46 protein-coding genes (1 of these 46 running past the window's edge) are annotated in these 42,699 nt (G+C 36.7%); 17 read left to right on the forward strand and 29 right to left on the reverse strand.

The annotated features are described in order from the left end of the window. Positions 1-104, reverse strand: the 5' end (the start) of a protein-coding gene (locus tag Q0948_RS14945; protein ID WP_366875509.1) for a DUF418 domain-containing protein. Its footprint begins 169 nt before the window's first position; the window shows 104 of its 273 coding nt (coding positions 1-104); the start codon lies at positions 102-104; its stop codon lies off the left edge, out of view. Continuing rightward, on the reverse strand, positions 80-952 hold the full coding sequence (locus Q0948_RS09125; RefSeq protein WP_298350316.1) for a DUF418 domain-containing protein: 873 nt from the start codon (positions 950-952) through the stop codon (positions 80-82). Before Q0948_RS09125 ends, Q0948_RS14945 begins: the two co-directional genes overlap by 25 nt. 135 nt (positions 953-1,087) lie before the next feature. Here Q0948_RS09125 and Q0948_RS09130 point away from each other — a divergent pair, with 135 nt between their 5' ends. The 5 genes from Q0948_RS09130 (at position 1,088) to Q0948_RS09150 (ending at position 4,840) form a co-directional block, all read left to right on the forward strand. Continuing rightward, on the forward strand, positions 1,088-2,302 hold the full coding sequence (locus tag Q0948_RS09130) for a bifunctional alpha/beta hydrolase/OsmC family protein (RefSeq protein ID WP_298350314.1): 1,215 nt from the start codon (positions 1,088-1,090) through the stop codon (positions 2,300-2,302). Between the two features lie 107 nt (positions 2,303-2,409). Beyond that, entirely contained in the window at positions 2,410-2,841 is a 432-nt protein-coding gene (locus Q0948_RS09135; protein WP_298350312.1) for a YdeI/OmpD-associated family protein, read from the forward strand. A 77-nt stretch (positions 2,842-2,918) separates the two neighbouring features. After that, positions 2,919-3,422, forward strand: a complete 504-nt coding sequence (locus tag Q0948_RS09140) for a hypothetical protein (RefSeq protein ID WP_298350310.1) — start codon at positions 2,919-2,921, stop codon at positions 3,420-3,422. Positions 3,423-3,427: 5 nt separating this feature from the next. Continuing rightward, the gene (locus Q0948_RS09145; RefSeq protein ID WP_298350308.1) at positions 3,428-4,174 is read left to right on the forward strand and encodes a hypothetical protein; all 747 of its coding nucleotides are present in this window, start codon (positions 3,428-3,430) and stop codon (positions 4,172-4,174) included. Between the two features lie 84 nt (positions 4,175-4,258). Beyond that, the gene (locus tag Q0948_RS09150; protein WP_298351365.1) at positions 4,259-4,840 is read left to right on the forward strand and encodes a superoxide dismutase family protein; all 582 of its coding nucleotides are present in this window, start codon (positions 4,259-4,261) and stop codon (positions 4,838-4,840) included. A 200-nt stretch (positions 4,841-5,040) separates the two neighbouring features. On the opposite strand, the gene yajC is transcribed toward Q0948_RS09150, so the two are convergent. From yajC to Q0948_RS09165, 3 genes are read right to left on the reverse strand one after another with little or no spacing between them, the layout of a single operon-like run. Further along, positions 5,041-5,340: a preprotein translocase subunit YajC gene (gene yajC, locus Q0948_RS09155; protein WP_298350305.1), complete on the reverse strand. Its 300-nt coding sequence runs from the start codon at positions 5,338-5,340 to the stop codon at positions 5,041-5,043. Between the two features lie 5 nt (positions 5,341-5,345). Next, the gene (locus tag Q0948_RS09160) at positions 5,346-5,804 is read right to left on the reverse strand and encodes a DUF1573 domain-containing protein (protein WP_298350301.1); all 459 of its coding nucleotides are present in this window, start codon (positions 5,802-5,804) and stop codon (positions 5,346-5,348) included. Positions 5,805-5,851: 47 nt separating this feature from the next. Then, positions 5,852-6,763, reverse strand: coding sequence for a transcription antitermination protein NusB (locus Q0948_RS09165; RefSeq protein ID WP_298350299.1), 912 nt, complete (start codon positions 6,761-6,763; stop codon positions 5,852-5,854). A 211-nt stretch (positions 6,764-6,974) separates the two neighbouring features. Between Q0948_RS09165 and Q0948_RS09170 the strand changes: the two genes are divergently transcribed. Beyond that, complete coding sequence (locus Q0948_RS09170) at positions 6,975-8,732, forward strand: ABC transporter ATP-binding protein (protein ID WP_298350297.1); 1,758 nt, start codon at positions 6,975-6,977, stop codon at positions 8,730-8,732. A 76-nt stretch (positions 8,733-8,808) separates the two neighbouring features. Next, a complete protein-coding gene (locus Q0948_RS09175) occupies positions 8,809-9,207 on the forward strand; it encodes a PUR family DNA/RNA-binding protein (RefSeq protein WP_298350295.1) in 399 nt (132 codons plus the stop codon). Positions 9,208-9,279: 72 nt separating this feature from the next. Here Q0948_RS09175 and Q0948_RS09180 read toward each other — a convergent pair whose 3' ends face one another. Both Q0948_RS09180 and Q0948_RS09185 read right to left on the reverse strand, forming a co-directional pair. Next, positions 9,280-10,419: a hypothetical protein gene (locus tag Q0948_RS09180; RefSeq protein ID WP_298350293.1), complete on the reverse strand. Its 1,140-nt coding sequence runs from the start codon at positions 10,417-10,419 to the stop codon at positions 9,280-9,282. Positions 10,420-10,456: 37 nt separating this feature from the next. After that, positions 10,457-10,945: a Rid family detoxifying hydrolase gene (locus tag Q0948_RS09185; RefSeq protein WP_298350292.1), complete on the reverse strand. Its 489-nt coding sequence runs from the start codon at positions 10,943-10,945 to the stop codon at positions 10,457-10,459. A 126-nt stretch (positions 10,946-11,071) separates the two neighbouring features. Between Q0948_RS09185 and Q0948_RS09190 the strand changes: the two genes are divergently transcribed. The 4 genes from Q0948_RS09190 to Q0948_RS09205 are packed head-to-tail and all read left to right on the forward strand — an operon-like array spanning position 11,072 to position 14,404. Further along, entirely contained in the window at positions 11,072-12,607 is a 1,536-nt protein-coding gene (locus Q0948_RS09190) for a helicase HerA-like domain-containing protein (protein ID WP_298350290.1), read from the forward strand. A 39-nt stretch (positions 12,608-12,646) separates the two neighbouring features. Further along, positions 12,647-13,192: a hypothetical protein gene (locus tag Q0948_RS09195; protein ID WP_298350287.1), complete on the forward strand. Its 546-nt coding sequence runs from the start codon at positions 12,647-12,649 to the stop codon at positions 13,190-13,192. A gap of 1 nt (position 13,193) precedes the next feature. Further along, positions 13,194-13,553 (forward strand): cupin domain-containing protein, encoded by a 360-nt coding sequence (locus Q0948_RS09200; RefSeq protein ID WP_298350284.1) that lies wholly within the window; start codon positions 13,194-13,196, stop codon positions 13,551-13,553. 5 nt (positions 13,554-13,558) lie between these two features. After that, positions 13,559-14,404: an alpha/beta hydrolase gene (locus Q0948_RS09205; RefSeq protein ID WP_298350282.1), complete on the forward strand. Its 846-nt coding sequence runs from the start codon at positions 13,559-13,561 to the stop codon at positions 14,402-14,404. Here the strand turns inward: Q0948_RS09205 and Q0948_RS09210 are convergent. The 7 genes from Q0948_RS09210 to hisG are packed head-to-tail and all read right to left on the reverse strand — an operon-like array spanning position 14,401 to position 20,599. Continuing rightward, complete coding sequence (locus tag Q0948_RS09210) at positions 14,401-14,916, reverse strand: DinB family protein (RefSeq protein WP_035336782.1); 516 nt, start codon at positions 14,914-14,916, stop codon at positions 14,401-14,403. The genes Q0948_RS09205 and Q0948_RS09210 overlap by 4 nt on opposite strands. Before the next feature lie 11 nt (positions 14,917-14,927). Beyond that, positions 14,928-15,650, reverse strand: a complete 723-nt coding sequence (gene hisA, locus Q0948_RS09215; RefSeq protein ID WP_035324881.1) for a 1-(5-phosphoribosyl)-5-[(5-phosphoribosylamino)methylideneamino]imidazole-4-carboxamide isomerase — start codon at positions 15,648-15,650, stop codon at positions 14,928-14,930. Then, positions 15,647-16,228 (reverse strand): imidazole glycerol phosphate synthase subunit HisH, encoded by a 582-nt coding sequence (gene hisH, locus Q0948_RS09220; protein ID WP_298350278.1) that lies wholly within the window; start codon positions 16,226-16,228, stop codon positions 15,647-15,649. The genes hisA and hisH overlap by 4 nt, the downstream gene beginning before the upstream one ends. Next, positions 16,228-17,364, reverse strand: a complete 1,137-nt coding sequence (gene hisB, locus Q0948_RS09225; protein ID WP_021778956.1) for a bifunctional histidinol-phosphatase/imidazoleglycerol-phosphate dehydratase HisB — start codon at positions 17,362-17,364, stop codon at positions 16,228-16,230. The genes hisH and hisB overlap by 1 nt, the downstream gene beginning before the upstream one ends. Continuing rightward, complete coding sequence (gene hisC, locus Q0948_RS09230) at positions 17,364-18,410, reverse strand: histidinol-phosphate transaminase (protein ID WP_298350275.1); 1,047 nt, start codon at positions 18,408-18,410, stop codon at positions 17,364-17,366. Before hisC ends, hisB begins: the two co-directional genes overlap by 1 nt. A gap of 32 nt (positions 18,411-18,442) precedes the next feature. After that, complete coding sequence (hisD, locus tag Q0948_RS09235; RefSeq protein WP_298350272.1) at positions 18,443-19,726, reverse strand: histidinol dehydrogenase; 1,284 nt, start codon at positions 19,724-19,726, stop codon at positions 18,443-18,445. Positions 19,727-19,738: 12 nt separating this feature from the next. Then, positions 19,739-20,599 (reverse strand): ATP phosphoribosyltransferase, encoded by an 861-nt coding sequence (gene hisG, locus Q0948_RS09240; protein WP_035336777.1) that lies wholly within the window; start codon positions 20,597-20,599, stop codon positions 19,739-19,741. 283 nt (positions 20,600-20,882) lie between these two features. Here hisG and Q0948_RS09245 point away from each other — a divergent pair, with 283 nt between their 5' ends. Together Q0948_RS09245 and Q0948_RS09250 are read left to right on the forward strand one after the other, a co-directional pair. Further along, complete coding sequence (locus Q0948_RS09245; RefSeq protein ID WP_298350266.1) at positions 20,883-21,572, forward strand: OmpA family protein; 690 nt, start codon at positions 20,883-20,885, stop codon at positions 21,570-21,572. Further along, positions 21,572-22,201: a hypothetical protein gene (locus Q0948_RS09250; RefSeq protein WP_298350264.1), complete on the forward strand. Its 630-nt coding sequence runs from the start codon at positions 21,572-21,574 to the stop codon at positions 22,199-22,201. The genes Q0948_RS09245 and Q0948_RS09250 overlap by 1 nt, the downstream gene beginning before the upstream one ends. Positions 22,202-22,234: 33 nt before the next feature. Here the strand turns inward: Q0948_RS09250 and Q0948_RS09255 are convergent, their stop codons facing one another. The 12 genes from Q0948_RS09255 to Q0948_RS09310 form a co-directional block, all read right to left on the reverse strand. Further along, positions 22,235-22,684 carry a PepSY-like domain-containing protein gene (locus tag Q0948_RS09255; protein WP_298350262.1) on the reverse strand — a complete coding sequence of 150 codons (450 nt, stop codon included), beginning with the start codon at positions 22,682-22,684 and terminating at the stop codon, positions 22,235-22,237. Positions 22,685-22,789: 105 nt separating this feature from the next. Continuing rightward, entirely contained in the window at positions 22,790-23,605 is an 816-nt protein-coding gene (locus Q0948_RS09260) for a prohibitin family protein (protein ID WP_298350259.1), read from the reverse strand. Positions 23,606-23,626: 21 nt separating this feature from the next. Next, a complete protein-coding gene (locus Q0948_RS09265) occupies positions 23,627-25,660 on the reverse strand; it encodes a VWA domain-containing protein (protein WP_298350257.1) in 2,034 nt (677 codons plus the stop codon). Between the two features lie 37 nt (positions 25,661-25,697). Beyond that, positions 25,698-26,444, reverse strand: a complete 747-nt coding sequence (gene fabG, locus Q0948_RS09270; protein WP_021778947.1) for a 3-oxoacyl-[acyl-carrier-protein] reductase — start codon at positions 26,442-26,444, stop codon at positions 25,698-25,700. A gap of 196 nt (positions 26,445-26,640) precedes the next feature. Continuing rightward, positions 26,641-27,513, reverse strand: a complete 873-nt coding sequence (gene sucD, locus Q0948_RS09275; protein WP_021778946.1) for a succinate--CoA ligase subunit alpha — start codon at positions 27,511-27,513, stop codon at positions 26,641-26,643. Positions 27,514-27,587: 74 nt separating this feature from the next. Continuing rightward, positions 27,588-27,989, reverse strand: coding sequence for a nuclear transport factor 2 family protein (locus tag Q0948_RS09280; RefSeq protein ID WP_298350253.1), 402 nt, complete (start codon positions 27,987-27,989; stop codon positions 27,588-27,590). Continuing rightward, positions 27,989-28,924, reverse strand: coding sequence for a UDP-3-O-(3-hydroxymyristoyl)glucosamine N-acyltransferase (locus Q0948_RS09285; RefSeq protein ID WP_298350252.1), 936 nt, complete (start codon positions 28,922-28,924; stop codon positions 27,989-27,991). The genes Q0948_RS09280 and Q0948_RS09285 overlap by 1 nt, the downstream gene beginning before the upstream one ends. Positions 28,925-28,991: 67 nt before the next feature. Beyond that, complete coding sequence (gene efp, locus Q0948_RS09290; RefSeq protein WP_298350250.1) at positions 28,992-29,558, reverse strand: elongation factor P; 567 nt, start codon at positions 29,556-29,558, stop codon at positions 28,992-28,994. Positions 29,559-29,751: 193 nt separating this feature from the next. Continuing rightward, positions 29,752-30,534 carry an acyl-ACP--UDP-N-acetylglucosamine O-acyltransferase gene (gene lpxA / locus Q0948_RS09295; protein WP_021778942.1) on the reverse strand — a complete coding sequence of 261 codons (783 nt, stop codon included), beginning with the start codon at positions 30,532-30,534 and terminating at the stop codon, positions 29,752-29,754. A gap of 1 nt (position 30,535) precedes the next feature. After that, positions 30,536-31,942, reverse strand: a complete 1,407-nt coding sequence (locus tag Q0948_RS09300) for a bifunctional UDP-3-O-[3-hydroxymyristoyl] N-acetylglucosamine deacetylase/3-hydroxyacyl-ACP dehydratase (protein WP_298350247.1) — start codon at positions 31,940-31,942, stop codon at positions 30,536-30,538. Continuing rightward, a complete protein-coding gene (gene lpxD / locus Q0948_RS09305; protein ID WP_298350245.1) occupies positions 31,935-32,960 on the reverse strand; it encodes a UDP-3-O-(3-hydroxymyristoyl)glucosamine N-acyltransferase in 1,026 nt (341 codons plus the stop codon). The genes Q0948_RS09300 and lpxD overlap by 8 nt, the downstream gene beginning before the upstream one ends. 21 nt (positions 32,961-32,981) lie before the next feature. Further along, on the reverse strand, positions 32,982-34,205 hold the full coding sequence (locus tag Q0948_RS09310; RefSeq protein ID WP_298350243.1) for an HD domain-containing protein: 1,224 nt from the start codon (positions 34,203-34,205) through the stop codon (positions 32,982-32,984). Positions 34,206-34,313: 108 nt separating this feature from the next. Between Q0948_RS09310 and Q0948_RS09315 the strand changes: the two genes are divergently transcribed. Beyond that, positions 34,314-35,861 carry a bifunctional response regulator/alkaline phosphatase family protein gene (locus tag Q0948_RS09315; RefSeq protein WP_298350241.1) on the forward strand — a complete coding sequence of 516 codons (1,548 nt, stop codon included), beginning with the start codon at positions 34,314-34,316 and terminating at the stop codon, positions 35,859-35,861. Between the two features lie 95 nt (positions 35,862-35,956). Here the strand turns inward: Q0948_RS09315 and Q0948_RS09320 are convergent, their stop codons facing one another. Continuing rightward, on the reverse strand, positions 35,957-37,753 hold the full coding sequence (locus tag Q0948_RS09320; RefSeq protein WP_298350239.1) for a helix-turn-helix domain-containing protein: 1,797 nt from the start codon (positions 37,751-37,753) through the stop codon (positions 35,957-35,959). A 224-nt stretch (positions 37,754-37,977) separates the two neighbouring features. Next, positions 37,978-39,831: a helix-turn-helix domain-containing protein gene (locus tag Q0948_RS09325; RefSeq protein WP_298350237.1), complete on the reverse strand. Its 1,854-nt coding sequence runs from the start codon at positions 39,829-39,831 to the stop codon at positions 37,978-37,980. A gap of 858 nt (positions 39,832-40,689) precedes the next feature. Here Q0948_RS09325 and tsaE point away from each other — a divergent pair. The 3 genes from tsaE (at position 40,690) to Q0948_RS09340 (ending at position 42,048) form a co-directional block, all read left to right on the forward strand. Then, on the forward strand, positions 40,690-41,097 hold the full coding sequence (gene tsaE / locus Q0948_RS09330; protein WP_298350235.1) for a tRNA (adenosine(37)-N6)-threonylcarbamoyltransferase complex ATPase subunit type 1 TsaE: 408 nt from the start codon (positions 40,690-40,692) through the stop codon (positions 41,095-41,097). Positions 41,098-41,366: 269 nt separating this feature from the next. Then, positions 41,367-41,495: a hypothetical protein gene (locus Q0948_RS09335; protein ID WP_298350233.1), complete on the forward strand. Its 129-nt coding sequence runs from the start codon at positions 41,367-41,369 to the stop codon at positions 41,493-41,495. 259 nt (positions 41,496-41,754) lie between these two features. Continuing rightward, positions 41,755-42,048: a hypothetical protein gene (locus Q0948_RS09340; RefSeq protein WP_298491297.1), complete on the forward strand. Its 294-nt coding sequence runs from the start codon at positions 41,755-41,757 to the stop codon at positions 42,046-42,048. A 222-nt stretch (positions 42,049-42,270) separates the two neighbouring features. On the opposite strand, the gene Q0948_RS09345 is transcribed toward Q0948_RS09340, so the two are convergent. Then, positions 42,271-42,699 (reverse strand): T9SS type B sorting domain-containing protein (locus tag Q0948_RS09345; protein ID WP_298350229.1); only part of this gene is annotated, 429 nt, incomplete at its 5' end.

Below are 42,699 nucleotides of genomic sequence, written 5' to 3' on the forward strand. Positions count from 1 at the left end.
TATAAACTTAAACCGCTAGAGGTAAATATAATTAAGCTTATTACACTCTGTAATATATAATTGGTTAATGCCATTCTCCCTACGTGCCTAAGTGGCAAAACCATCTTTTTGAAAATAGCGTACTTCTCCAGACATCTATTTTCCACAATACTGTATCCCAGGTGAAAAATAAAAACATGACCCTATAGATGGTAATTACTACAAACATTATAAGAACAGGACGTTTTATACGAAGTGCAAAATCTTGAAGCTTATGTAACACTCCTTCCCTACCTAATAGTAATCCTATCAAAAACATTGCGAAAGCCTTAGGAGCTAAAAACACATAAAGCATCCCAACATTACTCTTGTATTCTTGTATACGTAGCATTACATTATCATAATAACTTCCGCTTCTTATTGTTGCTCTTATATCATCTGGTGTGTAGGTAGATAAATAGGACATCATATCATAACCTACCCATTTCATTAAATATGTCGCTACTGAGTTATAAAAGGGAAAGAATAAAAGTAGCACTGCACATATTACCAAGTAGCTGTTCTTAAACCTTGCCGCAACAAGTGTTAAAAGACCTAGAATCGCATATAGATGTATCACATCACCACTCCAAAGAAATATAATATGTAATACCCCAAACACAAATAAGGCAAACATTCTTCTATAAAAGAAAAAATGGCCTATTCCCTTGCGTTTCATACTTGCGAGCTGGATACTTACCCCAACACCAAAGAGTAATGAAAATATTGGGAAGAACTTTGAGTAAAAGAATAACTGCTTTATTCTTACAGCTAGACTGTCAAGAATGCTGGTAAATTGCTCTGCGAATGCATCACCATTTATAAACGTGCAATTCATTATCTCTATGTTCACCACAAAAATACCAAAGATTGCAAAGCCTCTAAGTATATCTAGTAATACTATTCTGTGATTTTGATTTACAGGTGATAACATAAAAGTAAGGTGACTTTATAGAATTTTTGCGTTTCTAAATGTACTATTTGCTCTTTAATATTTGTAATTTAAAAGCTTTTAAGATAGGTTATCTTTTGAATAACGACTTACACTATCTAACTATAAAACAACCATATGAGATCAAGTAAAATAAACTTTACAAATGCACACGGAGAGGTATTGGCTGGAAGATTAGATCTACCTGCAAATCAAGACCCACATAACTTTGCCATTTTTGCACATTGCTTTACCTGTACAAAAGATTTTAGTGCAGTGCGCAATGTAAGTAGAGCACTTGCCTCTCAAGGTTTTGGCGTGTTACGCTTTGATTTTACGGGTTTAGGTGACAGTGATGGTGACTTTGCAGATACAAACTTCTCCAGTAATGTTGATGATCTCATAAGCGCTGCAGATTTTCTTGCCAAAGAATACAAAGCGCCGTCTTTACTTGTGGGACACTCGCTAGGTGGTGCTGCAGCAATTTTTGCAGGTGTTAAGATTGATACGATAAAGGCTGTCGCAACTATAGGAGCGCCTAGCAATCCAGTACACGTACAAAAGCAACTAGGCTCTCAGCTTTCAGTAATAAAAGATAAAGGTCAGGCTAATGTAAAACTCGCAGGGCGTGACTTTACTTTTAAAAAGCAGTTTATAGATAATCTAGAAGAAAACTCTTGTGTAGAAGCTGCTCGTAACCTTCACGAAGCCTTACTTATACTCCACTCACCACAAGACGATACCGTTTCTATAAAAAATGCCGAAGAAATATACCACGCCGCGCATCACCCTAAGAGCTTTGTAACCCTAGATGGATCTGAGCACTTACTTATTGATAAAGAAAATGCAGCTTACGTAGGTAAAATAATTGCTGGATGGGCTGCGAGATATATACCACAACCTGTTCAAGAGACCATAAAAACCACCTTTCAAGTGGTGGCAAGTCTAGATGACGAAGAGGGCTTTACAACCTTACTAAAACTAGGTAATCACCATATGAAGGCAGATGAGCCAGTACGCGTAGGCGGAAACGACTATGGCCCTACCCCATATGAGTTACTCGCAGGTAGTCTTTCTGCCTGTACCGCAATGACCATACAGATGTATGCAAAGCGCAAAAAGTGGCTTGTAGAAAACGTTGAGGTGCACACCAGTTACAGTAAAACGCACGCTCAAGATTGTGTTGCTTGTGAAGACAACCCTTCGGCTAAGATTGATACCTTTCATCGTGAGATTAAAATAACGTCGGATCTAGATGAGAAGCAGCTAAATCGTCTTTTACAAATTGCAGACAAATGCCCAGTACACAAAACCCTTCATAGCGAGACACAGGTAATAACAACGCTTAGTTAGAATTACGCTTTCGCGAAAGCGCACTCATAACCATACACCACATTATCTAGTTAAGAATCAAAACGTCAAAAGTAATACAAGTTCAACTCCAAAAGGGAGGCTTCATATTGCCTGAAAAGCTGGGTAATGAGTGGTCTAATGCTGGTCATAAGCGCGTCTTGCTGAAAGCTAGTAATGATACAAATACGCTAGAAACACATATAGCCATACGTAAATTGAAAGGCGTGTACTGGGTTCTATTTGGAAAACAGCACCATAAAACATTGCAAATTGAGCCGCTGGATAATTTTAGCATTCAGCTCATAGAAGATACCACTAAGTACGGTGTGGTCACTCCAGAAGCATTTGACGCGGTTTATGATAGTGACCCAGAGGGCGCAGCTATTTTTGAATCGCTCACAGATGGTAAAAAAAGAGGTCTTATTTATCAAATAAGACGCTATAAAAATGAGCAAACTCAAGTAGATAAAATGCTTATACTCTTTGAAAATCTCAAACGTGGCTTACGTGACCTAAAAACCTTATTTAAAGCACTCTAACATTAAATAATTGTAAACTATTACTTAGCACACGCAACGTATAGGTAGTTACTGCATCTTATGCAAAACTATATTATATGAAACACGTATGTATCCTACTACTCGTATCTTTCTCACTACTGAGCTGTGTAACAGACAGAAATAGTGATGATGTAGATACCATTGACCTATTAACAAACTATGACGCGATTACACTTGATCGCCCTACGTTTGAAGCAAGCGTCACTCTTGAAGACGCTAGAACCATTGTAAACTCAGGCAAAATTTATGTTCTTAACGGTTTACTATTTGTAAATGAAAAGAACAAGGGTTTTCACATTTTTGATAATGAAAATCCATCTTCACCTATTGCTCTTGCCTATATAAAGGCACCTGGAGCAACAGATCTCGCAATTAAAAATAATGTGTATTACATCAATCAAGCTGTAGACCTTATTGCGGTTACTTATGATAAACAAACAGCAAACTTGCAGGTAACAAAGCGCATTAGAGAGGTATTTCCTCCTAAAATATCTCCAGATGGATTTATACACGACATCCCAGATGGAGAAATTATCATTGATTACGAACTTGAAGATTAAATAAGATGAAAAAGTATATATACATAATTGCCCTAGTGATAGTTGCATTAGGATGTAGTTCTGACGGAACTAGCAGTGGTGAGTCTTTGAGCACAGCAGATAGTGTAGGTCAAGGCGGCTCACTTGCAACCTTTGTTATAAAAGGCAACTACCTCTATACGGTAGATAATGAAGATCTAAATGTATTTAATATTACAAATACAACAGAGCCAGTACTGGTTAATACGGTACGCATAGGTTTTGATATTGAAACACTATTCAGCTACAGGGATTATCTTTATATAGGATCTCGTAATGGGATGTTTATTTATAGTGTAAATAATCCAGAGTTTCCAGAACAATTATCTTCTGTACAGCACTTCACTTCTTGTGATCCCGTGGTAGCAAATGATCAATATGCATTTGTAACCCTATGGAGTGACTTAGGTTGCAATGGTTTTGTAAATCAGCTAGAGGTGTATGACGTATCTGATGTACTCAATCCTATGCTTGTTAACGTTCGCCAACTCACATTCCCAAAAGGATTAGGCCTATATGGTGATTACCTTATCGTATGTGATGATGAGATTAAAATATTTGATGTATCAAACCCTGCAGAATCTGTGCTAGTGCATAGTATTGATAAACTGGCATTTGATGTGATAATTCAAGGTGACTTGCTTATTGCAGTAGGTGAAAGTGGTGTATATCAATATAGTCTTGATGCTCAAAATATCACAAACACTTCACAATTAAGCACCATAAGTATCTAAAAGGTTTTATAAAATCTTAGTATTTCTTAAGTTGTCGTGGTATATTAGAGCTAATTAATCACTAATTATCAAAACCAAAAGATGATGAAATACAGATTTATGACAATAGCCTTACTATCTCTAGCCACACTAGCGAGTTGTAAAGGTGATAAAAAAGAAAGCGAAGAAGTAATAGAAGTTGTTGAGGTAGAAGAAGTAGAAGTTATGCCAGAGATGCAAAAACTCACTTTAAAACTTGAACCTAAGAGTGACAGTAAAGCTTCTGGAAGTGTTGTTTTTAAAGAAGAAGACGGTGTTGTAAAATTTACAGCAGTAATAGGTGGACTAGATGAAGGTATGCACGCCATACACATACACGACAAGGCAGACTGTTCAAGCGCAGATGGAAAATCTACAGGAGGACACTGGAACCCTACAAACGAGCAGCACGGTAAGTGGGGCGCAACAGAGGGATATCATAAAGGTGATATAGGTAACTTCCCAGCAGATGAAAACGGAAACGGAACCATCACAATGAGCACAGACCAGTGGTGTATAGGTTGTGGAGATCCTAAAAAAGATGTTGTAGGTAAAGCAATTATCGTACACCAAGGTACAGATGATTTTACATCGCAACCTAGTGGTGCTGCAGGAGCAAGAATTTCTTGCGGTGGTATTATTAAATAATTAATTGCACTATAAAATAAAAAAGGCTCTTGCTTACCGCAAGAGCCTTTTTTATGGGTTATATTAGGTTATTACTGTCACTCACTTGATGCTTATACATTCCCACTTATATGCTTGTAAGCATATGCAGTTTCAAATAATAGAAGACATAAAAAAAGCCCCCGCAAATGCGAGGGCTTATATATAATAATTAGAAAAGACTATTTCTTTGTTTCTACAACGCTTTTGTTAAGCGACTGAGACATCTCAATAGATAGTGCAGATCTTTCAAACTTCATTTTACCAGACATTGTTTCCAATACACAGGTACCATTATCATTAAGTTCTAAAATCTTACCGTGTAGACCACTTTTTGTAATTACACGATCACCCTTCTTAAGATCTTTATCAAAGTTCTTTTCTTGTTTGAGTTTCTTACGTTGTGGTAATACTATAAAGAATACAATAAATACCGTAAACAATAAGAGAGGACCTAATATGCCCTGCAATCCTTCACCCATAATTCTTATTTAGCTGCTCCAGCAGCAGGGTTTACAAATGCCTTGATCTTTACAGTCTCTGTACCTCTCTCAGTATTTGCTTTGATTGTTACAGTTTTAGTTACTTGGTTAGTACCGCTACCGTTATATTTTACAAGAAGCTCACCTTTCTCACCTGGTGCAACTGGATTTTTAGAATATTCTGGTACTGTACATCCACAAGAACTCTTTGCGTCTACAATTACTAGTGGTGCTTTACCTGTGTTAGTAAATGTAAATTTGTGCTCTACAGTGTTTCCTTTTTCAATGTTTCCGAAATCAAATTCAGTCTCATCAAAAGCGATTACTGGATATGTTGTAGCTTGAGCGTCTCTTGCCGCTGCAACTTCAACATTTTCTTCTTTTACTTTGCTCGCTGCATCCTCCTTACAAGAAGTAAATACCATAGCCGAAAGTACTCCTAATACTAATAAACCTTTTTTCATTGTTGTTTTTTTATAAATAATGATTCGTAAAAATAAGAAAAAGTATACTATTTTAAACCTCTACCCTCTTTCTTTAACCTTTTTTCTCGCTCATATTGTTTTACAAGCTTATCAAGTATACCGTTTATAAAGATGCTACTCTTAGGTGTTGAGTATTCCTTAGAGATTTCTAAGTACTCATTTATAGTCACTTTAACAGGTATAGTAGGGAATTTTAAAAACTCACAAAGTGCCATTTTTATAAGCACCATATCTACATCTGCGATACGTTCTTTATCCCAGTTTGGTGTGTTTTCTGTAATCTCGTTTGCTAGAAAAGTCTCATTTGCAACCGTCTTCTCTAGTAACTCTGTACCAAAATGTACATCCTCCTCATTTTTAAATAAGCTAGGTAGTAATGAAGACTCTGGTGATGCCGGTTTTAGCTTGCCCAGTCTTCTTAGCACTGCCATATTAATCATAGGCAAGTCATCTATCCAGGTAAGGCGTGCATCTTCTATATAATCATATAGCTTATCATTAGGCGCTATTATCTCTGTATATAAATCTATAATAAGCTTACGATCTATTTTAAAAGTAGTCTCCTCCTCTTCCATATATGAGGCATAGCGATCACTAGCTACAATCTCGTTATATATGATAGCAACATACTCATCATTCTGTCTCCAGTGTTTGAGTTTACGCTTGCTTATTTCATCACGTAGCTCACCATTGTCAGACAGTTTAGTCAAGACCTGGTTGTTAATGAATTTTGTGTTGGGATTTTTTTCTTCTTCGGTAGCTAGAATCTTTTTAGAGATTTTTTCTTGTTCCGCTTTCGCGAAAGCGTGAACCTCCACCATCAAATCTAGCATTAAGAGATACAGATTGTACATCTGGTTCATACTCTCTACTGTAAATTTATCTTCATTTTGAAGATCAAACTGCTCCTTACTCCCAAGGGCGTAAATGGTTTGCATTACTTTGACACGGATATGGCGTCTGTTTAACATAGCAACAAAGAACTTTTATAGTTATAAAAACGAATTATGGTCATTTTTAAATCGGTGCAAAAATACGGTATTTCTAAAAGTATCATCACATATTATCAATTATGTTACAGGAAAATTTGGCTCGCACAGGTCTTAAAAAAAACCGACCTTAGCGCTTCAAAAAAATTGCAGTACGGTGATGGGTGCATTAAAATCTCTTAACAAATATTTTTTACGTTATAAATGGCGTCTTATAGCCGGTTTCTTTATAGTTATCGCGGCTCGTGTCTTTGCCGTTTTTAATGTAGATATTGTAGGTGATATCGTAAATGATGTTGAGACTTACATAAAAAGTGGAGACACAAACCTAGATGGCCTCAAAGATAGTATGCTTTTAAAACTGGGTTTACTTCTAGGTGCTGCCCTACTCTCTGGTTTTTTTACATTCTTAATGAGACAACTCATCATTGTAGTCTCTAGATTTATAGAGGCAGATCTTAAAGATGATGTCTATGCACAGTACCAGCGTCTCAGCCTAGGTTTTTATAAAAAAAATAGAACTGGTGACCTTATGAACCGCATCTCTGAAGATGTAACAAAAGTACGTATGTACGTAGGTCCTGCAATTATGTATCTTCTACAAGCACTTGTACTCTTTGCAGTTGTGATACCTTATATGGTGCGTATGGCGCCATCGCTAGCCGCATATACCTTAATACCCTTACCAGTTTTATCTATCGCTATTTATAAACTAAGCCGCGCGATACACGTGCGCAGTACTATAGTTCAAGAGTACCTGTCTAAACTTACTACGTTTACACAAGAGTCTTTTAGCGGTATATCTGTCATAAAAGCATATACACTAGAGCCTAATACGTTTAGAGACTTTGCAACACTTAGCGAAGACAGCAAGCAAAAAAATCTTGACCTTGTAAAAGTGCAGGCCTTTTTCTTCCCACTTATGATAGGGCTCATAGGTGCGAGTAACCTCATTGTGATATTTGTAGGAGGACAACAGTACATAGATGGTACTATACCAGAACTAGGCACGCTTGTAGAGTTTATAATGTATGTAAATATGCTCACCTGGCCAGTTGCTACTGTAGGTTGGGTAACCTCTATTATAAAAGCAGCAGAGGCTTCTCAAGTACGCATTAATGAATTTTTAGAAATCGAACCAGATATCGTAAATACCATTACAGAGCACACACCTATAAATGGTGCTATCGCTTTTAAGAATGTCACTTTTACGTATGAAGACACACTCATTACCGCTCTTAAGGATATAAGCTTTACAGTACAACCAGGGCAAACACTTGCTATAATAGGGCCTACTGGTTCTGGTAAATCTACCATTTTAGAACTTATAGGGCGTCTCTATGATGTTACAGACGGAACCATTGCCATAGATGGGACAGCTATAAAAAACCTTAATCTCAATGATTTTCGTTCTGAGATAGGTTATGTACCTCAAGATGCCTTCTTATTTTCTGATACCATAGGTGAGAATATAAAATTTGGGAAGACAGATGCTAGTGATGAAGAGGTTTACGCTTTCGCGAAAGCGGCCTCCGTACACCACAACATAATAGACTTTAAGGATGGGTATGACACCGTACTTGGTGAGCGGGGCATTACCTTATCTGGAGGACAGAAACAACGTGTATCTATCGCAAGAGCGCTTATAGGATCTCCTAAAATCTTATTACTAGATGACTCGTTAAGCGCAGTAGATACCGAGACAGAAGAAGAAATACTCAATAACTTACAGCAGCTCACAACAAATACAACCACTATTATCGTGAGCCACAGAATCTCATCTGCAAAAAATGCCGATCAGATTATCATTCTCGAAGATGGTAAAATAACCCAGCAAGGCTCTCATAATCAATTAATAACAGAAGAGGGCTACTATAAAGAGTTGTATGTAAAGCAGCTGGACGAGAAAGAAATGTAAAAAATAATTGGGCAATGGTATATTTTTTACCATTTTTGAAACAACAAACACACAATCCAAAACAAGAAGGACCATTATGAGTGATTACGACGGAAGAGACAATGAAGAGATTTTTTCAAAAGTACTTAGAGCAGGACGACGCACGTACTTCTTTGATGTAAGATCTACAAAGGCAGGAGATTATTACCTTACCATTACAGAGAGTAAAAAGTTTACTAATGATGATGGTTCTTTCCACTTTAAGAAACACAAAATATATTTATATAAAGAAGACTTTGCTGGATTTACAGAAAATCTTAATGAGATGACTTCTTACATACTAGAAGAAAAAGGTGAAGAAGTAATATCTGACCGTCACCAGAATGATTACTCAAGGCCTGTAGCATCAGAAGTGGTAGACTCTGGAGGTGTAACCTCAGAAGAGCCTACTGCAACGGCAGATAAGTTTACAGATGTAAGCTTTGATGATATATAAGCCCTAGCATAAATTAAATAAAAAAGCCACGTTTATGACGTGGCTTTTTTATTGATCTAGGTTAAAAATCTTTTAGTTAAATATGATAGGTATTTCCACAAGACTATTTGGTCTTATGTCTCCAGTACTCGCTGTTTGTATTACCGTTAAATCTCTATTGAGAATTACCACTACCCCTTGAGTCTCTCCATCTACTTCTATAGTACCCATTACAATATAATAAGATGTAAACTGCGCTATATCTGTATTGCGTATGTTTATACTCATCCCAGTCTGGTCTAAAATAGTATTGATAAGACCTACCTCTGTATAATTACTAATACTGTTTGTATTATAATTATAAGTATTAGTAATTTTACCTGTTACATCTTTAAATGCAAGCTCTTGAGCTAGTGCTTTTGTTTGATTAAATCCATCTGTGACCGTAAAACCTTCTGGAAATGAAGTCTGCTCACTTATCGCAAGTGTTTCAAAATCTAGTGTGGCGTGAGAAAGAGAGGTTCCATTAAAATCAAATAAGTACATCACGTCAAGATTCTCATCATATATGTAAGCGCCATATTGATCTATATCCCACACTCCTACTGCATCACCAATGTCTGCATTGTGAACAAATAGCTTCTTTACCCCGGAAAGAGTGTCTGTTCCCACAATAAATGTCTTGTCACCCTTTGCCATTATACTAGATGCTGCATTGCTTACAGAAACATTACCTATATAAGCTTCTGTAATTACAGCAGTAGTCTTATTATAGGTACTTATATATAGGTTACAACAGGTACTTGACCCATCTACATAATAAGTAATAATCTTATTTCCTGTATTTGTTGTGTAAAGCTCAAATTCATTTACAGGATTAGATGGTGTAAAGTAATCACTATATACCTCTTGATTTCCATTAACGACACCATATGTAATAAACTGAGAAGTAGGTATGCCAGAAGCTATCGCTATGCGATCCCCAATGGTATTCCTTAAAAAACCAAACTCAAAGCCTATTTCTTCTTGTAAATTAATGGTTGTACTTTCTTCATTAAGATAATTCCAAGTAACTACATTACCACTAGATCCAGTAACTAAATTGTCTCCTATTATTGCTATTTGAGCCAGTGAGGTATTTACATCAGACTCGGGCATACTAGCCGTATCGTCGTCATTATTACAGGCCGTAACGCCAAGAAGTAAAAAAGGTAAAAATTTAAAAAATCTCATTGATAGATGATGTTTTAATTTATTGATTAAAAGTAAGTTATTTCTTTCTTACTGCTATAACTTCAATCTCAATTTTTGCTCCTGCAGCCAGTGCCTTTGCTGCAAAGGTGGTTCTCGCAGGCTTTTGTGGCAAGTACGATTTATAGATAGCGTTAAATGTTGCAAAGTCCTCAATATCTTCTAGCACAACCATTGCTTTTACAACATCTGTCATTTCTAGATTGTGATGTGCAAGCACCGCTTTTATGTTTTCTAAGGTTTGCTTTGTTTCGGCTTCAATGCCGCCTGTTACGAGTGTTCTCGTGCTTTGATCCATCCCTATTTGTCCAGATAGAAAATACATATCACCTACTTGCACAACATCAGAAAATGGTGCGTCTGCCTTAGTGGGTTCGTGAGACGTGTGGAACACTGGTGCTCTCTTCTCCATATGACCTTCTGGAGGTGGTGTGTGGGGTCTTTGTAACTCCTCCTTACAAGATGTGAGTAAAAGCATCCCAAAGATTGTCAATATAATAGGTCTCATAGTTATATATTTTGGTAATAAATGTACGGATAGATAGCAACATTTTTTAACTATTATGTATTTTTAAACTTTGAGATAAATGCGATTTAGTACGCTTTCGCGAAAGCGTAAACACAACAATCTACTATGGACAAAAAAGAAGAGTTTCTAAAATCTATTACAAAAGGAAACACCTTTAAGGGTGACTTTATCACTATGGGAGCAGCAATGCTAGATGGCGAGACCATCACAAATGCTCACGTAAAAGTACCTCTTAAAACTCTTAATCGTCACGGTCTCATTGCTGGTGCTACAGGTACTGGTAAAACAAAAACATTACAAGTACTTGCCGAAAATCTGTCTGATAAAGGGATACCGGTACTACTTATGGATATGAAAGGTGATCTCTCTGGTATTGCAAAAGCAAGTCCTGGTCACGCAAAGATAGATGAGCGCCACGAGAAGATAGGCCTACCCTTTGATGCCAAAGACTTCCCAGTAGAACTCCTCACACTTTCTGAACAAAATGGTGTGCGCCTTAGAGCTACAGTAAGTGAGTTTGGACCTGTACTGTTCTCACGTATACTTGATGCTACGGTGGCACAATCTGGTATTATCTCTATACTTTTTAAGTACAGTGATGATAAAAAATTACCACTACTAGATCTTAAAGACTTTAAAAAGATTTTACAATATGCGACCAAAGAAGGCAAGGCAGAAATAGAAGAAGAGTATGGGCGTATTTCTCCAGCTTCTTCTGGTTCTATCCTGCGTAAAATAGTAGAACTTGAACAGCAGGGAGCAGATATTTTCTTTGGAGAAAAATCTTTTGATACAGATGACCTTACTCGCACCACCTCTGACGGTCGTGGAGTAATTAATGTGATACGCCTTACAGATATACAAGACAGACCTAAATTATTCTCAACTTTTATGTTGAGTCTACTTGCAGAGATTTACTCTACATTTCCAGAGCAAGGAGATAGCGGCCAGCCAGAGCTTGTAATTTTTATAGATGAAGCGCACCTTATTTTTAAAGAAGCTTCAAAAGCGTTACATAGCCAGATAGAGAGTATTGTAAAGTTAATACGATCTAAAGGTGTAGGTATCTATTTTGTGACTCAAAACCCAACAGATATTCCAGATGGCGTATTGAGCCAGCTAGGTCTTAAAGTGCAGCACGCATTACGTGCGTTTACTGCAAAAGATAGAAAAGCCATAAAACTCACTGCCGAAAACTATCCAGATTCTGAATATTATGACACAAAGACCGTTCTTACATCTTTAGGTATAGGAGAAGCACTTGTATCTGCTCTAGATGAGAAGGGTCGCCCTACTCCTCTTGCAGCTACAATGTTACGCGCACCTATGTCACGTATGGATGTATTAACCCAAAAGGAAATAGATGGTATAAACGACAGGTCTGAGCTTGTAGAAAAATATAGCGAAATTTCAGATAGAGAGAGTGCCTACGAACTACTCAAAAAGAAAATAGATAAAGCTAACGAAGCTGAAGCAAAGGAAAAGGCTAAAAAAGAAAGAGCCAAAGCCTCAAAAACATCATCAAAATCTAAGAGCACAAGATCAACTCAAAGTGCTGGATCAAAAGCATTAATTAAAGTGCTTACAAGCGCAACCGTTATACGTGGTGTCTTTGGGATACTAGGTAAAATGTTGAAATAATAATGACACATAACAAATGTGTACCCTCAATTTAATCTTATGAAAAGAAATATAATCGCCCTTTCAATACTAGGTTTAATAGCTAGTAGCTGTAGTAACTCTGGAAACTTTGCTATTACAAATGAAGGTGTTGGACCACTTACAAAAACAACAAAAGTAAGCGAACTCAAAACTACCTTTGCAAATGATAGTCTTGTAGATGCAAATGGATCTACAGAACTAAAAGCACCCGTGCAGTACATCTCGGTTTTTGAAAAAGGAGGTAAAAAACTACTAGAACTAGAACCTACCACAGGCAAGTCTGATGCTACAATAAACTACATACGTTTATATGACGAGCGCTATACTACAGAAGGTGGAGTTACTGTAAAAAGTACCTTTAAGGACATTCTAGATGGGCACGAGATAAAGCGCATAGAAAACCTTATATCTACTATAGTTGTACTTGTAGAAGATAGTGATGTGTATTTTACTATTGATAAAAAACACTTGCCATCAGAGCTTATGTTTGATACAACCACTAAGGTTGAACTCACTCAAATCCCTGATGATGCACCTATCAAGTATATTCAAATAAGCTGGTAATATGAGTTATAAGATTCAAAAAAGCCCTTTTATTGTGCCTACTACAGATGGTAAAACCATAAAGGAGCACTGGGGAAAAGCGACAGATGGCAATAATGATATAAGCATCGCTCATATGATTGCTCCACCTGGGTGGAGTGAGCCATTTCAAACTCCAGAGTTTGATGAGTACACGTATATCATAAAAGGTAAAAAACAGTTTATTATAGACGGAGACACTATTGTACTACACGCAGGGCAAAGTATCAAAATCGACCGTAACACGAGAGTGCAATACAGCAATCCCTTTGATGCAGAGTGTGAGTATATGGCTATTTGTACTCCTGCGTTTTCACCAGATTCTGTTCACCGAGAAGAATAAAAATTTTGAAAAAGACTTTACAAAGATTTATTCCTAAATTAATAGGAGCAAAAATCAACGCACTAAGTATAGCAAACCCAAAAGCTGCGGCACAGCAAGCTTTTAATATATTTTGTACTCCGCGCAAAGGAAAACCTTATGGTGAGCAAATAGATTACCTTAATAAGGCTACCTATGAGCGCTTTACTTCTGGATCGTGTGATTTACAAGCATATCGCTGGGAAGGCACTGGTAAAAAAGTACTTCTCATACACGGCTGGGAGAGCAACACGCATCGCTGGTTTAAACTAGTAGAAGAACTACAGCAAGAAAATTATGATATCTATGCCATAGATGCACCCGCTCACGGTAACTCTACAGGGACATTGCTCAATGTTCCTCGTTATGCAAAAGCCATAGAAGAAGCTGTACAACGATACCAACCGGACCATATTATAGGGCACTCTATAGGTGGGCTAGCTACGGTTTTTCATCAGTATACTTATAAACCTACACAATTTACATCTGCAGTAATACTAGGATCTGCATCAGAGCTTAGTGAGATAATGGTAGGTTATAGAGCTATACTTGGACTCAACAATAGAACGATGAATTCTCTTGAACAGCTCGTAAAGGAGTTATTTGGTTTTGGTTTTAAAGGCTTTTCTGGCGCAGCTTTTGCAAAAGAGCTTACCCTACCGGCTTTAATAATCCACGATAAGTTTGATAAAATCACTCCTGTATCTGCCTCACAAAACATCCATAAAAACTGGAAAGGAAGCACCTACATTGAGACCGAAGGTTTTGGTCACTCACTCTATCAAGAAGAAGTAAGATCTGAAATTATTAAATTTTTAAAGAAAGAGTTTTAATCTTCTTCATTAAGAGTGTTTAAGTTCATTCCCTCATAAAATCCAAGGGGCTGGTCTATAACAAGTTTCACTTGCATAGCGATCTGCCCCGTGTGATATGAGAAGTGCTCAACTGCGTGTAATACGATACCAGTACCAGAAAGCTCAAAACCTTGTACGTTTCTCTTTTTTAAAAGATTTTCTGGTGTAGCATCATCAATAATAGTAGTAGAAGTTTGAACTGTAAGTAAAAGTCGTTGTAGCAACTCATCTTTTGTAAAACCATCTTCGGTACTAAACTCCTCTTCTCTATTACGCTCATCTGGATTACCTCCTAGTCCAGAAACAATATATTGGGTCATATTCCCACAGATATGCAATAACTGGTTACCAAGTGTATTAAGACTCTGGTTTTGCTTTGTCCACAGCTCCTCTTCTACCACCTTAGAAAGCGCAATACTTATCATACGCACATTCTCTTCTAGTCTAAAAATAGCATTGTCCTTAAAATCTTGATGCCAAGTATTAATCATATCTATACGTTCTAACTTAGTATAAAATCTTCTAGTTGCTTCAATGAGATTCTATTCTCATAGATTGCCTTCCCTATAATGGTTCCCTCACAGCCCATTTCTGCAAGCTTTGGCAACTCGTCAAAGGTAGAAATTCCTCCAGAAGCAATAAGTTTTAAGTCTGGTGTGCTAGCAAGTATTTCTTGATATAAGTCAAAACTAGGCCCTTCTAGCATACCGTCTTTACTTATATCTGTGCAGATTACATAAGAGACACCTTCTTTTTGATAAGCGTTTATAAACTCCACCACATCATCATCAGACTCCTCTAGCCAGCCAGAAATAGCAATTTTACGATGATGAGCATCTGCTCCCAAGATAATTTTATCACTGCCAAATTTTGACAACCAGCTTTTAAACGTATCTGGATTTTTCACAGCAATACTACCACCAGTTATTTGAGAAGCTCCGCTTTCAAAGGCAATGCGTAAATCTTCGTCTGTTTTAAGACCTCCTCCAAAGTCTACTTTTAACGCAGTCTTTGTAGCTATTTGCTCAAGGATTTTATGGTTTACAATGTGCTTGCTTTTTGCACCATCTAGATCTACAAGGTGTAAATGCGTGATACCGTGTGCCTCAAACTGCTTTGCAACCTCCAGCGGATTTTCATTATATATTTTCTTTGTATTATAATCTCCCTTTGAGAGACGCACACAATTACCATCTATGATATCTATAGCAGGTATTATTCTCATAATTCTAAAAAGTTTTTAAGTATTTGCTCTCCTACAGCGCTACTTTTTTCTGGGTGGAACTGAGTTCCATAAAAATTATTTTTGGCAAGAGCGCTACTGTAAGGAAGTCCGTATGTAGTAGTTGCAATCGTGTCTTCTACTACGGGAGCATAAAAACTGTGCACCATATATATAAAAGAATCTTCGGCTACTTGATTAAAAAGTGGTGATGATAGATTATTAATGGTGTTCCACTGTATTTGTGGGACTTTTACGCTTTCGCGAAAGCGTACTACATCTACATTAAAAATATCAAGACCTATAGTATCTCCTTCTTCTGAACCTGTACACATTAATTGCATACCCAAACAGATACCCAGCACAGGCTGTGTGAGTGTAGGAATCACTTTATCAAGACCAGTCTCTCGTAATTTACTCATAGCGCTACTCGCCTCTCCTACTCCAGGAAAAATGACTTTATCTGCACTACGTATTTCTTCTTCTCTATCACTTAAGACCGCCTGATAACCAAGACGCTCTATCGCAAATTTTATGCTCTGGATGTTTCCAGCGCCATAATTAATGATCACAATTTTCATTATAACATTCCTTTTGTAGATGGAAGAATCATTTTATCTGCATCACGCTTTACGGCTACTTTGATAGCTTTTGCAAATGCCTTAAAGATAGCTTCAATCTTGTGGTGCTCGTTTGTTCCTTCGGCTTTGATATTAAGGTTTGCCTTTGCACCATCTGTAAATGATTTAAAGAAGTGGTAAAACATCTCCGTAGGCATTTTACCTATCATCTCACGGTTAAAATCTGCTTCCCATACGAGCCAGTTTCTACCACCAAAATCTATAGCAACTTGCGCAAGACAGTCATCCATAGGCAGGCAAAAACCGTAACGCTCTATTCCTAATTTATTACCTAAAGCAATGGCAAACACTTCTCCTAGTGCAATTGCCGTGTCTTCTATAGTGTGGTGCTCATCTACTTCTAGGTCTCCTTTTACTTGGATGTCTAGATCCATTTGCCCGTGACGCGCTATCTGGTCAAGCATATGGTCAAAGAAAGCTAGACCCGTATCTATGTTTGATTTGCCCGTACCGTCTAGGTTAAGGGTTATGTTTATGTCTGTCTCATTAGTTTTTCGCGCAAGCGTAGCAACACGACTTTCTAATTTTAAAAACTCGTATATTTTTTGCCAGTCGTTTGTCTCTAGCGCAATGTCTTTATTGAGCTCATCTTCAGATATGGTAATCTCACCAGTACCGAGGTTTGTGTTATCATTGATATAGATTCCTTTGGCTCCCAGATTTGTCGCTAGTTGCATATCTGTAAGTCTATCACCTATTACAAAAGAGTTTTTGAGATCATACTCCTCAGAAAAGTATTGTGTAAGTAAACCGGTTCCAGGCTTTCTAGTGTCTTTATTTTCGTGCGGAAAAGTTCTATCTAAAAATACATTATCAAAAACAACACCTTCATTTTCAAAAGACTTCATAATGAAGTTGTGCACTGGCCAGAATGTATCTTCTGGAAAAGAATCTGTACCTAAACCATCTTGATTTGTTATCATCACTAACTCATAATCGAGTTCTTGAGCAATCTTACCTAACCAAGTAAAACACTTAGGGTAAAAAATCATTTTTTCAAACGCATCGATTTGTTCATCTACCGTTTCTTTAATCATTGTACCATCGCGGTCGATAAAAAGTACTTTTTTTGCCATTACTGTATTGTATTTAATGCGTTTATTAGTGTTGTATTTTCTTCTTTGGTCCCTACTGTAAAACGTAGTGTGTTCTCACAAAGCGCCTGTGTGCTGCGATTGCGCACAACTATTCCTTTTTCTATAAGCTGTTTATAACGCTTGTTTGCATCGTCTACTTTAGTTAAAATAAAGTTTGCGTCAGACGGATATACTTTTTCTACAAAAGCCACATCTTTAAGCACAGCTGCTAGTGTTTTTCTATTATCAAGTAAGGTATCTACCTCATTATGAATCATACGTAAATCGCTCAATCTATCATAAGCGCGATCTTGCGTTAATGCATTTACATTATAAGGAGGCTTAATTTTATTAAGAATCGCAATAACTTCTTTACTTGCAAAGCATAAACCTAGACGTATACCAGCAAGACCGTAAGCCTTAGAAAGCGTTTGAGTGATTACAAGGTTAGGATAATTTTCTAACTGTGATATCCAACTCTCTGCTGCTGCAAAATCTATATATGCCTCATCAAGAACTACTAACCCATTAAAGTTTTCTAACACCTCAATAATAAGATCAGGTTGGATCATATTACCCGTAGGATTATTTGGTGAGCATATAAAAATGAGCTTTGTAGTATCACTCAGAGCATTCAGAATACCTTCAGTATCCAGTTGGAAATCTTTGGTAAGAAGTACCTCTGTATTTGCTACGTCATTTGTACCTGCCAGTACATTATACATACCGTAGGTAGGTGGTACCGTTATAATACCATCTACTCCAGGATTACAGAATGCTCTAAAAATAAGATCGAGCACCTCGTCGCTTCCATTACCTAGTAAAATCTGAGATTCTGAGACCTTTTTTTGAGAGGCTACCAAACTCTTTAAACTACGCTGTTGCGGGTCTGGATAACGGTTTACACCATTATCAAACGGATTTTCATTTGCATCTAGAAAAACCATTTCTTTATCAAAATCTGTAAACTCATCTCGCGCAGAAGAGTACGGTTTCATCCTTGCAACATTTGCTCTAACGAGCTTATTTATGTCAAATTTGTTCATTGTGCTATACGTACTTAATAATCTTTACTGCTTTATTTTAATGCGTTAAGTCTAAGAGTTACCGCATTTTTATGAGCATCAAGACCCTCTGCCTCTGCCATAAGTTCTATAGCACGACCTATATTTTTTATTCCAGTTTCAGATATTTTTTGAAATGTCATAGACTTCATAAAACTATCTAGATTTACACCGCTGTACTGCTTAGCATAACCATTTGTAGGTAAGGTATGGTTTGTACCAGACGCATAATCTCCCGCGCTTTCTGGAGTATAGTTGCCTATGAAAACAGATCCCGCATTACCTATATTATCTACATAGTAGTCATCATTTGATGTGCAAACTATAAAGTGTTCTGGACCGTACTCATCTATAAGCGCGAGTGCCGTCTCATCATCTTTTACATAAATGAGTTTGCTGTTATCAATAGCTTTTTCTGCAATACGCTTTCGCGAAAGCGTACTCATCTGCTCTTCTACTTCTTTTTCTACCTCGTCTATCAAATCCTTTGAAGTAGAAACCAAAATCACCTGACTATCAACGCCGTGCTCTGCCTGACTTAATAAGTCTGAAGCTACGAAACTTGCCTGAGCGGCATCATCTGCCACAACAAGTAATTCTGATGGACCTGCTGGCATATCTATAGCCACACCGTGCTTTGTAGCAAGCTGCTTTGCAACAGTCACAAACTGATTACCTGGTCCAAATATTTTATAAACTTGAGGAACGGTCTCTGTACCAAAGGTCATCGCAGCAATAGCCTGAATACCTCCTACTTTAAAGATTTTTGTAACTCCGCTTAGCTTTGCTGTATAAAGAATGGCAGGGTTTACCTTTCCTTCTTTATCTGGTGGCGTACATAATACAATCTCTTTACAACCAGCGATATTTGCTGGCGTTGCAAGCATTAAGATGGTAGAAAATAAAGGCGCTGTACCTCCCGGTATGTAAAGACCCACTTTTTGAATAGGTCTTTTTTCTTGCCAGCAATCTACACCTTCTGTAGTAGCAATAGCCACTCTCTCTGTTTTTTGGGCTGTGTGAAAACGTTCAATATTACCTTTTGCAAGTTGTATGGCTTCCTTTAACTCGGTAGATATAAGCTCTTGCGCTTCCTCTATTTCTGTATCAGTTACTGCAGTGCTCTCAAGAGTCACATTATCAAAGATGCTTGTGTACTTTGCTACCGCAGTATCTCCTTTTTCCTTTACTTCCTTAAAAATATCGGTAACGGTGGCTTCTATATCATCTACAGTTTGAGTAGGTCTTTTTAAAATTTCTGCCCACTCACTTCTTTCTGGATTATAAATCTTATTCATAGCAACGTAAAATTATAGCACCATTTTTTCGATTGGGCATACAAGTATTCCTTCTGCACCTGCTTTTTTGAGATTATCTATCACATCCCAAAAACTATCTTTATTTATTACTGAGTGTACACTACTCCAGCCTTCTTGTGCTAGTGGTAAAACCGTAGGACTTCTCATACCTGGAAGCATTGCGATAACATCATCAAGCTTTGCGTCTGGCACATTCATAAGTACATATTTACTGCGTTGTCCTGCAAGTACAGATTGTATACGGAATTTAAGCGTTTCTAATAGCTCCTTACGCTCATCAGAAATAGTAGGTGATGCAGTAAGAACAGCCTCAGAAGTGAGCATTTGCTCTACTTCCTTAAGATTATTTTTAAATAATGTACTACCACTAGAAACTATATCACAGATAGCATCTGCAAGTCCAATATTTGGAGCAATTTCTACCGAACCGTTAATGATGTGTAGCTCTGCGTTCACACCTTTTTCGGCTAGATATTCTCTTACTGTATTAGGGTATGAAGTTGCAATGCGCTTACCTTCAAGATCTTTTACAGAGTTGTATTCTTGTCCTTTTGGGATTGCTAGTGACACCTTGCATTTTGAAAAACCTAGTCTCTCTATAATAGGAAGATCCTTTCCTTTTTCTATAAGAGTATTTTCTCCAAGTATTGCGATATCTACCACTCCGTCTCTTAAGTATTGTGGGATATCACCATTACGTAGGTATAAAACCTCTAGCGGGAAATTTCTAGCAGTTGCTTTGAGTTGATCTTTACCGTTATCAATAGAGACACCACAATTTTTTAATAGTTGTAGTGATTCCTCATTAAGACGTCCAGACTTTTGAATAGCAATTCTAATTTTTTGACTCATTTTTGTTGGTTTGTGTTTAAAGTACCCAAAAAAGAAAAAACCCGTTTGAGTATCTCAAACGGGTTTTATATGATTTATTTACATACCAAACTACCTCGCTTGAGCGATTGCTGTAGTGTGGTGATGATGTGTTTTGTTCAATTTCATTTCTGTAGCAAATTTAAGAAGTCTTTTGTTAAAAACAAGTGAATAAACTGATTTAATAATTACTTAACACACGTAACTTTTTAGTAGATTTGAAATAGCGCTTTAAAAATTATAATTAAAGCACAGATATGTTACTATGAAAGGATTTTTGGGGGCCTTCCTTGTTTTTTTGCTTTGGTCATTTACGTGTATTTACTACGTAAGTACTAGGACATCTCCATCTGTAGCAGATCTAGACTCCACATCTACTCGTGAGTCTCAAGTTAAACTCAACGCTGCCAATACTGGAAAAATTAATAAAAGTAAGAATATCACAAACGAGCTACATATAGATAGCACTACAAACACGCACATTGATCGCGAAGCATCAATATTACTAGCAGAGGAGATTCAAAAATCTATCGCTATTAGCGATACGATAGACATAACAAAGGACGAACCTATAATTACTTTTGAAAATGAATTTGACATTCCAGATGGACCATCATTTTCAAGTAAAGTGTTTTACCCTAGATACAACAATACAGATCTTATACTAGACAAAGAGCTCGTAGCTTATGCTTCTGAACTTAAACAACTACTCAAAAATAATCCCAATAAAAAAGTTACCATACTAGGTCATACTGATAATGTAGGGAGTGATCGAGACAATTTTACCACAGGATTAAAGAAGTCTAGACAGATAAAATGGTATCTTACCGCCAGAAGAGGGATCCCTCGCAGTAAAATTACAGCCACCTCTAGAGGTGAAGAAGAACCTATAGCGTCTAATAATACTGTATCTGGACGCCGTCAAAACAATAGAATAGAAATTATAGTAGATTAATGCTCGTATTACAAGAGGCCATATCAATACCTATCGCATACATAGAGACCTTTGTTATGACGCTTGTTGCATTTATAATAGGTTATATAGGCGCACAGCTATCTAATAAGATTAAAGCAAAACGTAAACTACAAGCGCACAAAGATGAGGTTGCAAAACTTTCAAACAAGCTTAACAATCTCCAAGATGAACTAGATAGAAAGGCAGATGGTGTTTTTAGAAAAGATCGTATGGATGAGGAGTTTGAACATCTTCAAATACGTAATAGAGCCTTTTCTGAAGATGTACTTACCGAAAAACTTATAAAGTCAGACGTCAAAGATCCTATAAGTTATGAACGTATAGGTAAAGCTACTATCGAGGAGCGCAATGATTTACAAAAAATAACAGGTATAGGACCTTATACTGAAGAAAAACTTAATGAGTTAGGTATTTATACATTTGAGCAAATAAGTCGTTTTAATAATGAAGACATCCTGGCTGTGACAAAGCTTATAAAATTCTTTCCCGATAGAATTAAAAAGGACAGATGGGTTGCAAAAGCAAAGCTACTAACCGCGACTGCACAACTAGAAAACGCAAATACTGAGAACTCAAAAAAGAAGATTATGAATGAAAAAACCACCTAGTAGGTGGTTTTTTTATAGAATACAAACAGGAAACTAGTTAATCTTCTCCCCTGCCTCATTAAACTCTACATCTTTATTTTTACCTTTTCTCTTAAACTCTACGTCATAAAACAGCCCTTTTTCAGCGCTCTGTACACGTTCTATCTCTGTGATTTTCTCGTGACTGTAGTCTTTATCTATAGCCTTTCTTACTGCCTTAGGTAGCTCATCTTTTTCAATACTCACCTCTGTTTCTATCCACGCCCCGTTAGGATTAAAGTCTGCACGGTGCCTTATACCGTCTATTCTAAATCTTGACTCATAGTTTCCATTTGAGTCTACGTGCCAGTCTGGATCATTCTCTCCTGGATATTTGGCTTGAAATGTCGCCTTTACAGCCTCTGGTGCATATCCTTTCTTACTATTTTGACTTTCAACTTTTTGAACACAACTCACTGCGAGTATAAAGCCAAATAATAAAAGTACTTTCTGATATTTAAACATAAAAAAAATCTTTACAATCTACCCATTATGACGAGTAGACTGTAAAGATATAAGCTTTCGCGAAAGCGTCATCTTAACACTTTCATATAATTTTATGAGAGTATTCTAATTATTTCCTAAAATTAATGGTAGTCCAGATTCACCAGAACCTACAACTATCACCTTAGAATTTGGAGATTTTGATAACTCTATTGTTGCATCAATACCTTTATCTTGTAGAATCTTATCTGTAAGTGACGCACTAAGAATCTTGTTTGCATCTGCCTTACCTTGTGCTTCTATACGTACTTTTTCTGCCTCTTTTGTAGCTGTTACTAGGCGGAACTCATACTCAAGAGACTCTTGCTCTTGCTTTAATTTTCGCTCGATAGCTTCTTTAATTGTATTTGGTAAAGTTACATCTCTTACTAGTATCTCATCTAGCTCGATGTACTGATCCTTTATAATCTTTTTTGTTTCTTCAAAAATTTCTGACTGTATTGCATCTCTCTTAGAAGAATATAACTGCTCTGGCGTATAACGCCCCACAACAGATCTCGCTGCAGATCGTATAGTAGGCAATAAGATACGTTGTAAGTAGTCTTCACCTATCTCTTGGTGCAACTTCCCTACATCTGTATATCTAGGCTTGTACCAAGCAGATGCGTCTAGTTGTATATCTAGTCCGTTTGAAGATAGTACTTTCATTTTTTCAAAAAGCTCTTGACGACGCACTTCATAAACGTACACCTTGTTCCAAGGGGCTACCAGATGAAATCCTTCTCCTAGTGGTGGCTCATCTGTTACCACACCACCGCCAAATGTTTTATACAACACGCCCGCCTCTCCAGAGTCTATTGTGATGGCAGATTTTGTGATAATCACGAGTAGAATAACGAGGCCTATTACGACAGGTACTCCAATTTTAGGTAATTTTTCCATAGCTAATTTTTAATTTTAATTTTAAGTAAGTCCATTATACTTGCGCATAAACCACTCCAAAGCGAGCAATAATGCCAAAATTGCAAGTAGTAATTTCCAGTCTATAAAAGGTACACTATTTTTTGTACTCTTCTGTATAGGTTTATATCTATTATCTGCAATGAGCGACGTTATAAGTTTATCTAAACTTACAGGGTTATATAAACCGCCATCTGTATGAGACGCTAGAAGTTGTAGCTGTGTTACATTTGCATTTAAAAATTGTTGCTCTATATCAAAAGGAACAATTGTAAAAGATCCAGAACGCGCGATACCTTGATCTGCTACAGATACGGTAAACTTATAACTTCCAGGCTCAAGATTATTCATATCTACTTGATAGGTGTTCTTTTTAAGTAATAATGGAATCTCTGTAAGCTTTTTTGACTCCTGGTTTATCACTTTTATAGACACCTTAGCCCTTGCATCAAAATTGTAATTTTTATCAAAGTACTGTGCATAAAGCATCACTGCTTTATTGCCATAGTAAAACGACTCATAATCTAAGTTAAGTCTACTTTTCTTCTTGTTTGAAGCAGCATATTGTACTAGATTATCTATAAAATTATCAAAAGATTTAAAATCACGCTTGTCTACAAAACTCTGTGCTCGCCACTTCCATAAACCTTCTCCTAATATATATACCTCTCTTCTTCCACTATCTTCTGTTGTGGCTATAAGTGGTTGATTAGTCTCTACAAGGCCTATACTTTGTGATAAAGCAATGTCTGCTTTTGTATTAAAACGCGTCTCTCCAAAGGCCGCAACTAGGGGTGGGAAATCGTCAAAACCTATATCTTCAATTACAAATGCAGAAAAGTTAGGATTAAGCCGAGCTTGTACTTCTTCTGTTTGACCTGTAATCTCTTGTGTGATTGTTTTTTGAAATTTATTTATAGCATTCCAGCCAGTGTGCTCTCCAGTTATTGTTATACTATTTTTAGCTAGTGTTTCTAGTTGTTTATAGACATCATTAAAACTTGCGTCTGGTTGATAGAGTATAATAAGTTCATACTCATTTATTTTAGAAACCGCGTCTGATGGTTTTGTGAAGGTAACCGTGCGCAATCTATTACTCTCAATACTCTTTTTAAGCATTCCCACATCTGGGTGAACTATATTACTTATAAGAAGTACATTCGTTTTTTGATCTATAACCTCTATCGCAAAGTTTTTATAGTTATTGCTTTTATTCTTCTCACTTGCAACAGGCACAAGACTCACACTATATTGTCTCACTCCTACTTGTGTTGCAGGAACTTCTATATTAAAAATTTGTGATGCTTTTTCTGGGCTAAAATTTACAGACTCTCGATGAAGCACCTTCCCGCCAGAACGCACAGATAAAGTAGAGTTTATAGTCCCCTCACCGTTATATGTGGCAAATATCTCAACAGGAAATTTATTATTTATATAAGCATACCTATTTACATTGATCTGCCCCAGCTTAAGATCATCATAAATGATAGTGTCACCCAGTACAACAGGATACACTTGTTGATTATAATTTTGAGCAACATACTGGTAGGCCTCACCATAGGTTTGATTACCATCAGAGAGTAAAACGACGGGAGCTACATCTGTTGTATAAATATCTTCAAGACCACGCAAAGCGTTTGAGATATTAGTCTGCTTATTAGTAAATGAAAGGGAATCTAGTGATTTAAAATCATCTCCAAATTGATAGTACTGAATATCAAAAGCATCGTTGAGTTTTGCGCTTTCGCGAAAGCGGGATATCACTTCTTGAGACACACCATCATAACCAAGGTGGGCAATACTAGAAGAATTATCTACAGCGACAGCCAGTGAAGGCTTCTCTGTGTAGTAAGATACTTGCTCATACTTAGGGTTAATAAGTAAAAGCAGTAATCCAAAAATGGTTAAAAATCGTAAAAATGTATAAACGCGATTGCGCTTACTTTTATATTTAACACGATAGAAATATTGAAAAACCGCTACTCCCAGTGAGAGAATAGCAGCTCCAATAATTAATAATAGTGTCTCTGTTTGCAATAGTATATGACTAAATTATATTGAGTTTTACCTTGTTTTAGGTAAGCATCCCTCCATCTACATTAATCACTTGACCTGTGATGTAGGCACTCATATCACTTGCTAAAAATACACAAGCGTTTGCAATATCTTCTGGGCTTCCACCACGTTTAAGCGGTATAGCATCTCTCCACGATGCAACAGTAGCCTCATCTAGCTTACCTGTCATTTCTGTCTCGATAAATCCTGGTGCAATCACGTTAGTACGTATGTTACGAGAACCTAGCTCTAGTGCCATAGATTTTGAAAAACCTATCATACCTGCCTTCGATGCTGCATAGTTTGCCTGCCCAGCATTTCCTTTTACTCCTACTACAGAGCTCATATTTATGATACTTCCCTTACGAGCCTTGAGCATCGTGCGCTGTACAGCCTTAGTCATATTAAAAATAGACTTAAGGTTTACTTCTATCACTTTATCAAAATCTTCTTCAGACATACGCATAAGGAGATTATCTTTTGTGATACCTGCGTTGTTTATCAAGATATCAATCGCGCCAAAATCTTCAAGCACATTTTTTACAAGCTCTTGTGCCTGCTCAAAGTCTGCAGCGTTACTTTTATATCCTTTTACCTTTACACCAGTTCCTTCTAAGCTTTTTTCAAGCTCATCTGCCGCGGCAGATGATGAGCTGTATGTAAAAGCTACATTTGCTCCGTGTTGTGCAAAAACCTCTGCTATTCCTTTTCCTATACCACGGCTAGCACCTGTAATAATGGCTGTTTTTCCCTCTAGTAATTTCATTATAAATATTGTGTCTGTTGGCTGTTTTGTTTTTATAATAAGTGCTCGGTATACTTAACATATTCTTTCCTACGCTTTCGCGAAAGCGTAATACCCCACTTATTTATATATCAAATATAAGAATTACGATAACCATAAAGCACAAAAAAACCTCTCGATACTTGAGAGGTTTTTTTAATAGTTATTAGATAAAATACTAGCCTAAAACTTCTGCTACTTTCTTACCTATTTCTGCTGGAGAATCTACTACGTGTATTCCACATTCTCTCATAATTGCTTTTTTAGCTTGAGCTGTATCATCAGATCCACCTACAATTGCACCTGCGTGCCCCATTGTACGTCCTGCTGGTGCAGTCTCTCCGGCTATAAATCCTATAACTGGCTTCTTGCTTCCGCTTTCTTTATACCACTTTGCAGCATCACCTTCTAGTTGACCACCTATCTCACCTATCATTACGACAGCTTCTGTTGCTGGGTCATTTATAAGTAACTCTACAGCTTCTTTTGTAGTTGTCCCGATAATTGGGTCACCACCTATACCGATTGCTGTTGTGATACCAAGACCTTGTTTTACAACCTGGTCTGCAGCTTCATAAGTAAGTGTTCCAGATTTTGAAACGATACCTACTTTTCCTTCTTTAAAAACAAAACCTGGCATAATACCTACTTTTGCTTCTCCTGGAGTGATTACACCTGGACAGTTAGGTCCTATAAGGCGACACTCTTTTGTAGCGATATAGTCTGATGCTTTGATCATATCTGCAACAGGGATACCTTCTGTAATTGTTATAATTACTTTGATACCTGCATCTGCAGCTTCCATAATTGCATCTGCAGCAAATGCTGGCGGTACAAAAATAATAGTTGTGTCTGCTCCTACTTTTTCTACAGCTTCTTGTACTGTGTTAAAAACAGGCTTATCTAGGTGTACTTGTCCTCCTTTACCTGGAGTAACTCCACCTACTACATTTGTTCCATAGTCGATCATCTGGCCCGCGTGGAAAGTTCCCTCGCTACCTGTAAATCCTTGAACAATTATTTTTGAATCTTTATTTACTAAAACGCTCATCAGTTTGTTTTAAAATTTTGCTCTGCAAAAATAGCAGTTTGATTAAGTATTCTCAAGTAAAATATTAACGAATTTTACTTCCAAGACTTCATAGCCTTTTTATCTTCTTCTATAGGTTGGCTCATTTGGTAACCACGGTACATTAATCCGTCTTTAAGTTCCCATATAGCCATAAAGTGTGCAATAGGCTCTTCTACCTCTGGTGTTTCTATAGTAGTTACGTGATATGTAAAGCGTATCACTACATTATCACCGTCAGACAGAAGGTGTGTAATTTGAGGTCGTACCGCATCAAAAGACTTACCAGCCTCTGTTGCCATATCCTTTACAGCCTGGATATCCATATGATTGTATCCAGTTTTTGCATTCCAGTAAAGTTCCATTTCTGGATGCATATACTTATCAAGGTTAGAGGTGTCATTAAAAAAATCTGACTTATAAAACTCTTGTACGATCTTCTTCTTACTCTTAGCCATTATTGTTTATTTAATTTGTCTAATAATTCTTGAACCTGTCGCAATGCCGCAAGCTCTTTATATTTTGTTCTAAAATCTCCTGCTGGAGATCCAAAATAACTTTTACCACCTTCTAGTGACTTACTTACACCACTTTGTGCAGAGATAACCGCTTTACCACCTACGGTAATACCACTGGTTACACCTACCTGACCCCATAATGTCACTTCATCTTCTATAACTACACATCCAGCTATACCAGTCTGAGAGGCTATTAAAACCTTCTCTCCTATAACCGTATCGTGACCTATGTGCACCTGGTTATCTATTTTAGTGCCAGCACCTACAGTAGTATCTCCTGTAACGCCTTTATCTATAGTACAAGCAGCACCTATATCTACATTATCTTTTATAACTACGCGACCACCAGATTTAAGTTTATCAAAAGCTTCTGGGCGTTTTTTATAATAAAAAGCATCTGCACCCAGTATACTCCCAGCGTGTATTGTCACATTATCACCTATTACCGTATGGTCGTAAAGGCTTACGTTAGAGTGTATGGTGCAATTCTTTCCTATTGTAACGTGATTACCTATAAAGGCATTAGGTTGTATAACGGTTCCCTCACCTATTGTTGCTGTTTTGGCAACACTGGCTCCTGCACTCTCAAAAGGTTTAAAATGCGTAGTAAGTTTATTAAAATCTCTAAAAGGATCATCAGAAATAAGTAGTCCTTTGCCTTCTGGGCAATCTACCTCTTTATTGATAAGTATAACCGTTGCAGCACTGTTAAGCGCTTTATCATAATACTTAGGGTGATCTACAAATACGATATCTCCCTCCTCTACGACGTGTATCTCATTCATACCAAGTACTGGAAATGATGGTTCACCCACAAATGTGGCGTCTATGAGACTAGCAACTTCTTGAAGTGTATGTTGTTTTTTAAATTTCACGATTACGAATATAATAAGAAAATCCCGCGAAATTGCGGGATTTTTATAATTAGTTAGCTAGTATTATTTATTCTTTAACACGCTCCTTATACGTACCTTTTACAGTCTCGATTTTGATCTTATCTCCTTCATTTATAAATAAAGGTACGTTTACCTCTGCACCTGTCTCTACTGTTGCAGGTTTTGTAGCATTTGTAGCCGTATTTCCTTTTACTCCAGGCTCAGTATGTGTTACTTCTAGTATAACAGAACCAGGCATATCTACAGATAGCGGAGAGTTGTCTTCAGAGTTAATAAGTACAGTTACTACTTCACCTTCCTTTAATAAGTCAGAACGATCTAGCGCTGTTTCTTGTAAAGCAATCTGTGTATAATCTTCGGTATTCATAAAGTGATACCCTTCTCCATCATTGTATAAAAACTGAAATTTGTGAGTTTCTACACGTACTTCTTCAATTTTATGTCCTGCCGAAAATGTGTTATCTAACACTTTTCCAGTTGTCACGCTCTTCATTTTTGTACGTACAAAAGCTGGACCTTTACCAGGTTTTACGTGTAAAAATTCTACAATTTTATAGATGTCATTATTGTAGTGTAAACAAAGACCGTTACGGATATCTGATGTTGTTGCCATAAATTAAAATTAATCGACTACCTCTTAGCTCGAGATACTCATATTGATATTGTTGTTAAAATAACGCTTTCGCGAAAATAGGAAAAGATTACCACTCTCCCCTCTTGATTATTATTCTGTCACCTCGCGGCTAAAGCTAGAGGTTGTTTGATATGGTTTATATTCCGCTTTCGCGAAAGCGTAAACATAGCTATTAAGAGCTAAAGTACCCCTTCATAATACCCCGTTGAGAGTTCTTTATAAACTGTAAGATCTCATCGCGCTCTTGAGTTGCCTCCATCTCTGCTTCTATAATAGTGACCGCTTGTGAGTTGTTATAATTCTTTTGGTATAGTATACGGAAGATATCTTGTATCTCTCTTATCTTTTCTGTCGTAAAACCACGTCTACGTAGTCCTATAGAGTTTATACCTACATAACTTAATGGCTCACGACCTGCTTTTACAAATGGCGGTACATCCTTACGTACTAGCGATCCACCGGTTACAAAGGCGTGACTCCCTATGGTACAAAATTGCTGTATGGCAGCCATACCTGCAAGGACCACATAATCACCTACGGTAATGTGTCCTGCTAGTGTACTATTGTTAGAAAAAATACAGTTATCGCCCACTATACAATCGTGTGCTATGTGACAGTATGCCATAATCCAGCAGTTATTACCTACTTGAGTTTTCATACGGTCTGATGTACCACGGTTTATGGTAACACACTCACGTATCGTGGTGTTATCACCTATAATGGTAACGGTATCTTCATCATTAAACTTTTTATCTTGTGGTACTGCAGAGATCACTGCTCCCGGAAAGATACTTACGTTCTTCCCTATACGAGCTCCCTCCATAATAGTTACGTTAGAACCTATCCAGCTTCCCTCTCCTATCACAACATTATTATGTATGGTTGTAAAAGGCTCTATCACTACATTCTTTGCAATTTTTGCACCTGGGTGCACATATGCTAATGGCTGATTCATATTAGTTATTTTTTACTTTAACGATCTGAGCCATTATCTCTGCCTCCGACACTAATTTTCCATTTGCATAAGCACGTGCTTGCATCTGGCAAATTCCTCTACGTATAGGCGCCATAAGGTCTAGCTTAAAAATAAGCGTATCACCAGGCACCACTTGATGTTTATATCTTACGTTATCTATTTTAAGTAAATAAGTAAGATAGTTTTCTGGATCTGGCACTGTACTTAATACAAGTATACCTCCCGTTTGTGCCATTGCCTCAATCTGAAGTACTCCTGGCATTACAGGTGCACCAGGAAAATGCCCTACGAAGAATGGTTCATTCATCGTGACATTTTTTATACCTATTACGTGCTCTTCTGTAAGTTCTAGAATTTTATCTACCAGTAAGAATGGAGGTCTGTGTGGTAACATCTCCATAATTTGATTAATATCCTTTACCGGCGCTGCGTGTAAGTCTACATCTGGCACATAGTTACGACGCTCATTTTTTATCATTTTCTGTAGCTTCTTTGCAAACTGTGTATTTACAAAATGCCCAGGCTTATTTGCTATTACTTTACCACGTATACGAGTACCTGCAAGTGCAAGATCTCCTATTACATCAAGTAATTTATGACGTGCTGCCTCGTTTGCGTGATGCAAAGTAAGGTTGTCTAAAATACCGTTAGGTTTTACCGCAATGTGATCTTTATTAAAGGCTACGCGTAACTTTTCCATTGTACTAGGTGATAATTCCTTATCTACATATACAATTGCATTGTTAAGATCACCTCCTTTTATAAGACCGTGCTCAAGTAGCATCTCTATCTCGTGTAGAAAACTAAAAGTTCTACTATCTGATATCTCTTCTTTAAACTCTGAAATGTGCTGTATACTTGCATTTTGAGTACCTAGCACCTTTGTACCAAAGTCCACCATTGTAGTTACCTGATACTCGTCTGATGGCATAAGGATAATCTCACTACCCGTTTCTTCATCTCTGTAGGTAATCACTTCTTTTACAATATACTCATCTCGTATAGCTTCTTGCTCTTGTATACCTGCTTCTTCTAGTGCTTCTACAAAAAACTTTGACGATCCATCCATTATAGGCGGCTCAGATGCGTCTAGCTCGATAAGCAGGTTATCTATCTCTAGACCTACACAAGCTGCAAGAACGTGCTCTGTAGTTTGTATAGCAACACCGTTCTTCTCAAGGTTAGTCCCTCGCTGCGTGTTAGTCACAAGAGAGGCATCTGCATTGAGAATAGGCTCGCCTTCAATGTCTAATCGCTTAAACTTGTACCCGTGATTTTCTGGTGCTGGCTTAAATGTCATTTTTACATTTGCACCAGTATGCAAACCTACTCCTGTAAGGCTTACTTCTTTTGCTATCGTACGTTGTTGTGCTTTAGCGTTACCCATTGTTTTGTTGTTTTTCTAGTTTGTTTACCGCTTGTACAATTTTTGGTAAATTTTTAAAATGTACATATGAGCGGTTCCAGTCTGCGTAGTTAAATGATGGAGAGCCTTGCAGCACTTCACCATCTTTTATATTTCTTCCTATACCAGATTGTGCTTGTATGCGCACTTTATCGCCTATAGTGAGGTGACCAGAGATACCTACTTGCCCACCTATAAGACAGTGCTTCCCTATCTTAGTAGACCCGGCAACTCCTGTCTGAGCAGCAATAGCGGTGTGTGCACCTATCTCTACGTTATGTGCAATCTGTATTTGGTTATCTAGTTTTACTCCTTTTCTTATAATAGTAGATCCTAGGGTAGCACGATCTATAGTAGTACCAGCACCTATATCTACGTGATCTTCTATAATTACATTACCTGTTTGTGGTACTTTACTATACTCCCCTTTTTCATTTGGCGTAAAGCCAAATCCATCTGCGCCCACTATAGCACCACTGTGTATATAAACAGTATTACCTATCACACTGTCTGAGTACACCTTAGACCCTGCAAAAAGCACGCAGTTATCACCTATAGTTACATTATCACCTATATATACATTAGGATAAATCTTTACATTATCACCTATACGTACGTTATCACCTAAGTAAGAAAATGCACCTAGATATAGTCCTTCACCATAACTAGCCGTATCTGATATAAAACAAGGTTGCTCTATACCGGACTTATTAAGTTTTACTTGATTATAGTATTCTAGTAATTTTGAAAAAGACTTGTAAGCATCTTCTACACGTATGAGCGTAGGCTTAACTTCTTGATCTGCCACAAAATCATTACCCACAATGGCAATACTTGCCTCTGTTGAGTAGATGTATGATGTATACTTAGGGTTTGCCAGAAAAGTAAGAGACCCTGGGGTTCCTTCTTCTATTTTGGCGAGCTTAGAGACCTCTACTTCTGGGTTACCTTCTACGGTCCCTTCTAGTATGCCTGCGATTTGGGTTGCGGTAAATTTCATAAAGCACAAAAATAGGAAAAATTAACGTTTAGGTTTTGGGTAACACAGATAGTTTTTAACTACTTCTTTAGTAAGCGATTTTAAACTAAGCTGGTCACTAGCCTTTACAACATCTACAATCTTTCCATTACTCAATAATATATTAATACCCCCTTTTTTATAATTATACGCTTGATTAGATATCGTACCCGTAATTACAAAGTAATTTGCCTCTTCTTGAGAGATACCATACTGCTCCATAAGGGCGCTTCTATGCTTCTCTAGCTTTGCTGGAGCAAATGGCTTCTTACGTATTTTTACTTTTAATAAGTCTCTATTTATAATACTCTTAGACAGCTCAGAAAGCACAAAGTCCTTATGCGAGCACCACTCCTTCATTGCCGAAATAATGTCATAATCATCAAGCTGTGCAAAGGTATCTAAGCTCTTTTTTATGGTATCGCTATCTATTTGATTTTGTAAAAAGAACTGCAGTGCCTTGCTAGAAGGTAATATCTCACCCTCTCGCGAGAGCTCTTTTGCTCTTTTAAGCACGCGTGTGAGTAACTGCTCTGCCACAATACCTGTTTTATGTAAATACACTTGCCAGTACATAAGGCGTCGCGCCACGAGAAACTTCTCTACCGTATACACACCTTTTTCTTCTACTACTAGGTGGTCATCCTTTACATTGAGCATTGCGACTATGCGCTCTGTATTAATATTACCCTCTGCCATACCCGTATAAAAGCTATCGCGCTTGAGGTAGTCTGTACGATCCATATCTAGCTGCCCAGAAACCAGCTGATTTAAAAAGGAGCGATGATATGACCCTTCAAAAATCTGTATGGCGAGCGTTAAACTTCCGTTAAACTCCTCATTGAGAGCCTCCATAAATAAGGTAGAAATGTCTTCGTGACTCACCCCATCTACAATGCTATGCTCCATCGCGTGAGAAAAAGGACCGTGACCTATATCGTGTAATAAGATGGCTATAAGTACAGCTTCTTGCTCTGCCTCAGATATAACAACACCTTTGTCTATAAGGACTTTGAGCGCTTTTTGCATTACACCCAGACAGCCTATAGCGTGCTGAAATCTGGTGTGGTGCGCCCCAGGATATACTAGATAAGAAAGTCCCATCTGGGTGATACGCCTCAGTCGCTGAAAATATTTATGCTGTATGAGATCAAAGAGCACCCCATTTGGTATGGTAATAAACCCATAAATTGGGTCGTTAATAATTGTAACTTTGGAAGACTGCAATAGAAAAAGTTTAAATTCTGTTGTTTTACGCTTTCGCGAAAGCGTACTCCTTACAAATATAAGGTTTCACCATACAACGGTAAGGCCACTAAAGAACTAACTATATATATGAGCAACATACAAATACTCTGGGTAGACGACGAAATAGACTTATTAAAACCACACATCCTCTTTCTGGAAAAGAAAAACTATAGCGTGACCACCTGTGATAACGGTGCAGAGGCAGTAGATATGATAGATGAGCAAAACTTTGATATCATATTTCTAGATGAGAATATGCCTGGCCTCACGGGGCTTGAGACGCTCAATGAGATAAAAAATAAAAGAGAAAATGTACCCGTCGTGATGATCACTAAGAGCGAAGAAGAGTACATTATGGAGGAAGCCATAGGCTCAAAAATAGTAGACTACCTTATAAAACCGGTAAATCCTAACCAGATCTTACTAAGCTTAAAGAAAAACCTTGACCATAGCCGTCTTATAAGCCAGAAAACAACATCCTCATACCAGCAAGAGTTTAGAAAAATTGCGATGGACCTCTCTATGATAAATAGTTTTGAGGAGTGGAGCGAACTGTACCAGAAACTCATTTACTGGGAGATGGAGCTAGAAGGCATAGAAGATAGCGGGATGTTTGAGATTCTAGAGTCTCAAAAAACAGAGGCAAATAACCAGTTTTGTAAATTTATAGATAAAAATTACCCAGACTGGTTTGACGGTTATGAGGCCCCTACAATGTCTCACACCTTGTTTAAAGACAAGGTACAACCTCATATTAAAAAGGGTACTCCTACCCTTTTTGTAGTGATAGATAATATGCGCTATGACCAGTGGAAGGCTTTTGAGCCACACCTTGCTGCTCATTATAAAAAAGTAGAAGAAGAGCCTTACTACAGTATACTCCCTACGGCAACACAGTATGCTCGTAATGCCATATTTTCTGGGCTTATGCCAGAAGATATGAAAAAGAAGCACCCCAACCTATGGCTTGATGACACAGACGAGGGAGGAAAAAATATGCACGAGGCGGCTTTTCTTGAGGCGCAACTTAAGAGATTAAGCCTAGATGTAAAGTGGGAATACCACAAAATCACTAATCTTAAAAATGGTAAAAAGCTAGCAGACAACTTTAAGTCTCAGAAGGATAATGACCTTACTGTGGTGGTCTATAACTTTGTAGATATGCTCTCCCACTCTAAAACCGAGATGGAGGTCATAAAAGAACTAGCTAGTAATGATAAGGCATACCGCTCTCTTACAGAGAGCTGGTTTAAAAACTCACCGCTGCTCTCTATGATACAGCAAGCACAAGAGCTAGGTATGAAGCTGGTTCTTACTACAGATCACGGTACTATAAATGTAAAAAATCCATCTAAGGTAATAGGTGATAAAAACACGAGTCTTAACCTACGTTATAAAACAGGCCGTAGCCTCACCTATGAAGATAAAGATGTACTCGCAGCACCAGACCCGCGCACCATACACTTACCTTCTATAAATATGAGTAGCTCTTATATTTTTGCAAAGAGTGACCTCTTTTTTGCCTACCCAAATAATTTTAATCACTACGTGAGTTATTATAGAAATACCTACCAGCACGGAGGCGTGAGCCTTGAAGAAATGGTGATTCCATTTGTTGTAATGGAACCTAAATAGACGTATTACGCTTTCGCGAAAGCGTAAACTCAACTAAAAAAACCACAGCCAGAAGCTGTGGTTTTTTTGTGATGCTATAAAATATCAAAACGTAGTTACCCCGTTTTATTAATTCGCTCTAAAAAGTCTATCACATTATCATCTTTTTTTGTCACAGCAGTCTCTTTAATACCCTCTAGATTCTTAATAAAATAAGATACAGAGAGTCCAGTCACACGCTTAAAGTGTGTAGAAAATGATTTTACGTTAGAAAAACCTATCTCCTCTGCAATGGCGGCAACGGTGTATGAACGTAGTTTATGAGAAGCATACAGCTCCGTAAGCACATAATTAACACGTAAATCACTTAGGTACGTAGAAAAATTATCAGATTTTTCTACGTTAATGTATTTAGAAAGATAGGAGGCGTTTGTTCCTATTTGTGCAGCAAGACTCTTAAGCGTCACGTTATGAGAAGTAAAAAGGGCCTTTTTCTCAAAACGGTCTAGACCTTCTTGTATCTTTTCTAGTTGCGCTGGCTTTATGTGTGATAAAGGGCCGTCTTGCTCAGCTTTTACAACTGCTAAGGTTTCTTCGGCTTCCATTATAGGGTTTGTTTCTTGTACGACCCACTCACTATATATGGCGCGCAATTTTTCAAAACGTTGTTTTAAAATACGTCGCTTTCTATATTGAATAAGCGCATAAAATAGGGCAAGTAACCCTAGGCTTATAAAAAAAATAAGACCAACCGTGCGCTGTTTTTTATCACCCTCAAGACTTTGTATGACTGCTTCCTTTTCTGAGAGTAATTGAGGGATCGTATAAGATGCTACAATACCATCACCTATGGTTTTACTAAGTGATCCATAATCCTCTTCATAGGTTATCATTTTATTTAGGTACTCAATTTGTTTTGTGCTATTACCCGTGTTTTTGTAGTGTGTAAGGAGGTAATCGTAGGTGGTTTTAAGTTCTTGAAAGAAATAATCTGCACCACCAGTCTTGTGTAAACTATCAGTTTTAAGAAATGAAGCGAGCGCCTCTTCAGGCTGCCGTAGTCCTTTATGAGCAATACCTTTTAAAGCATAAGAGCGTGATAACTCATCATCATCTGCATCTAGATTTTCAACCAAATATTGATTAGTAAACTTTAATCCCTCTTTAAAATTATGTGATTTAATATAGATGCCTGCTTGTAACCCTACGTAGGATAAATAATAGTCATTATCACTAGCATCTTTTGCATATTGCTCAATCTTTGATATATAATGTGTGGCGCTGTCTAATTCATTTATATCATAATAAGCAGTAGCAATATTATATTGCACAGATGCCAATGTTTCTTTATAAAAAGCTTCATCACCATATAGAAATATTTTTCTGATCTTATCTGTACTGTAGGTCTTTTCAATTTCTTTTAAAACTTGTATTCCCTCAACGGCTTTATTATTATTAACAAGTAATACTGCTATTAAGTTTTTTAGAGACCATTCATTTGATAAGTTTTTAGATTTTTCTGCAAATTTTAAGGCCTCTTGAGCTGTATCATAAGATTCTTGTAGTTGATCAATGTAAAGAAGATTGATAGCCTTTTCAATTAATATCTGCTCATATAAGTCTGATGATTCTTGTTTGTCTGTATGTTGAAGTGCATAATCTATACTTGCAATATCTCCTCTAAAAGTACCCAAATTACTATAAAATTTAGCAAAGTCAGCTTTTAGCTCTTTTTGCTGAGCTTCTATAATCAGAGACTTAGCATAGAGTTCTATAGTGAGTGAATCTACATCTGCAGGTGGCTCAACTGCAAATTTAAAAAACTGTTTTCTAAGTACTGAGTAGTCTATAGAAGCTATAGAATCTGGTACTTCTTGATCTGTGATATACGGTAGGTCTTGGCTGGATACCAAAGCTGGTAGGCAAAGAAGTATTGTTAAGAAATATAAGGTGTAAACCTTCATAAGGGAAACTAACTAATAGCCGACAAAAATAAAGATTACATTTTAAATTTTACGAAATTTCTTACGTCTTTACAATCTAGTTATACTTTAAGCCACCTATTGATCATATAAAACTTCAATATTACAAAGAGTAAGTACGCTTTCGCGAAAGCGTACTAAAAAACAAATATTACTTAACCAGCTTTATTCACACGATCAGAAAGGTTGATAACGCCGTCCTTCTCCTCATTAGAAAAGCTGTCTCGCTCACTAGAAAGATTTTTTATAAAATAGGAGACCGAAAGCCCAGTGACACGTTTAAAGTGTGTTGAAAATGATTTTACGTTAGAAAAGCCTACCTCCTCTGCTATAGCGGCGACCGTGTAAGATTTTAATTTTGGATTGTTATAAAGCTCTTTAAGGACATAATTAATTCTCAAATCATTTAAGTAAGTAGAAAAATTCTCAGATTTTTCTACATTAATATATTTCGAAAGGTAAGAAGCGTTTGTCCCTATTTGTATGGCAAGACTCTTGAGGGTCACGTTATGAGATGTAAAAAGAGCCTTTTTCTCAAAACGATCTAAGCCTTCTTGTATCTTTTCAAGCTGGGCTGGTTTAATATGTGATAATGCGCCTTCTATATGATCTTCTACAACAGGCAGCTTGACTGCAGTAGCTTCTTCTCGTTTCTCCTCAGTGGTTATGCGTTCACTATAAGTATCTCTTAAGTTTATAAAACGTTGCTTTAACTTGAGTCGTCTTCTATATTGATAAACCGCAAAGCTTACCGCTGCCAGCCCCAATATTACAAATAGTATTAAACCAATGTTCTTGCTTTCTTTTTCTTGTTCTAATGTCTTTATCGCATTTTCTTTTTCTGACAGCAACTCTGGTAACGTGTAAGACGCTATTATCTCGTCACCTACATTCTGGCTAAGTTTACCATACTCCTCTTCATAAGCAATCATCTTATTGAGATATTCAATTTGTCTAGCTACATCTCCTGTTTGTTTATAATGATTGTGTAGATAATCATAAGTAACTTTTAAATCTGAAAAGAAATAATCTGATCCTGCAATATCACGTAAACTATCGGCTGTAAGAAATGAAGTTAGAGCCTTCTCAGGTTGACTTAAGCCCTTGTAGGCGATGCCTTGCATTGTATAGGAGTGAGAAAACTCGTTATTATTTCGGTTAATAGAAACATCTAGATATTCGTTGGTTAATTTCAAACCTTCTGTATAGTTTTCTTTTCTTATTAAAATACCACCTTTTAAGCCTAAATACGCGCTAAGATATTCTTTACTACCAGAGATATCTGCATACTCCTTTACTTTGTTAATATATTCAGAAGCTTTTTTATATTTTTTAAGTTTAAAATATGTTAAAGCCAGACTATACTGTATCTCTGTAAGAGCTTCCTTAATATATTGATCTGTCCCAAACTTAAATATTTCATTAATTACATCAGTATGATGTAACTCTTCAAGTTCTAAATACATTTTAATACCCTCCTTAGACTTACCACTGTCTTCTAGTAATAAAGCCATAATATTTTTTGTAGTATACGCTATAACTGGATTATTAAAACGTTGATTCTTATCATAAGCCTCTTGAGTTAAACTATAAGCTTCTTCTAAATTAGATTCTATCCGTATAAAATAAAGAGCTTTACTTATTAAAGCCTCAATGTAAAACTCGTCAAGATTATGTATTGTGGTATACCCTATTACATAATCAATGGTAGGTAAACTATTCTCTCGGTAATCACTTAGTGTAATATAAAATTTAGAGACTTCTAGATGATCATTTTTCTCTGTTGCTTTGATTATTAAATCTTTACTGTACAACTCTAATAATAGCGTATCAATTACTTGAGGGTCTTTGTAAGTAAGTTCAAAGAATTTTTTCCTTACTGCTTGATAATCTTGTAGTCGTATAGAGTCTGGGACCTTATTATCTATTAGGAAGGGTAAATCTTGAGCATTACCAGAAATAGTTACAACAAAATAAAATAAAAAGAGGAGAAAAACGCGCTTCTTCATAAATAGCAAGTAAAACTCAAAAATATACATTCATTGATAAACAAACGAAATTTCTTACTTAATTCATTAAATGAATAACACCTAATAGTTTTTACTTAAAACATAAAAGTAAGTGTATGTCGTACCGCTGTTTTATGCCGTCATTTTAGCAGGTTTTTTGACTTCAAATGTCTATTTGAAATACATTATGCCTTTTTTACTTTAAATGGACAAAACAACGACCAAACCTTTGTCTTTCAGCACACTGCAATTTCGGTAAAAAGATAAATATAGACGGTATATTTATAAATGTACCTATACCCTAGTTGATTGGTATGGTATAAAACAAGACCTTTAAATTATTAATGTCGTTTAAGGACAATCAAAAAATGGACAAGTACCTGATGTAATTTACTATATACAATGGATTAATTGTAATTTAAGGTACTATCACAATTCTAATAATCGGTGTTTATTAACTCGTTTTTATACTACATATTAGGGGTTTGCAACTAAAACAAGTTATATGAAGGGGTCTAACAGTTAATCAAATGTTACCTTCAAATCTATTACAGATTGACATCGATTTATTAGAATTATATTAAGTATTGCTCTCGCACTACTTCTTTCAAAATTTTTATTTCTTTTTATTAGAAGACAACAGTTTTGTACTCCTCCTTCCTACTTCTTAAGGAAAGGAGTAAAATTCTATTCAAAAACTTTATGCCAGTTTTTCTAAATGAATTGACAATTATTATCACAATCCTTGATTGAAAGAATATTCCTACGTATTTAGATATATTAAGACTCGTATATAGTATTTGAACGATAAAAGTTTAAAAAATTCTTATATTAGCAACGCCCTTAAAATACTTAATAATGCAAATATCTTATGATTTATCTGATATAGAAGCTATTGCAGATAAAATCGTCACTACCGTCCAAAGCAACGTATTGCTTTTTTATGGAGAGATGGGTGCTGGTAAAACAACACTTATTAATGCCATTGCAAAAAAACTTGGTGTGACAGACACCATAAGTAGCCCCACTTTTTCTATTGTTAATGAATATGTCACAGGTAATGACCAGCTCATTTACCACTTTGACTTTTATAGAATCACAAATCAAGAAGAAGCGCTTGATATGGGATTTGAAGAATATATATATAATGGTGACTGGATATTTATTGAGTGGCCTGATAATATTTCAAAATTTTTACCAAAAGAAGCAGATATTATCAAGATAGAGAAGCAAAACACTAATAAAAGAGTAATATCAATAAATTAATTATGTTAAAATTATGTTAATGTAATTTATTGAAAATGTAAGTTTTTTCTGATAATTGAATTTTACTTATTGACAAAAAACATAACATAAAACTTTTAATCGAAAAATAAGATTTTAATAGATAACCCCTAACAAGTGTAAAATGTTGTTTTCGTGTATTTTTTTTCAAAAAAGGCGCGAATGTACAAAAAAAAGCAATTGGTTATAATTTGATAGAATTGAGTGATGTTTGTATCAACAAATCATTAATACTCAAAACACTCTAAATTATGAAAATTAAAGCTTTACTATTAGGCCTGCTTATCGCAGGAGCAACAGCATTAACGTACACTGCAATAACAGAAAATGCAGAACAAGCAATCGAAAAAGCAGCAATTAAAGTACCAACACACGGATAAAAGAAAAATTTTATCTGTAAGTACTATAATTGCTTTATGTATAGTGCTATCGCCTATACTATTTTATGTATATCAAGGATTCCCAAACGTAAAAACTTGGGAATCCTCTTTGTTTGGTACCATACACAGTAATTATTACGAAAGTATTCACACCTTAGCTTGGGTAGTTTTTAGCAAAATTGTTCCCTTTATCTTATTATTAATCTGGTTTTTCACCTGTAAACACTGGTGGTATCATTCTATTTTAGTTCCAATAGCGATGTATGTTTTCCAGATATATAGTATACTTAATGATGATATACAATTTGTAGATGATGATGAATTCTACATTATCATACCTATTATAGCCCTTGTCGCAGCTATAACGTATACAATCAGAACCAAAATATTTGATCGTTTATATGGTGTAAATCTTGACCAAGAGCTTAAACGTGTACGTTGGAATGGTAAAATTGTTACCATACCCGCAGACTCTCCTTTAGACCTAAAACTAATTAATGATGAAGACGATGAGATTATAGATGAAGAGGAGGAAGATGATGATGTTTTTTAAGGTTCTCTTATTCCACAAAAACCATACATTAGTTTAGATAATAAACATACATACTCTAAGATCCTTATATCTTGTTTTACGCTTTCGCGAAAGTAACCACTCTCCTATTAAATCTAAATTAAGCTATTATATATAGCTTCTAAAGGTTAAGACTAAAACAACATCATAAAAAAACTCCCTACAGCCGTAGGGAGTTTTTTTATAGTACAACGTGATGGTTACCTATCGCTTCAACGTAAAGTGACCATTTATGGTTCTCTGTGTCCCTAGGTCATCTACCTCTGTAAACTCTACTCTAAACCAGTAGTCGTTACTTGGCATCGGTTGTCCATTAAAGGTACCGTCCCATCCTGGGCTTGTAGGGCTCAGTTGTTTTAAGAGCTTCCCGTATCTATCAAAGATAAAGATCTTCGCATTCAGGTTAGGGTCTACCCCTAGCCCTATGATATTCCACGTATCGTGGAAACCATCTGCATTAGGTGTAAAGAAGCGTGGGTAATCTATAATCCCTATCTCAAACTCAGAGATCGAACAGTTACCACTTGCTAGTCTTCCAAAAATGGTGTGTGTCCCTGGAGTCACATTTGTAAAAGTCGTACTACTCTGGAACGGGCCATCATCTAGTGCAAACTCATACTCAGAGTTAGGATT

The sequence above is a fragment of the uncultured Dokdonia sp. genome, from assembly GCF_947496725.1.
In the GTDB taxonomy this organism is placed as follows: domain Bacteria; phylum Bacteroidota; class Bacteroidia; order Flavobacteriales; family Flavobacteriaceae; genus Dokdonia.

What these genes read in the sequence shown, in the direction of transcription:
- Q0948_RS09125 (WP_298350316.1), bottom strand. Translation starts at nt 952, where the DNA reads ATGTTATCACCTGTAAATCAAAATCACAGAATAGTATTACTAGATATA.
- Q0948_RS09130 (WP_298350314.1), top strand. Translation starts at nt 1,088, where the DNA reads ATGAGATCAAGTAAAATAAACTTTACAAATGCACACGGAGAGGTATTG.
- Q0948_RS09140 (WP_298350310.1), top strand. Translation starts at nt 2,919, where the DNA reads ATGAAACACGTATGTATCCTACTACTCGTATCTTTCTCACTACTGAGC.
- Q0948_RS09145 (WP_298350308.1), top strand. Translation starts at nt 3,428, where the DNA reads ATGAAAAAGTATATATACATAATTGCCCTAGTGATAGTTGCATTAGGA.
- Q0948_RS09150 (WP_298351365.1), top strand. Translation starts at nt 4,259, where the DNA reads ATGAAATACAGATTTATGACAATAGCCTTACTATCTCTAGCCACACTA.
- yajC (WP_298350305.1), bottom strand. Translation starts at nt 5,340, where the DNA reads ATGGGTGAAGGATTGCAGGGCATATTAGGTCCTCTCTTATTGTTTACG.
- Q0948_RS09160 (WP_298350301.1), bottom strand. Translation starts at nt 5,804, where the DNA reads ATGAAAAAAGGTTTATTAGTATTAGGAGTACTTTCGGCTATGGTATTT.
- Q0948_RS09165 (WP_298350299.1), bottom strand. Translation starts at nt 6,763, where the DNA reads ATGCAAACCATTTACGCCCTTGGGAGTAAGGAGCAGTTTGATCTTCAA.
- Q0948_RS09170 (WP_298350297.1), top strand. Translation starts at nt 6,975, where the DNA reads ATGGGTGCATTAAAATCTCTTAACAAATATTTTTTACGTTATAAATGG.
- Q0948_RS09175 (WP_298350295.1), top strand. Translation starts at nt 8,809, where the DNA reads ATGAGTGATTACGACGGAAGAGACAATGAAGAGATTTTTTCAAAAGTA.
- Q0948_RS09180 (WP_298350293.1), bottom strand. Translation starts at nt 10,419, where the DNA reads ATGAGATTTTTTAAATTTTTACCTTTTTTACTTCTTGGCGTTACGGCC.
- Q0948_RS09185 (WP_298350292.1), bottom strand. Translation starts at nt 10,945, where the DNA reads ATGAGACCTATTATATTGACAATCTTTGGGATGCTTTTACTCACATCT.
- Q0948_RS09190 (WP_298350290.1), top strand. Translation starts at nt 11,072, where the DNA reads ATGGACAAAAAAGAAGAGTTTCTAAAATCTATTACAAAAGGAAACACC.
- Q0948_RS09195 (WP_298350287.1), top strand. Translation starts at nt 12,647, where the DNA reads ATGAAAAGAAATATAATCGCCCTTTCAATACTAGGTTTAATAGCTAGT.
- Q0948_RS09200 (WP_298350284.1), top strand. Translation starts at nt 13,194, where the DNA reads ATGAGTTATAAGATTCAAAAAAGCCCTTTTATTGTGCCTACTACAGAT.
- Q0948_RS09210 (WP_035336782.1), bottom strand. Translation starts at nt 14,916, where the DNA reads ATGATTAATACTTGGCATCAAGATTTTAAGGACAATGCTATTTTTAGA.
- hisA (WP_035324881.1), bottom strand. Translation starts at nt 15,650, where the DNA reads ATGAGAATAATACCTGCTATAGATATCATAGATGGTAATTGTGTGCGT.
- hisH (WP_298350278.1), bottom strand. Translation starts at nt 16,228, where the DNA reads ATGAAAATTGTGATCATTAATTATGGCGCTGGAAACATCCAGAGCATA.
- hisB (WP_021778956.1), bottom strand. Translation starts at nt 17,364, where the DNA reads ATGGCAAAAAAAGTACTTTTTATCGACCGCGATGGTACAATGATTAAA.
- hisC (WP_298350275.1), bottom strand. Translation starts at nt 18,410, where the DNA reads ATGAACAAATTTGACATAAATAAGCTCGTTAGAGCAAATGTTGCAAGG.
- hisD (WP_298350272.1), bottom strand. Translation starts at nt 19,726, where the DNA reads ATGAATAAGATTTATAATCCAGAAAGAAGTGAGTGGGCAGAAATTTTA.
- hisG (WP_035336777.1), bottom strand. Translation starts at nt 20,599, where the DNA reads ATGAGTCAAAAAATTAGAATTGCTATTCAAAAGTCTGGACGTCTTAAT.
- Q0948_RS09245 (WP_298350266.1), top strand. Translation starts at nt 20,883, where the DNA reads ATGAAAGGATTTTTGGGGGCCTTCCTTGTTTTTTTGCTTTGGTCATTT.
- Q0948_RS09250 (WP_298350264.1), top strand. Translation starts at nt 21,572, where the DNA reads ATGCTCGTATTACAAGAGGCCATATCAATACCTATCGCATACATAGAG.
- Q0948_RS09255 (WP_298350262.1), bottom strand. Translation starts at nt 22,684, where the DNA reads ATGTTTAAATATCAGAAAGTACTTTTATTATTTGGCTTTATACTCGCA.
- Q0948_RS09260 (WP_298350259.1), bottom strand. Translation starts at nt 23,605, where the DNA reads ATGGAAAAATTACCTAAAATTGGAGTACCTGTCGTAATAGGCCTCGTT.
- fabG (WP_021778947.1), bottom strand. Translation starts at nt 26,444, where the DNA reads ATGAAATTACTAGAGGGAAAAACAGCCATTATTACAGGTGCTAGCCGT.
- sucD (WP_021778946.1), bottom strand. Translation starts at nt 27,513, where the DNA reads ATGAGCGTTTTAGTAAATAAAGATTCAAAAATAATTGTTCAAGGATTT.
- Q0948_RS09280 (WP_298350253.1), bottom strand. Translation starts at nt 27,989, where the DNA reads ATGGCTAAGAGTAAGAAGAAGATCGTACAAGAGTTTTATAAGTCAGAT.
- efp (WP_298350250.1), bottom strand. Translation starts at nt 29,558, where the DNA reads ATGGCAACAACATCAGATATCCGTAACGGTCTTTGTTTACACTACAAT.
- lpxA (WP_021778942.1), bottom strand. Translation starts at nt 30,534, where the DNA reads ATGAATCAGCCATTAGCATATGTGCACCCAGGTGCAAAAATTGCAAAG.
- Q0948_RS09300 (WP_298350247.1), bottom strand. Translation starts at nt 31,942, where the DNA reads ATGGGTAACGCTAAAGCACAACAACGTACGATAGCAAAAGAAGTAAGC.
- lpxD (WP_298350245.1), bottom strand. Translation starts at nt 32,960, where the DNA reads ATGAAATTTACCGCAACCCAAATCGCAGGCATACTAGAAGGGACCGTA.
- Q0948_RS09315 (WP_298350241.1), top strand. Translation starts at nt 34,314, where the DNA reads ATGAGCAACATACAAATACTCTGGGTAGACGACGAAATAGACTTATTA.
- Q0948_RS09325 (WP_298350237.1), bottom strand. Translation starts at nt 39,831, where the DNA reads ATGAAGAAGCGCGTTTTTCTCCTCTTTTTATTTTATTTTGTTGTAACT.
- tsaE (WP_298350235.1), top strand. Translation starts at nt 40,690, where the DNA reads ATGCAAATATCTTATGATTTATCTGATATAGAAGCTATTGCAGATAAA.
- Q0948_RS09335 (WP_298350233.1), top strand. Translation starts at nt 41,367, where the DNA reads ATGAAAATTAAAGCTTTACTATTAGGCCTGCTTATCGCAGGAGCAACA.
- Q0948_RS09340 (WP_298491297.1), top strand. Translation starts at nt 41,755, where the DNA reads ATGTATGTTTTCCAGATATATAGTATACTTAATGATGATATACAATTT.